The following is a 42,747-nucleotide window of genomic DNA, read 5'->3' on the forward strand; positions in this document are numbered from 1 at the left end:
CTCTTGCATTGGGCGTCTCTTTGCCACACTTTTAGGGAAAACCAACATATTCTGATACAAAGGAAGGAAGAGGTTTCAATCATGTTTGATTTAATTTCGATATCGGAAGCGATAAAAAGAAGCTACGATTCAGAAGGTCTGCTCGTTGATGTGCGTTCAGAGGAAGTATTTAAAAAAGGGCATCTCCCAATGGCAGTCAATCTCCCATTTGAAGAAATTATGAATGAAAAGTTCGATATAGAGGCAATAGAGAAAGATTTTAATATAGAAAAAGAACAGCCAGTTTTTTTATATTGTGATACAGGTTCCACAAGTATGCTGGCGGCGAAGAAGCTTGATTCTGTGGGAATTCACGCATACAGTGTGGTTGGCGGCATTATGTTTTATAAAGGATACTTAGAAAAGGAGAAGAACGATTTGTGGACGATGGTGCGTACTTCTTGACATAGCAACATTTCCTAAGTACAATTATAATTATTGAGAAATATGTAGATTATGAAAAAATAGGATGAAGTACATGTGTATCGTGGTATTTTAAGTAGTAATTTATATAGAAAAATGAGGTTAGGCAGATGAAGTAATATTATAAATATTGCTTTAGATATAGAAACGTGTCTTTGTATAAAAACAGAAGAAAGATGCAATGAATGGAGGTAAGATGAGCAACAAATATGAGTTTATTGCGCCGTGTCACTTTGGACTTGAGGCAGTGTGTAAAAGAGAGATAGCAGATTTGGGATATGAGATTGTGAAGGTAGAAGATGGAAAGGTAACTTTTGCCGGAGACATGGATGCTTTGGTAAGAGCAAACATTTTCTTAAGAACAACGCAGAGAATCCTTTTAAAAGTGGCAGAGTTTAAGGCACTAACTTTTGAGGAACTGTTCCAGAATGTGAAAAAGGTTCCGTGGGAAGAGTATTTCCCATCCGATGCGAGATTCTGGGTGACAAAGGCAACTTCTGTAAAGAGTAAGCTTTTCAGCCCTTCTGATATTCAGTCCATTGTAAAAAAGGCGATGGTAGAGCGGATGAAAGAGCACTACCATATTAACTGGTTTGAGGAGGATGGTGCCGATTATCCGGTTCGAGTTATTATTTATAAGGATATTGTGACAATTGGTCTTGATACTTCTGGTGAGAGCCTTCATAAGAGAGGATACCGCCGCATGGTCAGCAAAGCACCGATTGAGGAGACATTGGCGGCTGCACTTATCAAGCTCACTCCGTGGAATAAGAGCCGTATCCTTGTTGATCCGTTTTGTGGAAGTGGAACATTTCCTATTGAAGCGGCAATGATGGGAGCGAATATCGCACCGGGAATGCACCGCGAATTCCAAGCGCAGAATTGGGACAATATCGTGTCTCCAAAGCTTTTTTCCAGAGGATTTGAGGAGGCAGAATCTTTAGTAGATACGAGCGTGGAGATGGATATTCAAGGATATGATATTGATCCGCAGATTGTAAAAGCAGCAAGAGAAAATGCGAAAAGAGCAGGCGTGGACGGACTCATTCATTTCCAGCAGCGTCCGGTTCATCATTTAAGCCATCCAAAGAAGTACGGCTTTGTAATCACGAACCCTCCTTACGGCGAGCGTTTAGAGGAAAAAGAAGATTTACCAGCACTTTACCGTGATATGGGAAAAGCTTTCGCAGGACTTGACGGCTGGTCTGAGTATGTCATCACTGCTTATGAAGATGCAGAGCGTTACATCGGAAAGAAAGCGGCGAAGAACCGAAAGATTTATAACGGAATGATGAAGACATATTTCTACATGTTTCCAGGACCAAAACCACCGAGAAGAAAGAAATTGGTACAGCCGGAAGAATAATCTGTATGAGTATTTTTTCAAGTGTACTTTAATGCGAGAATACTTAGCAGAAAATATTTAATATGAAGATATCGAAAATGTTAGAAGTGATATAAAAAGCACAAGTTTTTTGGGAGGCAGCATTTTGAAAAAGAAACTGATATTTGCCACAGGAAATAAAGGAAAAATGAAGGAAATCCGGGAAATTCTCGGAGATTTAGATTACGAGATTCTTTCCATGAAAGAAGCCGGAGTAGATGTTGACATCGTGGAAGATGGAACAACATTTGAAGAAAATGCAATCATCAAGGCAAAAACTGTAATGGAAGCAACAGGCAGTCTCGTATTAGCAGATGATTCCGGTTTAGAAGTAGATTATCTGAATAAAGAGCCAGGAGTATATTCAGCCCGCTATATGGGAGAGAATACATCTTATCGCATTAAAAATCAGATTATTTTAGACAGACTGCATGGCGTCCCTGATATCGTAAGAAGTGCTCGTTTCGTCTGCGTGATCGCAGCGGCATTTCCAGATGGACGAGTAGAGACACGCCGGGCAACGATTGAGGGAAGAATCGCACAGGAACCAGCCGGAGAAAATGGTTTCGGTTACGACCCTATTTTCTATCTTCCAGAGAAAGGAAAGACAACGGCTCAGCTTTCAGCAGAAGAAAAGAACGAAATCAGTCATCGTGGAAAGGCATTGCGCCAGATAAAGGAGATTTTATAAATAGATGAGTGAAAAGAAAATGAGAATTTTGGTAATCAGTGATTCGCATGGACGTAATGACGATGTGGCAGGAGTAATCGAGCAGGTTGGACCAATCGATATGCTCATCCATTGTGGAGATGTAGAGCGAGGAGACGATTATATCCGTTCATTGGTAGATTGTCCGGTACATATGGTTTCCGGAAACAACGACTATAATCTTGATCTTCCTGCACAAGACATTTTTAATATTGGCGATTATAAAGTGCTGGTTGTCCACGGACATACTTTTTGTGTGTACCGTGGTGTAGAGAGATTAAAACAGTATGCACTTCAGAATCATATAGATATCGTTATGTTTGGGCATACCCATAAACCATATATCGAAATCGATGAAGATGTAACAATATTAAATCCGGGAAGCGTTTCTTACCCAAGACAACCTGATCATATGCCAACATTTCTCATTATGGAAATCGATGATGAAGGCGAGGCACATTACGGACACGGATATTATAAATCCAAATTTACCGAACTGAAAATTTAAAAAATAATATAAATGTACTCGTGCAAGAAAGCCGGGGCGTTCTTGAATATAATGGAAAAGGATGTACATTGCAGCATCCTTTCCATTTTTTGTGTATATAGAAAGGAATTATTTTATGAAAAAAGGAGATATTTTTGAGGGGAAAGTCATCCGAATCGAATTCCCTAATAAAGGAATTATAGATATTGAGGGGCAGAAAGTAATCGTAAAAAATGCGTTAGAAGGTCAGATAGTACGCTTCTCCATTAATAAAAAGAAACGAGATAAAATCGAAGGAAGACTTCTTGAAGTCATCGAGCCATCCCCGATAGAGCAGCCAGCAGCCTGCAAACATTTTGGAATTTGCGGTGGCTGTCGTTACCAGAATCTTTCTTACGAACAGCAGCTTGACTTAAAGAAACGTCAGGTAGAAGAACTGATCGAAAAGAACGGTCTTTCTTTTGATATCGAAAATATCTATGGAAGCCCGATTACAGAAGGCTACCGAAACAAGATGGAATTCACATTTGGTGACGAAGAAAAAGATGGCCCGCTTGCACTCGGAATGCATAAGAAAAACAGCTTCTATGATATCGTAACATTAGACGATTGCCGCATCGTAGACCCTGATTTCAACGTACTTCTTCAGGCAATCTTAAAATACTTCAAAGAAAAAGGCGAAACCTACTTCCACAAAATCCGCCACGAAGGATTTCTTCGTCATCTTGTAATGCGCCGTTCCGTAAAAACAGGCGATATTTTAATCAATCTTGTCACTACGACACAGAGCAGACTGGATGAATCTGAATTTGTCAATATGATTCTCTCCCAGAAAATTGATGGAAAAGTAGTCGGCATTCTGCACACATTAAACGACAACCTTGCAGATGTTGTACAGAGTGACGAGACAAAAACACTCTACGGACAGGACTATTTCTATGAATACCTTTACAATATGCGTTTCAAAATCTCCCCGTTTTCCTTCTTCCAGACAAACACATTAGGAGCAGAAGTCCTCTACGATAAAGTAAGGGAATACGTCGGCGAAACAAAAGACAAACTCATCTATGACCTCTACACCGGAACCGGAACCATTGCCCAGATGCTCGCCTCGGTAGCCAGCAAAGTAGTCGGAGTCGAAATCGTCGAAGAAGCCGTTGAAGCCGCTAAGAAAAACGCAGTGGACAATCACTTAGATAATTGTGAATTTATCGCTGGTGATGTCCTCAAGGTTGTGGATAACTTAACTAAGAAACCAGATATCCTTGTACTTGACCCTCCTCGTGATGGTATTCATCCGAAGGCTTTGACGAAGATTATTAACTTTAATGTTGATGAAATGGTGTATGTAAGCTGTAAGCCTACTAGCCTTATGCGTGATTTGCTTGTGTTTAGGGAAGCAGGGTATGAGGTGAAGAGAGCTTGTTTGGTGGATATGTTTCCTGGAACGGTGCATGTGGAGACGGTTGTTCTTTTGTCCCAACAAAAACCAGATGACACGATAGAGATCGACTTAGACCTGGACGAGCTGGATGCCACCAGTGCCGAGTTGAAAGCAACCTATCAGGAAATCAAAGATTATGTGCTGAAAGAATTTGGCTTGAAGGTTTCAAGTTTATATATTTCTCAGGTAAAACGCAAATGTGGAATTGAAGTGGGAGAAAACTATAATCTTTCAAAATCAGAAAATGCAAGAGTTCCGCAATGCCCGAAAGAGAAAGAAGATGCTATCAAGGCTGCCCTGAAATATTATGCGATGATCTAAGGACATCGCTGATTTCAAGGAGGAATAACACATGAAAAGCACATTTGAAAAAATGGGTGGAACCTACACACTTGGCGCAGACGGAATTTACTATCCGAATCTTGTCAGTACAGATGAAGAACCGCATTATGGGAAATATGGAATGATGCGGAAAACATATCTGAAAGAGCATCGTCCGGCAATGTATTCACTGTATATGCTGGAAGACAGACTGACAGAACATCTGAATACTGTGGACGATGAAGCACAGGAGAGAATGGATATTCTGGTGAGTCAGATGATGGAGAAGCAGGGCATTACGGAAGAATTGAAAGCTCGTGACCAGATGGAATGGGTTAGAGCGGTAAATAATGTCCGGAATTCTGCAGAAGAGATTGTGCGTCATGAAATAATTTATAAATAATAGCTGAGGGACTGTTGGACAGTCCCTTTGTTATTTCTTGGCAGCTAAAATTGGTGACAGGTGTTAATGACATAATTCGCGTTAAATACATATATTTTATTTGATTTTTATTGAAATGAGCTATGGTAAAGCTGAAAATCGTAAAAAAATACGAAAATATAAAATAACTATTGACAGATTGGATGGGGGAAGGTATAATCCAAGATGTAGAAAGGTATGGTGTAATTATGTTTGTTTCATTTTCAGTAGGAAATACAGGTCCATTCAAGGAGATAACTGGAATCACAACCCTTGCGGAGAATTTGAAAAAAGAGTTCTTAGAGGAAAATACATTTGAAGTCTCTGGACAGAACTATAATAAAATTTCATACATTTATGGAGCAAATGGTTCTGGAAAAACAAATTATTTGGCAGCACTTACGAAAATGCAGAAGATGATAATAATGTCTACTGTGTTGGGAGCTAATAATAATAAGCTATTAGAAGTTCCTGCAATTAAGAAAGAACTAGCAGCACCAATCGAAACTTTTAAGTTTGATATTGATTGTAAAAGTAAAGAGACGTATTTTGAGATTCAGGTGATTATCGAGGAAATTTTATACACTTATTCATTTGCAATTCAGGATGGAAAAATTCAAAAAGAGCTTTTGACCAAAAAGAAGAAACGGACAGAAGTACTTATTAAGAGGACTTCTCCAAAATATGAAGACATAGTACTTCGCTCCGGATTGTCTAGTTTCAAGAATATGGTATCTGTTGTTAGAGAAGACGCATTATGCTTGGCAATGGCGGCTATGTTAAACAATCCTTTAGCAAGTATGATTCTGAATGAAATAATGAATTATCGTGTGATAAATATGGCTTCGGTTGGAAATGCACCGGATTTTGATGAAGAAAATACTAATGAGGAAGCAATAGAAAGATATCTCAAGTATTTAAAAATAGCTGATCCCACATTGACAAATTTAAAGGTTGATTTGGAATCAAAAATGGATAAACATGTATTGAGTGAAGACGATTTAGAGAACAAAGAGCTGGTCATCAAAAACATACATGTAAGTGTTCAATCACTTCATGCTACTTACAAAGATCATAAACAAGTTGGGGAGATAGAACTTCCATTTTTGAAGTATGAATCAAATGGAACTATTCGAATGCTGAGAGTTTTACCTGCTATTTTTGAGGCATTAGATGCTGGAAGTACGTTATTTATTGATGAAATAGAGAATGGTTTACATCCTAATTTAGTAAAGCTTTTAGCTGGTTTGTTTAATTCTAATGAATCTAATCCGCATCATGCACAGTTAATATGTACAACACATGACACACTGCTACTCGATGGAGTACGGAGAGATCAGGTATGGTTTACAGATAAGAACCAGTATGGAGAAACAAGCATGTGCAGATTAAGCGATTATCCAAATGTGAGAAGCAATGATAATATTGCTGCGAAATACTTACAAGGAGTATTTGGAGCGATTCCCAATACTCAGAATTTGTAATAAAAAAAGAACCAAAGCGCCAACTTTGGTTCAGGTGGTAGATATCTACCAAATGTAGTAACCATGGGCGAAATGACCATGGCGCAATATAAAATAATCCAAACCAATAATACCATGGTTACTACAAACTTTCAATAAAAATTTAATACAGGAGAGATAAAATATATGACGGAATTGTAGTAATATGGTAGCTATTGCGCCATTAAATTTATAAGTACTTTGGTCATTTCTCCTTTTCATATAGATATATTTTTTATATAAAATGGAGGAAATAATTTGATTATTAAAAAGAAAAGAATTAATAGTTTATCATGTTTGAACCATGTTGAAGAGGGAAAGAATCTGATGATGGTACTACGTGATGCAGCGAGATTTAAAGGGATATTAGTGAAACTGGGATTTTCGGAGGATTTAATTGAAGGCGAGAGAGTTTTACCATCCATGTTAAATCCGACGCTGAAGAGAAATGCAGAGCCTTTTTATATTAAGGATAAAACAAAACCGAAAGAACAGTATACACAAACTTTATGGTGGACGCGACATGAGTGGGCAGGCCGTGGAGAGACAAGAGAGGTGACGGATTTTGTTACCATTCCTCGTGAGAGATATGCAAGAATAAAATTCGAGCCATACAGTGTGGAATTGTTCTTGAAATATGATGAACAAGGCCAGTTGATGGTAATGACGGATTTCATTTCATATTGTCATGATAATGAAAAGTTGCTGATAAATACGATTAATATTTTTCTTACTAATTTTGAAGAGTGTGAAATATTAACTGAGAATTTTGAAAATGTGATGCCTACCCGAATTATAAAGCTGAATTGGGAAGTGTTACCAAGTGGAGATTATCCGTGGAAAAGGATGCAAGATGATTTACAAAAAGTATCTGCTAAAAGTAGTAAGACTGCGAAAAAATTGCTAATTGATAAATGTGAGTTTATAAATTCTTTTCAGCCTGATTTTAGAGCATATGGGAAATCTGGATTTCATGGGTATGTGATTTTTGGATTCATGCATAGGAACATATATGTTTTGGAAAGCGTTTATCCGAACAATGCCACATATGTTTTTGGAAAAAATTGGGAAGAACTTTCAAAACTTACTAAAGCCGAAATTTTAAAAGAGAATTTGCAAGATGTACGAATAATTCATAATAATAATTGGCAACAAGAAATACGTGATTTGTTGGAGGTAGCATAAATGGGAAAAAATCAACATGTAACGCCACATAAAGAAGGTGGCTGGCAAGTTAAGGGTGAGAACAATACAAGAGCAACAGTTAGAACTGATACACAGGCTAAAGCTATACAGAGAGCACGAGAAATAGCTAGGAACCAAGAATCTGAACTGTTTATTCATGGAAAAAATGGGAGAATTAGAGAAAGAGATTCATATGGAAATGATCCGTTTCCGCCGAGAGGATAAACTATAATAAGTAAACAAAGAGCTGAACAGATAGGACGAAAACTCCTATTTGTTCAGCTCTTGTGTTTATAAGAGGTCAAAGAAGAAACAAATTATAATTCCATATCATGTGACCTTTTCTTAGATCGAATAGGCTGATTTCGTCGCATCTCCTGTTTCCTCTGATATTCAAGTTCCCATGCACGATGAGAGAAAACATCAGGATCCTCCACATTGAGATAATCCACCTCATCGGCTGCAATATCACGGCGGTGATAGTCATAATACTTACCGAAAGTACCTTTGAGCTGTTCGATCAGCTTATCCCGAAAATCAGGACGTATCTGGATTCTGGTGTCCAGCAATTCTGTATACTGTTCAGGTTCAGGACGAAATTTTTCTTCTCGGAAAGCGGCAGCATCTTTTTCAAGCTGTTTTTTGAGCGAGATGCCCTGAGAATCTAGGATATCAAGATTGTTCTTCATCTGGTCGTATTTCTTGGATAGATTCGTCATATCTTTATCTGTAGAGCATTCTGCCTGGAAGATTAGCTGCTCTTTCCTTGATTTCAGTTCTTCGATTTCTTCGGTAATAGTGGTAAGCTGCTGATTTAATTTTATATGCTGGATGGGATTCAAAATACTGGTTTTATCCTTTTGCACATTCAGTTCTTTCCGTTCTGTAACTTTAGCTTTGAGTTTCTTTTTAACGGTGTTGTATTTATTCAGTATTGGATTAAAATGATTCATCCAGTCATGGATCACTTTTTTTTGCATCTCATTGTGGAGCAAATGATATTGTGTAAAAATCATGTGATTTCGGATTGCTTCCAATGTTTCTGCAATTATTGGAATAGACTTTTCTACAGCTTCAGCCAGTTTTGCTACTTTTGCTTTTAATTCTCGGAGCATTTTGTTATCCGCACGAATCTGACGGTTGATTTCACAGCGGTCTGCTATCATGCCTTTCTTTTCCATATTCTGGGCAATGTAGCCTTCATGGATAGTTGGCTGTTCGGTGATTCCCTGATCTGCAAAGCTGCGGTGATCAATGGTAGCATTTATCTGATTACGTGCAAGCATTTTATTTACAGCATCTGCCCAGTTTGCCCGCCAGATGCAAAGTTGTTCATCACTGTTCCATTGTTCGGAAATAGGATTCTGTCTGCCATATCGGCTGCTCTTGGGGTGTTTATCAATCCGTTCATATCCTTTTTCCTGTGCGGCAGAGGAAGTCAGATATTCTTTCTTTTTCCCAACTTTATAGCCATATTGCTTTTCCCATCCCTGTTTCTGAGCAGTTTTAAATTCAGAAGCAGTAAATCCTTTTTCTTCTCCATCTTTGATACAGAGATATTCTTTTTCTGTTTTATACTGCCATGTTCCATTTTCATTTAGTGGTCGGACAGTAAGAAGAATGTGTGCATGGGGATTGTGACCATCTGTATCGTGAATGGCAAAATCAGCACACATCCCCATATCTACAAAATTCTTTTTAATAAAATCCTGAAGAAGAGAAATATTGCTGTCTTTATCCAACTCAACAGGGAGTGCGACAACAAATTCTCTTGCCAGTCGGCTGTCTTTGGTCTTTTCGGTTTCTTCCACAGCGTTCCAGAGTTGTTCCCGGTCAATCCATTTGGATGGAGCAATTGGAGGAAGCATCACTTCCTGATAGATCAGCCCATGCTTTCTGGTATAGTCATGCTGGATACCATCATAATCATTGTACATCCGGCTGCAGCTCATATAAGCAGAAGCTGCGACAGCGGAACGTCCGGAACCACGGCTGACAACTTTGGCTTGCATATGATAAATTGCCATATCTGGCACCTCCTTTCGATGTTGCCTGCAACAGCGGAAAAGCCCTCGGCAGAGCGCACGAGCCCCGTAGGGGATACCACCGCCCGATTTATCGGGTGGTGAGTAAGTGCGCCCTTCGGGAGTAGAACTTGTGCGTTTACATTCCTCGTAGCCGGATTATCAGCTCCCGTTTCAGGGAATCCAAATCCATTTCTTTAATATGGGGAACAATACTTTCCAAAATGGCTCCTTCCTGGACTAATCGGTGTGTTCTGGCATCACGTTCTTTTTTGCGATTTCTTGCTTCGGCTTCTTCTTGGCGGTGTCTTGCCTGTAAAAGTGCTTTTTCTTCTGGTGTCATGATTTTTTTATCTGCCATATCTGGCACCTCCTTTTTATGCCCGTATCCGGGCAGTATTGGTTTTAAAATCTTATGGTTTGGTACTATAGTTTCGGATAACTGACAGTGGCATGTTTCTGGTGATAAATAAGGAAAGAAAGTAGTACCACTGTCAGTGAAGAATAATTATCGTGTTATGCTTCTTTGCTTCAGTTCTTGTTCGGAGCATGATTGTTTAACAGAATTCTTTTTGCCTGTTTTAAATTAGCTGTTGCATTGTCCTGACGAATATTCCGGTTATTGATACGGACAGGAATACATCTCTCCAGAATACGGTCATAAATTCGTTTGTGTGCGATATCAGCGGCGTTATTCAGCTCTGATAAAGTGAGATTGGTCGTTATGATCAGGGGCTTTTTACTGCGGTAACGACTGTCGATCACATTGAATACCTGTTCCAGTGCAAAGTCAGAGTTCCGCTCAATTCCGAGATCATCAATAATCAGAAGACTGTAGCGGTTTAAGCTGTTGATGAACTGGTTTCTGTCTTCAAAATGCATTCCGGTAAGGGTATTTAGAATTCGGGAAAAGTTGGTCATCAGTACAGGAACGCCTTTTTCCAGAAGGGCATTGGCAATGCAGCCTGCAAAAAAAGATTTTCCAGTACCGACATCACCCCAGATGAGAAGTCCGGAAGCATTTGCTCTCATCTCTTCCCAGTTGCTTACATAATTGTGTGCCAGTTTTATTTCCGGATTGATGCCGTTATCCCTGGCAAAAGTGTAGTCATAGAGTGCTTTGTCCTGTAAGCCGCTGGTTTTAAGATGCTCTATTTCCATTTGTTTTTCATGAAGTTTTCTCTGGGCTTCTTCCTGCTCAAAGATTTCCTGCTGGCATTTACAGCGGATGGAAGGAATAAGAACCTTTCCCTGTAATTCATGCCTGCATTGCCTTGGCGTATTGCATTTGGAACAGTAGATCAGGTGGTCTGTTTCGTTAAAATATTCATCAGACTGAAGCTCTCTGTTTGGGGTTATAGCTGTTGGTTTTTCTATAAATTTTGTCATAATGTTTCGTATTCCTCACTTTCGTAATTTCGTTGTCGGGAAGCAGGATGATCCTGTCTTGCCCAACTGATGATGGTAGCTGCGTGGTTCTGATATTGCTTTCCGGTAGAAGCCATATAACCGGATAAGCGTTCAATATAATCCTTCCAGTCAGGGATTGTCTGCCGGATATCTTCAAGCTCTTTTTCTGACAGAAAAACATTTTGAAATTTTCCATAGGGTGAGAGTGGCTCCTTACTCCCTCTTATTGCTAAATTGTTCTTTTTTATCTCTTTCTTATTACCAGACAGTTTTCTGTCTGTATCAGGGAAAGAATCCTGTCTGTCAATAGGACAGTTTTTTGTCTGTCTTAGGGAAAGAAATCTGTCTGTATAGTGGATGGTTTCTTTTGGGAGTTTTACATAAATCCGATTGGGCTGTCCGGGACCCTGCCGTTTTCGGAAGATAAGCTCCTGTTTTTCCAGTACTGCCAGAGCAGTTTTAACCGTCATCTGGCTTTTGTGGAGAACTTCTGCCAGTGCTTCAATCGTAAAGTAAATGAACACATGACCGTCTGTATCTGACCACCCCTCATTTTTCTGGGAAAGCCTTGCCCGGTCGAGCAGGATAATATAAAGCATTTTGGCAGTTTCGTTTATTTCCATGTCCAGAAGGAAACGGGGAAACATCATATAAGATGGCAGGTTGGTGTCTGCTGTCAGAAAGTCAGTCATGTGCTCACCTCCAATCAAAAGGGTTTATTCCCCAAGAAAATCCCAGTCTACATCACTATCTGGCTGTGAATTTTCAGGTGCTGGAAAGGATGCCCTGATTTGGGGCTCCCTTTGCGCCATGCCTGCAGTCAGTCCGGAAAGAAAAAGTGGCAATGCCTGTTTCAGACTGTTTTCCACTGCATCTACAATCTGTTTCACAAAAAGTTCTTCCCGTTCTCTTGTTTCCAGATAAGGATCAGCCTGTGTGCGGTAGTAGCGGTCAAAATAATCTACCAGTGCAAGAGAGATTACCTGACTGTAAGATTTAAAATCCTGCCTGTCCATCGTCTGTAAATATTCCCAGGCTCTCCGTTGCTGTTCTTTGTCCAGATTAAAGCGCAGGTTTGTGTTGCGGATATTGTTCTGCATGGTTTATCCCCTCCTTTTCAGGCTCATATAAGCCAGAGATTCGTAACCTTTGGCGGTGGCGCAGATGTCATCAATGATGGTGACTCGTAATTTGTCATACGTTCCGAAGTTACGGATCAGACATCCACCGCCGCCAACTACATACAGGCGCATTAGGTCAGGATTGTATTCATATTTGCGGAGTGTGGAAAAAAGTTCTGCCACATACTGTCTGGCAATAGAACTGATACAATCCATATATGGTGCTGAAATGTCAGCTGTTCCAAACCGCAGAATCTGTTCTACTGTAGATTCTTCAATCTTCACTCCAAATTTGTCCAGAACAGCGTTCTTTGCAGCAATCATGCATTGGTTTACACCAAGTTTTTCTGTCCAGCATCGGCTTTCTTGTGCTTTCTTATTGTTGATATACAGAATGTTCATGGTTCCGTTTCCGATATCTGCAAGGAGATTAGTTCCCTTGAAATTTCCAAGGTGGTTTACAATAGCCGGATATCCCTGTGGGTAAAGGTTACATCCCACAAAGCGGAGATGATATTCTTTGCCGTTGAAACGGTAATGGACTTCTGGATTCTGGAGCAGATAGGAACGAAAAGCTTCTCTTTGATTTCTGATCCATGTCAGAGGAAGTCCGGCAGCCAGATGAACATCTGCTTCACGGATGGAAAAGACATTCAGTTCCCTTGCAATAGCCATTAGCGTCAGAAGATAATATTCTTCGTCCATAGCTTTATCCGGGATAAATTCTTTGTGTCCTTCGCCGATCCGGTAGTAAATGCCGTTGTATTCCAGAATATTCCCGGTGAAGATTGGTTCAGTTTCATAGGCTTTGATGCCGGTTGGGGTGACGGTGTTTGCTGTTTTCATATTGCCGTAGCCATGATCTACAGCAATGATTTTGGTGTTTCTGAGTTCTCGCATAAAAAATACCTCCGTTTTCGTATTGATTGATTCAGCAGGTCGTACCGGTGTGGTACTGCTCTGCTGTGGGATAAGCATACGAAAATCGGAGGAAAAAGGCATTGAGGGGAAATTGAGCAGGAATTGAGAAAAAAGATATATTGTGCTTACGTTCTTCATGTACTCTTGTTGTGATTTCATTGTTTTTTATCGTATAATATGGATACTGGAGGTGGTTTGGATGAAATACAAGATTTTAGTTGTCGATGATGATAAAGAATTGGTGAAAATGCTTTGTAGTTATTTTAATATGAAACAATATGAAACCATTACGGCTACAGATGGAATGGAAGCATTAAATAAAATAAAAATGAAACCGGATATTATTTTGTTGGATATCAATATGCCACGCATGGATGGGATTGAAGTATGTCGTCTGATACGCAGTAAAGTGTTATGTCCAATTTTATTTCTGACAGCAAGAGTTGACGAAGATGATAAAATTAATGGGTTGCTTTCAGGTGGGGATGATTATATTACGAAACCATTTAGTCTTCGGGAGTTGGAAGCAAGGATTGTCACAAACATAAAGAGAGAAGAAAGGCATCAACAAAAAACGGAATACCGTTTCATGGATGAAATGCTGATTGATTATTCTGAAAAAATAGTAGCTATAGCTGGACACAGGATGGAGTTCACAAAAATTGAATATCAGATTATTGAATTCTTATCCATGCATCCAGGGCAGGTGTTTGATAAAGAACGTATATATGCACAAGTCTGTGGATATGATGCGGAAGGGGACAGTAGAACGATAACGGAATTAGTACGGCGTATAAGGAAAAAAATAGCGGATTATTCAGAAAAAGAATACATAGAAACTGTCTGGGGGATTGGATACCGATGGAAAAAATAAGAAACTTGTCACTGAAAAAAACAATTCTGCTTTATTTTGTGATCAGCTTAACGGCAGCATTTCTGTTATCTGGATTTACAGTTCATTTTGCAGGAAATATGCAGAATAAAATATGGGAAAAATATATTGATTATGCAGATTATACGGACGTGTTTCAGCAATATGGAAAGAAATACGAGATTGAGATATCAAGACCTAATCAATCGCAGATGAATCGTTTGGACTATCATCTTTCGGAAATGTGTGACTTTATGGAAACATATTCGGTACTGATTTTTTCGATTGTTGGGAGTGTTGTTGCGGTATTCTTTTTTTATAAAAATAAGTTAAAGACACCTCTACAGGAACTAAAAGATGCCTCACAAATGATTGCAGATAATGAACTGGATTTTCATGTGTCCTATGAAAATAAAGATGAGATGGGAACTTTGTGTAAAGAATTTGAAATGATGCGAAGTGATTTAGCAGATAACAACAGAAAGATGTGGCGAATGATTGATGACGAGAAGGCTTTGCGGAATGCAATTGCACATGATATACGTTCTCCACTTTCCATATTGCGTGGGTATCAGGAAATGCTCTTAGAGTTTGTTTCTGCCGAGAGTATAAAAACAGAGGATGTTATTGATATCTTACAAACAGGCATGTATCAGATTGACCGTATAGAGCATTTCACGGAAAACATGAGAAAAATGTCCCATTTAGAACAGAGGGAACTGCAATGCTCAGAGATAGAGTTATCGGAACTGGCAAAAAAGATTGAGGCAGAAGCTGCCATGCTGTCCAAGAAGGAAAGTAAATTATGTAAGGTAGAAAGAGTGCAGGAACAAAACATTGTGAAAGTGGATGAGGAACTTGTCATGGAAGTGACAGACAACTTACTGGAAAATGCGGTTCGATATGCACAAAAAAGTATTGCTTTGCAGATAAAGAAAAAGGATGGTTTTCTTATAATTTCTGTTGAAGATGATGGAATAGGATTTGTGGATACTGAGGAAAAAGTAACAGAGCCATTTTATCATAAGAATCCACAAGATGATTTAAAGCATTTTGGCCTTGGTATGTATATTTCTCGTATTTTCTGTGAAAAGCATGGAGGAAATTTGAAAATATATAATGCCAGACAAGGCGGTGCTCATGTAGAAGCTCTTTTCAAAGCTGAATAAAAATACTTTATAAGGCTGAAATCGCAAATAAAGTGGTTTTAGTCTTTTTTGTTGTGAATTTATTGAGAATTGATTTGTATGATGTTGTTAAAGAAATAAAGAAAGGAAGAGATACAATGAAAACAATCATAAAAAGAAGTATACTTGATTATTTCAAGAACCCTGTTTTGTGGATTGGCTTGATTATTATAGTTGCCAGTATGTATCAATGTCTGTCATCGTATTTGCAAATTCATTATATCAAACAGAATGAACAGATCACACAAAATGACGTAGCATTGGAAGATGCTGATGTCATGGATGGGTACATTCCCACATCTGATGATAAAGAAAGAAGAAGGGAGTGGGAAGATACGATCAAAGAGACGTTAATGGACACCTCCAAAAATGGTTTTGGATTTAGCAGGCAGGAAGCAGATCATGTAATGAAAGAAATTCAGAATATGGATGTAAAGACTGCTTCTGAGTTTTTGGAATCCCAATATGGCTATTATAATGCAATATATGCTTATGAGGACCTTGAAATTCATAAGGGGACAGCAGAAGAAATCAATCATTATATCGAGCGGAAATTATCCGAACATTCTTTTTCCTGGTACTTTGCCAAAAAATTTACGGATTTTGCAGGATTGCATATGGCCTTTTTTGCAACAGTCTTGCTATCATTTTTATTTATTCAGGATACACGAAAAAGTACCTATGAATTATTACATACAAAGCCTGTTACGGCAGTCCAATATATATGTGGGAAAGTAATAAGTGGATTCATTAGTATGCTGGGAGTATTAGTGATTTTGAATGTTATATTCTTTATGCTGTGTTTGAAAACGTCTTTAGAATCGGGCTTTCCAGTAACACCAATTGATTTTTGCGTGAATTCTCTGATCTATATTATTCCGAATCTTTTGATGATATGTTGTGTCTATACAATTACAGCAGTAATATTTAAAAATCCGCTTCCGGCAGCACCAATCTTGTTTTTACACATTATATATTCAAATATGCTGACCATGAAGAATGATATTTATTATATGAGACCGTTCTCTATTATGGTGCGATTCCCTGGCAGATTTTTTGAAACACATGTAGCCAAAATGTCAAACATAAATCAGATTATTCTTGTAATTTCATCAGTTATATTAGTATGTATTTCTGTTACAATCTGGAAAAGGAGGAGGGTTCATTGAAAACGGAACTAAAAAACTGCCTGTCGTTATATAAGATTTTTTATTCATGTGCATTTATACTGATATTGTGTGCTATTCATCCGATTATATACTATGAAGAAATCGGTTCAGCGATTCAGTCGCCAATAGCATTTTTAACAATTATTTTTTGTAGTGACACATATTTGATGGAAGTAAAAAGTAAGCGTGCCGATGTATTTCATTTGTATGATCAAAAAAAGCAGTTAAAAGTAATATCGCAGAGAGTGGGCGTTCAAATATTATATTTATTAATACTTTCCTGTGTTGGATATGTTTTGTTTTTCTGGCAAAAACCGGGCAGTGTAAACGAAGGCATTTCGGGTATTCAGATATTTCTTTTATATTTCATTGCAATGTTTGGAACTATCTGGCTTTGGAGTATATGCTCTGTGATTTTGTGTACATTGCTTCGAAATATGTGGGCAGGTATTGGATGTTTATTTGGAATTGTCATTGGACTTATATCAAAAGCGGGAAGTTCATTTTTCGGAAATCTGGGATTGTTTTCTTTCAGCTTTTGTGAACCTACTCAATTAATGTCCGAGAGTTGGATTTATGGAACGCTTGTGTCTTTTATAGCGGGGCTGTTTTTATTTGCAGTATTACCAATGACTTTAAAGAAAAGAGGATAGATTATGAGTATTAGAATAAATGATTTAACAGTTAGATTTAAAAATGGTGTAGTTGCAGTAAATAAGGCATCTCTTGAAATACCTAAGGGAATTTACGGACTTTTGGGTGAGAATGGTGCCGGAAAAACCACTTTGATGAGGGTTCTTACAACTGTTTTAAAACAAACGGAAGGAATGGTTTCCCTTGATGGAATTCTGTATAACGAGGGAAATTATGAGAAAATACAGAAAAAGATTGGTTATCTTCCACAGGAAATCGACTTATATCCGAATCTTACGGTGAAAGAATGTCTTGTATATATGGGGGGACTGTCAGGAGTAGCCAGAAATGACCTCGAACAAAGAATTACCTATTATCTGGAAAAGACTTCTCTTACAGAGCATCAGAATAAAAAAATGCGGCAATTATCTGGTGGTATGAAGAGACGTGTCGGACTCATACAGGCACTTCTTAATAATCCGGATTTTTTGATTATTGATGAACCTACCACCGGGTTAGATCCGGAAGAAAGAATCAGGATCCGCAATCTTTTGGTTGATTTTTCAAAGGATAGAACTGTGCTGTTTTCCACTCATGTAGTAGAAGATTTAGCAGCAACCTGTACACAGCTTGCCATTATGAAAAAGGGAAGTTTTTTATATTCTGGAAGCGTGAGTGGGTTGCTGGAAAATGCAAAGGGCTGTGTTTGGAATTGTACGGTACAAAATGCAGAAGAAGCCCGTTTGTTAGAAGCCAATTATTCTATATCATCTAAGCAGTATGTAGAAAATGGAATTCATATGAAAGTATTAAGCAAAGGAAAGCCAAATGAGAATTGTGTCCTGGATAATGATATCACTTTGGAAGATGCATATATTTATTTGACGAATAGTTGAATATAACGGCGGGCAAGTTGCCCGCCGTAAATTATGCTTATTTTGTTAAAAGACCGGATAGATTTTTTCCAATGCAAAATCCAATCTGTGGATATAACTCCTGAATTTCCTGATATTTTGCTTCAATCATTTCTGGTTCATCAGCCCAGATCTTTTCATATATTTTGAAAGCTCTTTTAAAATGTGTTTTGGCTTGCGGAAGATTGGCAGTCATCAGATAAATGGTTCCAAGGGTTTCCTGTACTTTGGCATAATCCAGACAGTCATCGGAATGGTATTCCTTGATGATGCCGGATAATTTTTGCAATTCAGAGATGCCTCTTTCGGGTTCCTGCTGTTCTGTCAGGAACATTGCATAATTGGCAATCTGAGGTATGCTGTCATTTATATGAAGCAGGTTAAATTGGTCAAGCAGTGAGATACTTTTTTCCATGTGTTCTCTTGCAAGATCGGGATGACCGTTCATGCGGTAAAGTCCACCGAGATTGGCATGAAGGTTGGAAACAAGGCGAGCATTGTCAGCAGTGATATTTTCTATCTGGGCAAGTGCATCCTTTTCCAGTTTTATTGCTTTTTCTGGCTTGATTTCAAGAGTAGCCTGAAAATCCAGTAACAATGCCCGGTCAGAATCGGTGCCAATGTCTTTAGGCTTCAAAAAATTTTTTAATTCCTGAATGATTTCTTTCATACCTTTCTGGTAATTATAATTATCCATATATGGAAAAACATTTTCCAGAAAAAGTAGATATTTTGGTATATCATCTTTTTCAATCAATTCTATGATGTTTCCTGCTGTCTGAAACAGCTTCTTGTAATAATCGACTTCAATTCCATGCATTAAACATATTTTCTGTAAAGAATCCAGTAATATGTGACAGCTACTTACAGATGGTTTTGTCTCTGAAAGGGCAATTTCCTTAATCATAGGATGCAGGGAGATTGTGTGACGTGTAGTTGTCTGCACAAAACCAGTTTCAATCAAGTCGTTAATTTCATTTAAGGTAGGCAGTTCCAGCCATTTGGCGAATATGCGGGCAGAAATACCAGTGTAAGGAAGAAAACACAAATTGCACATGATATCCTGCTGTTTTCGGGATAAAGCATATAGTGAAAATAGAGTATGGATATGACTATAATAAGTGGCTTTACTGCTTTGACCATCCTTGATTATCTTAATTTTATCTTCATTATCGAGAGATGCTCTTTCTTCCTGAAGTTTTGCTAATAACTGACCTGGAGTTGAAATTCCATTTTCCAAAAGTTTTGCAGCCAGTTCTACAGCAAAAGTATGATAGTGTACGGTCTCTATGATTTTTTCGACGGTCGAACGATACTTGTCTGCTTCTGAATAAAATGCAGATGTCAGTTGGAAAAGAATGTTTATATCCTTTATTTCTTTTAATTGAAAAGTACAGTATTCATTCAGATTACTTCTGGTCGTAAATAAAATCTGACAGCGGTATTTTAATACTACTGACAGAAAACTGTCCTGTGTAGCTGTGACATTAAAATTATCTATGATAAGCAGAGTATCGGATTTCAGGGAACGCAGAAAACGGTTATGTCTTTGAAACCGTTCCTGTTCGCTGATTTCTGGTGGATCATCAATAAAATCCATGTCAGTAATGTCCTGATGAAGATCACCTGTATATTCTACATATAGAATGTTAGTGTAATGCTTTTTGTAATGTTTTGCGTAGGCTTTGGCAAGTTCGCTTTTACCAATACCGGCAATTCCGCAAAGAAAAACATGACGGTTTTCCTCAAGCATGGTATATAATTCTTCTAGTTCTTTATCTCTTCCGATAAAATGACGGCATGGTTTCGGAACCTCACTGTCCATAATATAATCCAGCACAATGGGTGACAGGGCACCTCCGGCAATTAATTTTTGATTTTTAGTATCACGTTTGATAAATTGTCGCTCCATGCCAAAAGAAATCAGCTTTGCAAGAAAAAGCAGACGTGAGCTGGCTGGTTTGTACAGAGAAGCCAGATTTTTCTTTTTGGCATCGGAGATGGTGTCATCTTGTATAAATAATGTGTATATATCCTGCATAGCCATATTGCAGTCAGACATCAATGGAAGCAGATTCTGGTGAATGGTTTCTGCCAGTTTTTTCTGATTACTGGGTTTGGAATAGTAGGCAGATATTTTGGGACTGATCTTTGCTTGACCGGTCAGCCAACGACAAACCAGACCATTATCCATAGAAAAATCCTGATTTGCCGGATCATCCATAAAATCTTCAAATAATTCGTATAAAAAATCAGGCTGACTCATTTGATTACTTTCGCTGATATGATTTTTTAAGCAAGTGCTAATAGAAGAAAAATCGCATCGATTCAATAGAAATTCCCCTTTCGTAGTTAAGATTAAGTATATCTATCATAACACGAACATATATTCGATTCAAGAAAATGCGGATATTTTTAAATTGATTGTGTCAATTTACAATCAATTTCTATTCAATGTGGTTTTCCGGCAGGTTCTGTAAAATAAGCTCAGATCAAAACAATAACGGGAGGAGCTTATGCAACAGAATATTGAATTTGAGCGGTGCATTGATTTTCTGGTACGGATGATTGATAAGTACGGCGCTGAAGTCCTCCGGGAGTTGGAGGAAGAAAAACAGAATAAGGAAGAAAAAGAAGCGGCAGTTTCCTGAAATACAAAATGTAAATCAGACTGTCGCTTTTTTCATGCATTTTTAAATCAAATAAATTTTAAAAGCTGATGCAGAGTGTGTGGCTCATTATTCTGAGAAGCGGTAATACGCGTATCAAATGGCTTGAAATGATTCTGCGTATAAAAGCTCAGAAGAAATTCATTATCTTCGCATTCAAGAAACTCCATAACGCCACCTACGGAATATTTGAGACTGGATATGGTTTCCAGTGCAAATCCCAGTAGAATATTTCCAGGAATTCGTTTTTCCTTTGGAAGAGAATAGTTCTTTCCCAACTGGGCGATCAAGTAAGCTGCGGTAGTATAGGATTGTGTTTCTTCATCCAAAATACTGACACGGGACAGTTTTTTTGCCATTGTCTTGCTGATATTTGAAGCACGGACAGAGATTGGTTTTATTGTAAGTGAAAAATAACCAACCAGTGAAGCATCTTCAGCATCAAATACCAGATAAGTGATAGATTGATCTTTTTTGGTAAACTCAATCGCATTATGTAATAAAAAGTATTCCACATCGGGATTTTTGGGACAAGAAAAATCGGAGAGTAAGTCGTAAAGACTTTCCTCTCCGATATATGTCGGTTCGTCTTTATCCAAATATGCCCGAATATTAACGGTAAAATATTTATCAGACATGTTTTTTCTTCCTTTTTGACATTAAAGCTAAGATTTCCTGTGGGTTCGTTAACTGACGTCCGGGAAGTGTCTGCTTTGGTGTGCGGTCACGGTCGGCTTCGTCAATTGCTGCGACAAAACGCTTTACGCTATTTGGATTGGATACGACAAAATTATGAGTAATACTTGAAGTAGCCATACTAACACCTCCTCTTTTTTGGCTTTTTTGTGTATTTATAGTATATGCAATGTGTGATAAAAACACAATATCAAAAACAGAAATTATTTCTAAATAATTTTCAAGCCGGACATTTATTAGACGCTTCCGGTAAGCGAACAATATTTTCGAGCCAATCATTTATAAGTCGCCAATGGTGGGCGGGCAATATTTTGATAACAGAAATGCTCTGTATCTAACTTAATTATACGATTGGCGAAGAAATGCGTCAATACGGAAAATAAGTATTGAAAATAGTTGGAACAAGTACTAAAATAAGGTTGGGACAATAAAACAGAGTTATACTGCGAGGAAGATTATGAAGAATAAAAAGATTAAATGCGATATATATACCAGAGTATCCACAACCATGCAGGTAGATGGCTACAGTCTGGATGCTCAGAAAGAAAAACTCAAGAGATATGCGGAATTTCAGAATATGGAAATCGTAAATGAGTATTCAGATGAAGGTAAGTCTGGAAAGAGCGTAGAGGGCAGACCGGAATTTCAGAGAATGTTGGATAATATTGAGAATGGAACAGATGAGGTACAGTTTGTACTGGTGTTCAAGCTTTCCAGATTCGGTCGTAATGCAGCAGATGTATTAAACTCTCTGCAGAGGATGCAGGATTTTGGAGTGAATCTGATCTGTGTAGAAGATGGAATTGACAGCTCAAAAGATAGTGGAAAGCTGATGATTTCTGTTCTGTCTGCGGTGGCAGAGATCGAACGAGAGAATATCCTTGTTCAGACAATGGAAGGACGTAAGCAGAAAGCCAGGGAAGGAAAATGGAATGGTGGATTTGCTCCGTATGGTTATGAATTAGTAAATGGAGAATTGCAGATTGCAGAGGACGAAGCAGAGATTATTCGTCTGATCTATGACAAATTTATTCATACCAATATGGGAATCTCTGCGATTGCCGCATGGCTGAACCAGCATGGATATAAAAAGAAAAAACGACAGAATAATACACTGGACGCATTTGCCGCATCATTTATAAAAGGCGTTCTGGATAATCCGGTATACTGTGGAAAGCTGGCTTATGGACGAAGGAAAAACGAGAAAGTTTCTGGTACAAGAAATGAATACCGCATTGTAAAGCAGGAAAATTATATGCTGCACGATGGTATCCATGAAGGGATTGTTTCAGAAACAGACTGGGAGCTGGCACATCAAAAACGGGAAAAAACAGGTGTGAAATATGAAAAGACACATAGTCTCGATCATGAGCATATTTTATCTGGAATATTGAGATGCCCGTTATGTGGAAGTGGTATGTATGGAAACGTGAACCGAAAGAAAAAGAAAGACGGAACTTTATATAAGGATTATTTCTATTATGCCTGCAAACATCGTCGCCTGGTAGATGGTCATAAATGTGGATATCGTAAACAATGGAGTGAGGAGAAGATTAACAATGCAGTGGAAGAAGTTATTCGGAAGCTGGTGAAGAATCCTAAATTTGAAGAAGCAATTCTGAATAAAATCGGTTCAAGAATTGATACAGAAGAAATAGAAAAAGAGATTGAAGGATTGGAAAAGCAGCACAGGCAGCTGACCGGAGCAAAAGCAAGACTTGGACAGCAGATGGACAATCTGGATATCATGGATAAATTTTATGAGAAGAAATATCAGGATATGGAGACAAGGTTATACCGTTTGTATGATGAGATTGAAGGCGTGGAGAACAGTATAGAAGAAGTCAAGAACCGCCTGCTGAATATCCGGCAACAGAAAATATCAGAAGAAAACGTCTATCAATTCCTTTTATATTTTGATAAACTATATGATAAGTTCACCGACCTGGAGAAGAAAGAATTTCTTAACAGCTTTGTAGAACAGGTGGATATTTATGAGCAGGAGCAGCCGGATGGCAGATTCCTGAAGCACATAAAGTTCCGTTTTCCGGTGTATTTTGGAGACAGGGAAACACAGGAACTTTGTTGGGACAACGAAAGTACCGTTGAGACTGTGGTGTTGCTACAAAGGAAGAATATGTAGAAATCCTTGAATTTACGCACTTTGTAGAGTTTTTCAGTTTCAGAAAAATAGGTGAAAATCACAAAGAAAAGAGCCTTGTGAAGAAAGTAACCGTTGTTGTTGCGTTAGACCTTGGGACGGGGAACACAAAGAATACAGAATCACGCGCCAAGTCTCACGGACGTTCGACTTGAATACTGGGAATACAGAAGTTACGCTTACAAATCGAGAATTTGAAATACTTTATCTGTTAGCAAGCAGTCCGGGAAGGGTGTTTAGTAAGGAGCAAATTTATGATCTTGTTTGGGAAGAACCCTATTTCGGTGATTATAACATCGTCATGAGCCATATCCGGAATATTCGGGAGAAGATAGGGGATAATCCAAGTAAGCCAATCTACATACAGACGGTATGGGGTGTAGGTTATCGTTTCAACAAAAATATAAGCAGTGGTCTGTGAGTAGATTACAGATCACTGCTTATTTTTCATTTTTAACACCCAAGAGATATTCACAAGATACATGAAAAAATTCGGCAGAGCCACTACCTCATAATCCGGTACAAAGCGTGTTCCTTGTTCAATACGAAGTACTGTAAGATCACTGAATTCATATCCGGCAAGTTGCAGTTGCTGGCAGAGATTTCAGGAGAACAGAGGAAGCTTTTCGCTGTTTGTAAGATAATTTCTGCCGGAGATTTTGATTTAATGATTTGATTTATAAAACTGGCAATGATACAATTAGCGTAATTTGAAAGAAAGCAGAGAAAATATGAGTGAAAAGTTACTGATTGTTGAAGATGACAAAAAATTAAATGATGGAATACGTCTCGCATTGAAGAATGATTCCTATTTCTTTTATCAGTGCCAGACTTTGCAGAAGGCTAGAGAAATCTTGAAAAAGGAAGATATCACATTGGTTTTATTAGATGTGAACTTGCCGGATGGGAATGGGATTGATTTTGTAAGAGAAATAAGGAAAAACAGTCAGGTGCCGATTATTCTGCTTACAGTAAATAACATGGAAGTAGATATTGTAACAGGATTGGAAGCTGGGGCAAATGATTATATTACGAAACCGTTTAGCTTGATGGTTTTGCGTGCAAGAGTGTCTGTGCAGCTTAGAAATAAAGAGGCAGCAGCTAAAAATTCTATGGAGCTTGATGGATTTGAGTTCTATTTCGATAAAATGGAATTTTTCAAAGATGGAGAACCTATTGAACTTAGTAAGACAGAACAAAAACTCTTGAAAGTGCTGTGCGAAAACAGAGGAAAAGTAGTGAAGCGGGAATACCTGATTGACGAGGTATGGCAAGGAGAGACAGAGTTTGTGGATGCTCATGCGCTGACTGTTGCAGTCAAACGTCTCAGAGACAAATTAGAAGATGATACGCAGAAGCCTGAATATATCAAGACAGTCTATGGAATTGGTTATACCTGGGCGGTGAATGGATGATAGAAATAATTATATTGATTGTAGGAATATTTGTTTTAAGTGGAATCTTATGGCATAGTATTTTTTATCAGAAAGAAAAAAAGCTTTTGAACCGGCTGCAGCAAATGCTGGATTGTGCCATAGATGGAGAACTGGAACGGACAGAAATATCAGAAGAAAAGTATTCTGCTCTTGAAAACAGCATGAAACAACATTTAGACAGTAGCTTTCTGGCACGAAAGAACCAACAGGAACAAAAAGAAGTGATACAGAAACTTATTTCTGACATTGCGCATCAGACTTTGACTCCTATTTCAAATTTGAAAATTTATGGTGAAATACTCTCTGAAACGAATCATGAAAATCAGGAGGAGATAGCTACCATTTTGGAGCAAACAGACAAATTAGATTTTTTGATACAATCATTGGTCAAATTATCACGGATGGAGAGTGGAATTATCGCAGTACATTCGGAGGATACTACTATTAAGCAGATGCTTGAATCTATACAGCAGCAGTTTAACGTAAAAGTAAGGGAGAAGAATATTACTCTGAGCCTATGTGACACGGATTTGCATGCTATGTGTGATTCAAAATGGACCGTGGAGGCACTCGGAAATATTGTAGACAATGCGATTAAATACACAGCATGTGGGGGAAATGTTCAGATAAAAGTCGAGCAGTATTCTTTTTTTGTAAAGATTGATATCATTGATGATGGCATTGGAATAGAAAAAGAAGAAATACCAAAGATATTTGGAAGGTTTTATCGGAGTCTGTCAGTGGCAGACCAGCCAGGAGTAGGAATTGGCTTATTCCTTGCAAGAGAGATTATTCAGGCACAAAAGGGGTATATAAAAGTGACATCAAAGAGAGGAAAGGGTTCTACATTTTCTGTGTTTCTTCCGATAGCAAAGAAGGAATAGTATCAAAACTGTGACATTTCAGAAACTAGATGGAGACATTGTTATGATAAAGTCTGTATTGTAAAGATCAATACAGGCTTTTTTGATGGGAGGATGACATGAATATATTAAAAGCGGTAAATTTACGAAAAATATATGGGCAGGGAGAAACAGAAGTCAGGGCTCTTGATGGTATAAACCTGGAAGTAGAAAAAGGGGAGTTTGTAGCGATTGTTGGAACCTCTGGAAGTGGAAAGTCTACATTGCTTCATATCATTGGTGGTTTGGATAATCCAACATCCGGTCAGGTCATTGTTGACGGACAGAATTTAAGCCATATGACAGATGAAGAGCTTACTATTTTTAGGCGTAGAAATATTGGATTTGTATTTCAACAGTATAATCTGGTTCCGATGCTGAATGTATGGGAAAATATTGTTCTTCCTGTAAAACTGGATGGAAAAAAGATTGAAAAAGGTTATGTAAATGAAATCATAGATACACTGGGCATTCGGACAAAACTGGAAAATCTTCCAAGTGCACTGTCAGGGGGTCAGCAGCAAAGGGTGGCAATCGCAAGAGCATTAGCGGCAAAACCTGCTATTTTGCTGGCAGATGAACCGACAGGCAATCTGGACTCAAAAACGAGTCAGGATGTATTGGGACTTTTAAAAGTCACCAGTAAGCGTTTTCATCAAACGATTGTAATGATTACTCACAATGAGGAGATTGCCCAGATGACTGACAGGATTTTACAGATTGAAGACGGAAAAATTGTTTCAGACAGTGGTTTGGTATAGTGAGGGCGATTATATGGTAAAAGTAGAGAATAAAGAAACGTTACGATTATTGACGAAACGTTTTATGAAAATGAACCGAGCAAGAAATATTATTGCTGTTATTGCAATCATGTTGACATCACTGTTATTTACAAGCCTCTTTGTGGGGAGTGTATCCATGATACTTTCCAAAAGAGCAACGGAAATTAAGCAATTTATGGATTCATCCCATGCTATTGCGCAGAATTTGTCAGAAGAAGATGCGGTGAGATTGCAAAAAACAATAGAACAAAGTGATGAGGTGGAACGATATGGAACAGGCATTTTTCTGGGAGCAGGAAGAGATAAACATTTTGGCTTTTCAGTAGAAGTTAGATATGCAGATAAAAATATGGCAGAAAGCTTTAATTGTCTGCCAACTACAGGAAGACTGCCAGAGAAGGAAAATGAAGTGGCAGTCAGCAGCTTGGTACTGGAAGCACTGGGAGTTACACCAAAGATTGGGGAAGAAGTCACGCTGACGTGGGAAGTAAATCCAATGCTGAAACAATACAAAACAGATACATTCCAGATATGTGGATTTTGGCAGGGTGATAAGGCTGTTTTAGGTCAGATGGTCTGGGTATCTGAAGCCTATGCGAAGGAGAATTGTTATCCTGTTACACAGAAAGAATTAAAAAATGGTATCTATAATGGGGGAAAGGAGTATTCTGTCTGGTACAAGAATCTTTGGAATCTGGAAAAGAAAACAGAAAATATATCTAAGACAGCAGGATTTACGAAAGCAAGGACAGGATTGGAGATCAATCCGGCATATAATCTTTTTGAAGAGGATTCATTTTCATTCACTTCCCTTATTGTAATGGTACTGTTTGTGATATTGGCTGGTTACTTAATTATTTATAATATTTTTAATATATCCGTGAAAACGGATATTAGAGCCTACGGATTATTGAAGAACGTGGGAACAACAGGAAAACAATTGAAAAAAATTGTACGTATGCAGGCATGGAAATTGTCAGAAGTGGGGATTCCAATCGGATTGATCTTCGGTTATCTTGCAGGTTTTTGTATGTCGCCGTCTCTGACAGCAGATGCCCAAATCAGTGCACAGGCAGGACAGACTACACAGACAGTAGTATCAGCTAATCCTTTGATTTTTTTTGCAGCAGCACTTCTGACACTTTTAACGGTGTATTTATCCTGTCTACGGGCTTGTAAAATGGTGGAAAGAGTTTCGCCTGTGGAAGCCCTACATTTGGCAGAAGGAGAGCAGTCACAGAAGAAAATAAAAAAGAATACGTCTGTAACCTGGTGGGGAATGGCAGTTCAAAATGTGTTCCGTAACTGGAAAAAGGGATTGATTGTTATGCTTTCTATCGCTCTTTCTATGGTAGTGGTCAACTGTATTGTGATGTTGGTGCAGGGATATGATTTTGAGTCTTACCAGAATATAGTTTTAGCATCTGATTTTCAACTGGATCAGATGACCGACACTTTATCGAATACAAATTTCAACGGTATTACACCTGAAATCAAAGAGATTCTGAATAAGTGTCCGGAAAGTGAGAAAACAGGATATGTGTATTATTCGGAAGAAAGACATAAGATGGAACCGGCACTTTTGAAAACGTGGGAGACATTGGCAGAAAAAAACAAAGAAAACTGGACAGATTATGAAAAGCAAATCTGGGAGGAAACAAAAGCGGATAATACTGTAAAGGTTCATTTCCTCGGAATTAGTGAAGCGGTGTTTGATATGTTAGAATGGAAAGGGGAAAAATGTTCCTGGGATACGTTTAAAAGTGGGGATTATGTGATTGTGGACTATAGTGATAAATATACAGAACAACCAGTTTCTTATTATCAGTCTGGCGAGACTTTTAAAATGGAGTACGGAAACGGAAAGCAGAAAGATTATGGGGTAATCGGAGAAGCTATGATGCCATATTCCCTGGATTATCCGTATGCAGATTCTGTTTATATTACAGTAATGGTCCCAGAAGAAGAGTATTTCACCCAGACAGAAAATCAATCAGCAATGTATGCTACTATTGATGCCAAGAAGGGAGAGGATAAGCAAGTAAAAGAATACATTGATAAAAATGTTTTGAAAGAAAATGATATGATAAATGTTTCTTCTGTATTGGATATGAAGGCGAGCTTTAGGCGGTTTGTCAGTAAATATTATATGATCGGTAGTTTTCTTGTCATTATTTTAGCTTTTATTGGCATTATGAATTTCTTTAATACAACAGCAACCTCTGTAATTAGTAGAAAAAAAGAACTGGCACTTTTGGAAGTTGTGGGAATGACGAAAAAGCAGATATCGAAAATGTTGGTGGCTGAGGGATTCCTATATTTGGGAGGCGCATTTGTGATTGCAGTATTGCTAATTATGTTTGGAGCAAAGCAAATTTTAGTAAATACGCTCGGTACAGCATTTTTCTTCCGGCTGCATCTTACGATAGTGCCATGTGTGCTTATGATTCCAATTTTGGTTGGGATCGCGTATGTGATACCAAAGTATCAGTTTGAAAAGATGAGTCGGGAAAGCATTGTTGAAAGGATTCGGAAAGAATAATAACAATTGTAAATTAGGCGTATGGATTTGATGAATCTATGCGCCTATTTTTTAGAAAATTACAATTCTATATCATATGACTTATTCTTAGTCCGAGCAGGCTGATTTCGCCGTATTTCCTGTTCTCTTTGATATTTAAGTTCCCATGCACGATGGGAGAAGACATCAGGATCTTCCACATTGAGATAATCCACCTCATTGGCTGCAATATCACGACGGTGATAGTCATAATATTTACCGAACATACCTTTGAGTTGCTTTTTAACTGTGTTGTATTTATTCAGTATTGGATTAAAATGATTCATCCAATCATGAATTACTTCTTTTTGCATCTCATTATGAAGTAAATGGTATTGTGTAAAAATCATATGATTTCGGATAGTTTCCATTGTTTCTGCAATTACAGGAATAGAATTTTTGACAGCCTGAGCCAGTTTCGATACCTGAGTTTTTAATTCCCGGAGCATTTGGTTATCTGCACGAATCTGGCGGTTGATTTCACAGTGGTCAGCTATCATTCCTTTCTTTTCCATATTCTGGGCAATATAGCCTTCGTGGATGGTCGGCTGTTCGGCGATTCTCTGATCTGCAAAGCTGCGGTGATCAATGGTTAGACAAAAATGCATATAAATATAGGTTTGTAAAACATTACCCGGAAGATAAAATGGATATAACAGGAATTAGTAATGAACCATGGCATTACCGTTATGTTGGAACGACTGTCGCTAAAATAATGAAAGAAGAAAATTTATGTTTGGAAGAATATTTAGAAAAATATAAATAAAAACAAAAGAAAATCCTAACTTTTTTTATAGTAGGATTGTTATATTATTTAGAAAACAGAGGGAGGCAAATTTGCGAATGGAATACAAAACTGATTCTTTGTTAGTACATCTAGCAAGAGCAGGAGATGAAGATGCGTGTGAAAAACTGGTCAAAAAATATTACTCAAGTATATATCAATATTGTTTGCTACATATCAATGATCCATATGAGGCAGAGGATTTGACACAAGAAGTGTTTACACGTTTCTTTTCCAATTTATATAGATATAAAGAATATGGAAAAGTTAAGAATTATCTTTATACAATTGCCGGAAATACCGTTAAAAATTATTACAAAAAGAAAAAAGATATTCCATCAGAGGAACTGCTAAAATCAGAGGACTGTAGTAAAAATCATGTAGAAGAGCTAGGAGTTCGATTAACTATTGAACAGGCAGTGAGAAAGTTACCGGAAGAAATTAGAGAAACGGCAGTTTTATATTTTTTTCAGGAATTGAAGCAAAGAGAAATTGCAGAATTACTTCATATCAAACTTTCTCTTGTAAAATATCGAATCGGAAGAGCAAAAGAACTTTTAATGAAAGAGTTGGAGGTGAAAAAAGATGAAGAATTATAAGCAACAAATAAAGGAATATAAAGAGGAGATTGAAGAAAAGTATGTAAGGGCTGAAACAGAGAACAAAACAGTAAAAGCATGTCAGAATATTTTGTCAGAGTCGGTTTTATCGAAACAATCGCATAGAACATCTTATTTTGAATTTTTGTATGAGCAGACAAAATTCATAAAAAAAAGATGGTGGATTTTACAAGGTTGTGTTCTTATGTGTCTATGGATATGGTTGAGTAATTATACGTCAGACATAAAAGATATGATGAGGATTATGGGAATATCTGCCACAATATTTGTGGTTCTGATTATCCCGGAAATTTGGAAAAACAGAAGAAATGGTGCAATTGAGATTGAGCAGGCGTCTTATTACACACTGCGTCAGATTTGTACAGCAAGAATGTTAATGTTTGGAGTAGTGGATCTGGTGATCGTTATGGTGTTTTTGGCAATTACATATCAAACAACAATACTCTCGTTAAGTGATTTGGTGGTTAATTTTCTGCTTCCAGTAAATGTTTCATGTTGTATATGTTTTCGTGTATTGTACAGCAGATGGGAAAAATCAGAATATATAGCAGTGCTTTCCTGTCTGGTATGGGTTGGTTTATGGATGATGATTGTTGCAAATGATGTTATTTATCAGAAAATTGTAACTCCGGTATGGGTGGCTATGCTGATATTGACTTTTGTATATTTTGTTTTTTGTGTTCAGAAGTCATTGGTATTTGATGAAAAAATTTTGGAGGATTACACGTATGAAATTAGAATTTAAAAATGTAACAAAACAATACGGAGAAGTAAATGCTGTTAATAAAGTGAATTGTGTTATGGAAAAAGGAATTTATGGACTGCTTGGAGTAAATGGGGCAGGAAAGACCACATTAATGCGTATGCTTTGTACGATTGTTCAACCATCAGAAGGACAAATATTATGGAATGGTAAAGATATATGGAAACTAGGAGGTGAATACCGAGAAGTTCTGGGATATTTACCACAGGATTTTGGATATTATCCAGATTTGACCGTATATGATTATATGATGTACATTTCTTCTATAAAAGGGTTAAAAATTGCGTTTGCCAGAAAAAAAGTGAAGCAATTATTAAATCAAGTAGGAATGGAAAAATTCAGTAAAAGAAAAATGAAGAATTTGTCTGGAGGAATGGTTAGACGTGTAGGAATAGCACAGGCGATGTTAAACGATCCGCAAATTCTTGTCCTGGACGAACCTACCGCTGGATTAGACCCGAATGAAAGAATACGTTTTCGTAATTTAATTAGTGAATTGTCGGAAGAACGTTTGGTGCTCTTGTCTACACATATTGTATCGGATATTGAGTACATTGCGAATAACATTATGTTAATGAAAGATGGAGAACTTTTTTATGCAGGTACTGCGGAAGATTTAGTATCTTCTATGAAAGAAAAGGTATGGCAATGTAATGTTTCGAGAAGTATGATAGACAAATATATGAATGAATATTTGGTTGGAAATATAAAAACAACAAAAACCGGAGCAGAGCTTAGAATTATTTCAATAGAAAAGCCAACAGAAGATGCTGTGGCTGTAGAAAAAAACCTGGAAGATGCATTTCTATTTTATTTTGGAGAAAAATCGGAGGAAAAACAAGATGCTTAAATTAGAATTAAAACGAATTTTTTCAAAGAAAATTAATGTATTTGCAATCGGATTGGCATTGATACTTGCTGTCATTTTTAGCGGATTTGCAGTTACAAGTAATCGCTATGTGGATGAGAATGGAAATGCTAGTACTGGAATTATGGCAACAAGAAAACTTACAGATAACAGACGAGCATGGAAAGGTACATTGACAGAAGATGAACTTGGAAAAGTTATAGAACAAAATAAAAATGCGATGACACAATCCTCAGAAGAAAATGCGATTTATGGAACGACATTACAACCGATAGATGATATTAGGGGTTTTATAATATCGGTATTAACACCGGATGCAGAATATGATGAAAGTGTTCTAAATCAAATTACAGAAGAAAATATACAAGAGTTCTATGACACTTATCATAAAAATATGGAAAAGATGGCAGAAGAATATGGAAAGACTTCTGTTCAGAAAAAATACTTGGAAAAGAAATATAATGAAATAAAATTACCAGTAGAATACGAATCTTATAGTTCATGGGATACTATGATTATGCATGTAGAAACGTATTCTATTATTCTGGCAATCATAGTTGGTTTTATTTGTGCTGGAATATTCGCAGATGATTTTCAGACAAAAGCAGATGCAGTATTTTTCTCTACAAAGTATGGACGTACAAAAGCTGTTAAAACAAAAATACTGGCAGGAATAGCTACGACAGTTATGATTTATTGTATGGGAATTATATTACTTAGTGTGATTTGTTTTGGAATTATGGGAACCAGTGGTATGAATACACCTTATCAAATGTATCAGGCGTATAGTATTTACATTATGTCATATGGACAATACTATTTGTTGACAGTTGTATGTGGATTTATAGCCAGTATGCTGGCGGCTGTAGTGTCTATGTTAGTAGCGGCTAAAATGCATACAATTAGTGTCGCTGTTTGCATTCCGTTCTTTTTATATTGCTTATTGCCATTTATAGGACGGGCACTTTCTGGGTATACAACGCTTTTCAATTTGATACCAACAATTTTGACAAATGTACAGGCAAGTGTAAAAGTCCCACTTATTTATCAGATTGGGAATTGTGTATTTCGACAAATTCCGCTTGTAATGGTAATGTATACAGTGATGGCAATAGCCTTACTGCCTTTTATTTATAAGAGTTTTCGCAGATACGGAAATAAGTAAAAATTGAGTATATCTATCATAGTACGAACATACATTTGGTTCAAGAAAATGAGGATATTTTTAAAGTGATTGTGTCAATTTACAATCAATTTCTATTCAATGTGGTTTTCCGGCAGGTTCTGTAAAATAAGCTCAGATCAAAACAATAACGGGAGGAGCTTATGCAACAGAATATTGAATTTGAGCGGTGTATTGATTTTCTGGTACGAATGATTGATAAGTACGGCGAAGAAGTCCTCCGGGAGTTGGAGGAAGAAAAAGAAGCGGCAGTTTCCTGAAATACAAAATGTAAATCAGACTGTCGCTTTTTTCATGCATTTTTAAATCAAATAAATTTTAAAAGCTGATAAAAAAGAATGATAATTTGGAGAAAAGTAGCATAGAATAATTTTGAGCTGATATGACAGAGAATGTTTTGGCGTATTGACAGGACATTTGAAATGACGTATACTAAGCTCAGTGATCGTTCTGTAGAAACTTGCGAAGCCTACAGGCGGGGGAGAGCCTGCGGGTCTCTCCCTCTTTTGTTTTAAGGAGAAATGAGATGCAGACACCGAAAAAGTTCTCTTCTTTTAGTGACCAGGTTTCCTGGATCAGTGATGAAAAGGGAATAAGAATAAAAGACAGAGAATATGCGGAAGAGATGTTACGCCAAATAGGATATTTTCCTCTTATGGGAGGATATAAACATCTTTTTAGAATATCGAATACAAAGAAATATAAAGCAGGAACAAGTTTTGAAGAAATAGTCAGTCTGTATAAGTTTGATGCAGAGCTTAGAGAGTTGTTCTTTAAATATTTACTGCAGATTGAGCGACAGATGCGTTCTTTGATGTCATACTATTTTACTGAAATGTATGGAGCAGAGCAGAAGCAGTACCTGGATGCTAATAATTATAATAATACAAAAAGAAATCATGCAACAATCGTAAAATTGATAGCGACCTTGAAACGGGCAACAACGACCACAGATTATACATATATCAACTATTACCGCAAGACATATGGTGAAATTCCATTATGGGTTTTGGCAAATGTACTTACGTTTGGAAACTTATCAAAAATGTTCCGAGTGTTTCCGCAGTCCTTAAAATCAAAAGTATCAAAAAACTTTGAACCTTTGAATCAGCATCAGATGGAACAGTTTCTATCTGTTCTCACTAAGTATAGGAATGTATGTGCCCATGGGGAACGACTGTTTACATACAGAACGGTAGATGCTATTGCGGATACACCGCTTCATAAAAAACTTTCATTACCACAGAGCGGTAATCAGTATGAAAAAGGAAAACAGGATCTGTTTGCTGTGATGATTGCTTTTAGATATCTATTACCTGGAAAAGATTTTCTGGAATTTAAAAGAAAGCTTATAAAAGAGATTGACCGAGTAAACAGAGAAGTAGAGCATATAAGTGAAGTTGAATTATTGAATAAAATGGGCTTCCCGGAAAAATGGAAAAGTATTACCAAATACCATTTAAAAGAAATATCCTCTAAGAGATAGTGAAACACCTATTGTCTTAGAGGATTTTTTGTATTAATTATAGGATTGACAAAGAAATGAGTCAATAAGAAAATAAATCTCGTTTTCTACATATATATTCACCACTTAGATTTCTCTCAATACCCATCTGTGAATGAAGTCGGGTGTTACAAAGTGGACGAAGAGAGAAAGATGCATGACGAGGAAATGGATTATAAAAAACTGATTATTATTTGATAGAAAAGATTGTTAATCAGGATCAGCTTAAACGTATATACAGATTTGTTAAGTATGGAAAACTGAAATAATTACTTTCTTCCAAAAGTGGGAAAAAGAAATTTTACGGCGGGCAATTATGTCCGCCGTAAAATTATGTCTGTTTTGTTAAAAGGTTTGATAGCTGTTGCCCAAGAAAGAAACCAACTTGTGGATATAACTCCTGAATTTCCTGATATTTTGCTTTAATCATTTCTGGTTCCTGCTGTTCTGTCAGGAACATTGCATAATTGGAAATCTAAGGTATGCTGTCATTTATATGAAGCAGGTTAAATTGGTCAAGCAGTGAGATGCTTTTTGTCTTTAACAGACATTTCAATTCCTGAATGATTCCCTTCATACCTTTGTGATAGTTATAGTTATCCATGTCTGCTCAAGTATATGCCTTGCGTAAAAAGGCGACATGATTTTCATGCCGGATGCTTTGAATTTGGTAGTGAGAATGTACTGCTCATCATCGCTGAGATAAAATTGTACCGGATTGGTGCGGTTTCTGTTTGCCATTGAGTCACGTCCTTCCTAAAAATGGGTAAAAAAAACTGCTGTAAAATGTTCGGTTTTTACAACAGTCTGTTTCGTGTTTGATTCAATTTTGGGTGTAACTACCCAAGGCAAATTGTAGCAAAGATGGTAGGAAAGTGTGGGGGATTTCGCCTGTGTCATGACACAGGCAGTGCTTGCTATTCTTGATTAGTTAAAGGTTTTTAATTTCCCTGATTTTAAAATAATACCGATCAATAATATCCTGCAATGTAATGGATTTCATTTTTTCATTTACCATATTTTGAATTTCATGATAGAAGTCCCCAATAGCGAATTGAATGTTGATACCGATTCCACAATCCGGATTGGTATCTGTGTCTAGGTGAAGCAGCGGCTTATCGCCCTCTACGGCTCGGTAGATGTCATACATATTGATTTTATCTGCCGATTTTGCAAGAGCGGCATTCGCATGACCTTGTGTGTTGACAACAATGCCTGCATTTTTCAGGGTTGCCATAAGCTGTCTGACATAAGCCGGGTTTGTCTTGATACTTTCTGCAATTTTTGTGCTGGAGAGTTGTTCGTCATCTCCAAGAGCAATAAATATAAGAATATGAATGGTGTCACTAAGCTTTGTGGAATATTTCATTTGTCACCTCGAATTTTCTTCTTGCAATTTTTAAATTTACATGATAATATGATTTTAATGCTTGATGTAAATTTAATTTTAACAAGTAAAAAAATAAAAGTCAAGCGAAATAAAAAGTGTGGAATCTGATATAAAAAGGGAGAGAAAGTGGTGTATGCAAATTCCTTTTTGGGAAATGACATACAAAAATGAAAAGGTGTTTTATGCCTGTCTGAATCAGAAGAAATCCTCAGCTCCAGAACATATAAAAGACAAAGGCATTTATATAGCAGGAGATTTGGCAAAAACCCTGCGGGATTTAAAAGAAAACATAGCAGGAAAGGAAATGTGATGAAGATGAATGTATATCAAGAGATAAGTCAAATCATCAAAGAAGCAGATGGTATTTTGATTGGAGCCAGTAATGGTTTGTCTATCGCAGAGGGATATAATATTTTTGCAGATGACGCATGGTTTCAGGAAAATATGGGAGATTTCAGAGAAAAATACGGATTGCGTTGTGTTTTACACGGATTTTCAGTGCCAATGAAGGTAGAAGAAAAGTGGGCGTTTGTAAGCAGGCTTGTTAAGGCAAAAGCTATGCAGGATGAGCCGAGTGAGATTATGAAAAACATCTATGCAATAGTAAAGGATAAAGAATATTTCGTAGTAACTTCCAATGCAGAGGATCATTTTGTGCCGGCAGGTTTTGAGGCAGACCGTGTTTTTGAAATGGAAGGGAAATTAACCCAGATGCGGTGCAAGAACAGATGTCATGACGAGGTCTATCCTAATCAAAAAGCAGTTCTCGCCATGACAGAAGAGGAAGTAAACGGAAGAGTACCCAAAGAGTTACTGCCGAAATGTCCAAAATGCGGTGGAGATATGGAAGTAAATTGGGGTGAGATGTCCTCGTTTACAGAAACGAAAAATTGGAAGGAAAAGGCTGCCCGCTATCAAGAATTTATTCAGAATTTACATGGAAAGAAGCTGGTAATTCTGGAATTTGGCATTGGTTGGAGAAATCAGATGATTAAAGCTCCTTTGATGCAGCTTGCAGCAGTAGAACCACAGGCAAGTTATATCACATTTAACAAGGGCGAAATTTACATCCCAGAGGAAATCAAAGAAAAATCCATCGGTGTGGATGGTAATCTTACGGTAGCGTTAAAGGAAATCAGAAAGGGAAGGATAGACTAAGTAAAGTGGTTAAAGATATTACAGTTGTGAGATAGGAGAATGAAAAAAATGAGCTGTTATGAAAATTTGGTAATGAAAACACAAATGAACTATTCCAGACACTATAGTACCTATGCATCCGGTGGTACTGCTGTAGTGTTGAGCAAACAAAAACCGCTTTCTTATGAGGAACAGATTCAGGAATTTGTTCGCAGAGTGCAGGAGGCAGAGTGTATCGTAGTAGGCGGAGCATCCGGTTTATCAGCGGCTGGAGGTGGTGACTTTTATTATAGTGATACCCCTTCTTTTCGTGAGCATTTTGGAAAATTTGCAGATAAGTATGGATTCAAAGGTGCTTTTAGCGGCATGATGCATCGGTTTTCTACAAGAAATGAACACTGGGGATATGTGGCAACCTTTTTAAATACTACACAAAATGCCCCTATCAGAGAGCCATATCTGGATTTGGATAGAATCTTGCAAGGAAAGGACTTTCATATCTTAACGACTAATCAGGATACACAGTTTGTAAAGATTTATCCGGAAGAAAAGGTCAGTGAGATTCAGGGAGATCATCGTTTCTTTCAGTGTTCCCAGTGCTGTCAGGATGAAACATGGGATGCCGTACAACCTGTGGCAGATATGATTGCGGCTATGGGAGCGGGGACAATGGTGCCGGATGAACTGATTCCTCGCTGTCCTTATTGTGGTGCGGAAATGTTTCCTTGGGTAAGAGGATATGGGAATTTTCTGCAAGGGAAAAAATACGAAGAAGAATATGAGAAAATCTCAAAATACATTCAAAAGAACAAAGATAGAAAAATTCTCTTGATAGAACTTGGAGTAGGACGCATGACACCGATGTTTATACAGGAACCGTTTTGGGAACTGACAAACAGCTTGAAAGATGCATATTATATCTCCGTAAATTCAGAATATCAGTTTTTGCCGGAATTCATTGAAGATAAGGGGATTGCTATTTTGGAAGATATAGGAACAGTGTTAAAAGATTTGCGGAAAGCAAAAGAGGAAAGTGCATTTGTATAGGATACTTGTTCTTGATATTCCACTTAATGGAGAAACATTAGAATATTGATTGATACAAAACTGCACTCAGGGATATTGTGGGTGCAGTTTTGCATTAAAATTATTGATTACGATACAGTTTCTGATATCCAGTAATGTGTGGCAATTACTTCCAAATGGTTTTGTCTCTGAAAGGGTGATTTCCTGAATCATCTCTGTTCTCACTAAGTATAGAAATGTATGTGCACATGGAGAACGACTGTTTACATACAGAACGGTAGATGTTATTGCAGATACACCGCTTCATAAAAAACTTTCATTACTACAGAGCGGTAATCAGTACGAAAAAGGAAAACAAGATTTCAGTGAAAAAGTAGTAGCAAAGCCTCGCAAAAGCGGGGCTTTGCTACTATTCGTAGTTATGGAATGAAACATTCTTTAATCTGTGTCTGATAACCGATCTCTTTTACTCAAACACTTCTTCGATTTTACCAGTTTTTTCGTTGTAAACATAAACACTGTTGTGTTCCGTTACAAAAGGAGTAAGTGAGCCAAGTTTAATGTTTCGGATGTAAACTACATTTGTTGGTAAAACTCGCACTAAGCTTTCATTTTCATTAATATCAGCGATCCAACGGAACAATTTGTTCTCTTCTTGTCCCGTATAAATGAGATCCATACCGTTTTCCGTATTCTCCAGTTTGAAATATACCTTATGTTTTAAAGACATTTTCGGATAGACACCTTTTACAACGTAAATACCATAATGTTCATGTAAAAGCTTCTTATAGGTATCGGGCGTAAGATCAATATCCTTATATTTCACTTTTTGTCCAACATCAATTCTTTCTCGAATAATGGTTAAGGTATGGATAGCCCAATTGAGAGTTCCAATGCTATTATACTTGATGCATTCTTCAATATTTGTGAAGAATGTTTCATCAAAATTTACTTCTTGTGTTGCCATTTTTGTCAGTTCGTTTAATGATAAATTCATAGGAGTATATATCATTTGTTAATATCAATTATATTATATCCTTGTTCCATTTTACAAATAAGCTATTTGAGGGAAAATACAGACAAATCAGAGTTATTATCTAATAATAAGATAGAATGAAGTCAATCAATAATCAGGAGAATCAGAGGTGATTTTGTAATGATTGATGTTGCAAGAAGGAAGACGAAGTATTATCTTTTTTGTTGACAAAAAACAACTACAATATTATTATATAAAGTAATTATATCAAGTAATTATATAAAATAATAGAAAGGAGAAACTCATGACAAAAGACAAGATAAAGGAGGTTATGGATGCCTGTTATCAGGCAAAGAGGATAAGAGATATGCTTCCGGCATTGCCTGGGGGAGTGACACCATCCCATATCCACTATCTGGATACTATTAGTAAGTTAGAAAAAACGGAAGGTAAGGTAAAAGTCAGTGATATTAGTGAGAACCTTGGACTTCCGAGACCAAGCGTAACGAAAACCGTAAAAGATATGGAAAAGCTTGGATTTGTCGAGAAAGAAACAACAGAAACGGACGGAAGGTTTGTTTATATTAAGACGACCAGGACAGGAAGAGACCTGGTTGATAAATATGTTGATGAATATTTTGGTAATCTTTCGGAAGATCTTGGAGGGATTACGGATGAAGATGCAGACAAGATGATTGAAGTAGTAGAAAAGTTCTATATAGTTATGAGTAACAGGAAGTAATATATGAATGCAAAAGAAAGATCAGATTTTACACAGGGAAGTATATTAAAGAAGATGATTCCATTCATGATGCCAATACTTGGAGCGCTTATACTCCAGGCAGCGTATGGTGCAGTGGATCTTCTGGTTGTGGGCAGATTTGGAACAACGGCCGGGCTATCAGCAGTTTCAACCGGCAGTCAGATTCTTAATCTTGTAACGTTTGTGATAACGCAGCTGGCAATGGGAATTACTGTTCTTATTGCAAGGTATATCGGTGAAAAACATACGAGTCAAATAGGGGAACTGCTTGGTGGAGCAACGACAGTGTTTACTACGATAGCTGTCGTACTCTTTGTGGTGATGGTGTTTTTTGCAAAGCCACTGGCTGTTCTTATGCAGGCACCCCAAGAAGCGCTTATACTTACGTCAGTGTATGTAAGGATTTGCGGGGGAGGTATTTTCTTTATCGTTGCTTATAACGTTCTTTCTGCCATATTCAGAGGGCTGGGAGACAGCAGGTCTCCCCTTATATTTGTTATGGTTGCCTGCGTGGTAAATGTCGTAGGTGATCTTGTACTTGTTGCAGGATTCCATCTTGATGCCGCAGGAGCCGCAATTGCTACAGTGCTTGCTCAGGCGGTTAGTGTGGTGCTAGCTCTTTTAATGCTTAAAAGAAGACAACTGCCATTTAAAATAACAAAAAAAGATTTCAGAGTTAATAGTCAATGTAAAAGATTCCTGACAGTTGGAATTCCTCTTGCGCTTCAGGAATTTCTTACCCAGATGTCATTTCTTGCACTGTGTGCATTTATAAATAAGCTGGGGCTGGAAGCTTCTTCAGGATATGGGGTTGCCTGTAAGATAGTAAACTTCGCCATGCTGATACCAAGTGCACTTATGCAGTCGATGGCTTCCTTTGTATCGCAGAATGTTGGTGCCGGTAAGGAGGATAGAGCAAAGAAGGCTATGTTTACCGGAATGGGAATCGGATTAATCGTTGGAATTATCGTTTTCGCAAGTGTATGGTTCTTTGGTGATGTGCTTACATCGATATTCACAACGGATGAAGCGGTTGTACAAAAAGGGTTTGAATATCTTAAGGGGTTTGCTCCGGAAACGATTCTTACAGCAATTCTTTTTTCTATGATAGGTTACTTTAATGGACATGAAAAGACGTTGTGGGTTATGATTCAGGGACTTATCCAGACACTTCTTGTAAGACTGCCACTTGCATATTTTATGAGTATACAGCCGGATGCCAGCCTTACTAATATAGGGCTTGCAGCGCCTGTTGCCACATGCTTTGGAATTATATTAAATGTAATCTTTTTCCTTTACATGACAAGAAAAATGAAAAAGGCATGAGTGAACCAATGATTTATCCTTTTCTAGCAAGAAGACTCCGACCTCTAAGGTGGGAGATGAATTGCGTCTGTTACCTACTTGATATTGCATTCTAATCATAGCATAATATATTCAGTCGCATGATAAAAAAAGGCTGAAATACAATGAATTTAGATAATAATGCACATTCAGTATTCTTACTGCAATATCATCTTGTTCTTGTGGTTAAGTATCGTAGACAGGTTTTTGATGATGGTATTTCCAGCAGGGCGAAAGAGATATTTGAGTATATTGCTCCAAACTACAATATTACTCTTGAGGAATGGAATCACGATAAAGACCATATACATATCCTTTTCAGGGCACACCCACATACGGAAATAAGTAAGTTCATAAATGCATATAAGAGTGCAAGCAGCAGACTTCTTAAGAAAGAGTTTCCGCAGATACGGCAAAAGTTGTGGAAAGAACATTTCTGGAGCCAGAGTTTTTGTTTGATTACAACAGGCGGTGCTCCAATTGAAGTAATCAAAAAATATATAGAAAGTCAGGGACAAAGGGAGCGAAAAAGGAAGTGACAGAGTGGCAAACAGAGCATATAAATTCAGAATATATCCCAATGATGAACAGAAGATTTTGTTTGCTAAGACTTTTGGCTGTGTCGGAATGGTGTATAATCATTGGCTTGATAGAAAGATCCGGCAGTATAAGGAGGACAAGACAAACGTAACATATACCATTTGCGCAAAAGAAATGGCAGCAATGAAGAAAACGGAAGAATACGGATTTTTAAAGGAAGCAGATAGTATCGCATTACAACAATCGCTCAGACACCTTGATACGGCATTTAAGAACTTTTTTAAACAGCCAAAAACAGGTTTCCCAAGGTTCAAATCAAAAAAGCGGAATAAAAACAGCTATTCTACGGTCTGCATCAAGGGGAACATAACTCTGTCTAATGGATATTTGAGATTACCTAAGATTGGGCAAGTCCGGTTAAAACAGCACAGGATTATTTCGGATGAATACAGACTGAAATCTGTAACAGTAAGTCAGG

General features: G+C 37.5%; 45 protein-coding genes and 2 pseudogenes. 35 read left to right on the forward strand and 12 right to left on the reverse strand.

Annotated elements, in window-relative coordinates; all coding sequences use genetic code 11:
- The first annotated feature begins 81 nt into the window (after positions 1-81).
- From EUBHAL_RS09310 to EUBHAL_RS09350, 9 genes are all read left to right on the forward strand, one after another.
- Positions 82-444: a rhodanese-like domain-containing protein gene (locus tag EUBHAL_RS09310; protein ID WP_049940652.1), complete on the forward strand. Its 363-nt coding sequence runs from the start codon at positions 82-84 to the stop codon at positions 442-444.
- 214 nt (positions 445-658) lie between these two features.
- On the forward strand, positions 659-1,828 hold the full coding sequence (locus EUBHAL_RS09315; RefSeq protein ID WP_044922889.1) for a THUMP domain-containing class I SAM-dependent RNA methyltransferase: 1,170 nt from the start codon (positions 659-661) through the stop codon (positions 1,826-1,828).
- Positions 1,829-1,952: 124 nt separating this feature from the next.
- The gene (locus EUBHAL_RS09320; RefSeq protein WP_044922866.1) at positions 1,953-2,537 is read left to right on the forward strand and encodes an XTP/dITP diphosphatase; all 585 of its coding nucleotides are present in this window, start codon (positions 1,953-1,955) and stop codon (positions 2,535-2,537) included.
- Between the two features lie 4 nt (positions 2,538-2,541).
- Positions 2,542-3,063 (forward strand): metallophosphoesterase family protein, encoded by a 522-nt coding sequence (locus EUBHAL_RS09325; protein ID WP_005348467.1) that lies wholly within the window; start codon positions 2,542-2,544, stop codon positions 3,061-3,063.
- A gap of 115 nt (positions 3,064-3,178) precedes the next feature.
- On the forward strand, positions 3,179-4,807 hold the full coding sequence (gene rlmD / locus EUBHAL_RS09330; RefSeq protein ID WP_044922895.1) for a 23S rRNA (uracil(1939)-C(5))-methyltransferase RlmD: 1,629 nt from the start codon (positions 3,179-3,181) through the stop codon (positions 4,805-4,807).
- 31 nt (positions 4,808-4,838) lie between these two features.
- A complete protein-coding gene (locus EUBHAL_RS09335) occupies positions 4,839-5,210 on the forward strand; it encodes a TnpV protein (protein ID WP_005348469.1) in 372 nt (123 codons plus the stop codon).
- Between the two features lie 182 nt (positions 5,211-5,392).
- Entirely contained in the window at positions 5,393-6,712 is a 1,320-nt protein-coding gene (locus EUBHAL_RS09340) for an AAA family ATPase (protein ID WP_005348470.1), read from the forward strand.
- Between the two features lie 276 nt (positions 6,713-6,988).
- Complete coding sequence (locus EUBHAL_RS09345; RefSeq protein ID WP_044922872.1) at positions 6,989-7,915, forward strand: hypothetical protein; 927 nt, start codon at positions 6,989-6,991, stop codon at positions 7,913-7,915.
- Entirely contained in the window at positions 7,916-8,140 is a 225-nt protein-coding gene (locus EUBHAL_RS09350; RefSeq protein WP_005348480.1) for a DUF2188 domain-containing protein, read from the forward strand.
- A gap of 92 nt (positions 8,141-8,232) precedes the next feature.
- Here the strand turns inward: EUBHAL_RS09350 and mobQ are convergent, their stop codons facing one another.
- The 6 genes from mobQ to EUBHAL_RS09380 form a co-directional block, all read right to left on the reverse strand.
- Positions 8,233-9,942 (reverse strand): MobQ family relaxase, encoded by a 1,710-nt coding sequence (mobQ, locus tag EUBHAL_RS09355; RefSeq protein WP_005348484.1) that lies wholly within the window; start codon positions 9,940-9,942, stop codon positions 8,233-8,235.
- 136 nt (positions 9,943-10,078) lie between these two features.
- Positions 10,079-10,300: a DUF3847 domain-containing protein gene (locus EUBHAL_RS09360; protein WP_005348485.1), complete on the reverse strand. Its 222-nt coding sequence runs from the start codon at positions 10,298-10,300 to the stop codon at positions 10,079-10,081.
- A gap of 170 nt (positions 10,301-10,470) precedes the next feature.
- Complete coding sequence (locus EUBHAL_RS09365; protein WP_005348486.1) at positions 10,471-11,328, reverse strand: ATP-binding protein; 858 nt, start codon at positions 11,326-11,328, stop codon at positions 10,471-10,473.
- The gene (locus EUBHAL_RS09370; protein ID WP_005348487.1) at positions 11,325-12,041 is read right to left on the reverse strand and encodes a replication initiator protein A; all 717 of its coding nucleotides are present in this window, start codon (positions 12,039-12,041) and stop codon (positions 11,325-11,327) included. The genes EUBHAL_RS09365 and EUBHAL_RS09370 overlap by 4 nt, the downstream gene beginning before the upstream one ends.
- 24 nt (positions 12,042-12,065) lie before the next feature.
- Positions 12,066-12,449: a hypothetical protein gene (locus EUBHAL_RS09375; RefSeq protein ID WP_005348488.1), complete on the reverse strand. Its 384-nt coding sequence runs from the start codon at positions 12,447-12,449 to the stop codon at positions 12,066-12,068.
- 3 nt (positions 12,450-12,452) lie between these two features.
- The gene (locus tag EUBHAL_RS09380; protein ID WP_044922875.1) at positions 12,453-13,370 is read right to left on the reverse strand and encodes a ParM/StbA family protein; all 918 of its coding nucleotides are present in this window, start codon (positions 13,368-13,370) and stop codon (positions 12,453-12,455) included.
- Between the two features lie 220 nt (positions 13,371-13,590).
- Here EUBHAL_RS09380 and EUBHAL_RS09385 point away from each other — a divergent pair, with 220 nt between their 5' ends.
- From EUBHAL_RS09385 to EUBHAL_RS09405, 5 genes are all read left to right on the forward strand, one after another.
- Complete coding sequence (locus EUBHAL_RS09385; RefSeq protein WP_014080778.1) at positions 13,591-14,265, forward strand: response regulator transcription factor; 675 nt, start codon at positions 13,591-13,593, stop codon at positions 14,263-14,265.
- Entirely contained in the window at positions 14,253-15,431 is a 1,179-nt protein-coding gene (locus EUBHAL_RS09390; protein WP_005348491.1) for a HAMP domain-containing sensor histidine kinase, read from the forward strand. Before EUBHAL_RS09385 ends, EUBHAL_RS09390 begins: the two co-directional genes overlap by 13 nt.
- A 116-nt stretch (positions 15,432-15,547) precedes the next feature.
- Positions 15,548-16,618 carry an ABC transporter permease subunit gene (locus tag EUBHAL_RS09395; RefSeq protein WP_044922878.1) on the forward strand — a complete coding sequence of 357 codons (1,071 nt, stop codon included), beginning with the start codon at positions 15,548-15,550 and terminating at the stop codon, positions 16,616-16,618.
- Positions 16,615-17,271 (forward strand): hypothetical protein, encoded by a 657-nt coding sequence (locus EUBHAL_RS09400; protein WP_008705633.1) that lies wholly within the window; start codon positions 16,615-16,617, stop codon positions 17,269-17,271. Before EUBHAL_RS09395 ends, EUBHAL_RS09400 begins: the two co-directional genes overlap by 4 nt.
- A 3-nt stretch (positions 17,272-17,274) precedes the next feature.
- Positions 17,275-18,147 carry an ATP-binding cassette domain-containing protein gene (locus EUBHAL_RS09405; protein WP_005348496.1) on the forward strand — a complete coding sequence of 291 codons (873 nt, stop codon included), beginning with the start codon at positions 17,275-17,277 and terminating at the stop codon, positions 18,145-18,147.
- 37 nt (positions 18,148-18,184) lie between these two features.
- On the opposite strand, the gene EUBHAL_RS09410 is transcribed toward EUBHAL_RS09405, so the two are convergent.
- Positions 18,185-20,431: a tetratricopeptide repeat protein gene (locus tag EUBHAL_RS09410; RefSeq protein WP_005348498.1), complete on the reverse strand. Its 2,247-nt coding sequence runs from the start codon at positions 20,429-20,431 to the stop codon at positions 18,185-18,187.
- 250 nt (positions 20,432-20,681) lie between these two features.
- Here EUBHAL_RS09410 and EUBHAL_RS16365 point away from each other — a divergent pair, with 250 nt between their 5' ends.
- The gene (locus EUBHAL_RS16365) at positions 20,682-20,816 is read left to right on the forward strand and encodes a hypothetical protein (protein ID WP_005348500.1); all 135 of its coding nucleotides are present in this window, start codon (positions 20,682-20,684) and stop codon (positions 20,814-20,816) included.
- 47 nt (positions 20,817-20,863) lie between these two features.
- On the opposite strand, the gene EUBHAL_RS09415 is transcribed toward EUBHAL_RS16365, so the two are convergent.
- Both EUBHAL_RS09415 and EUBHAL_RS16220 read right to left on the reverse strand, forming a co-directional pair.
- Positions 20,864-21,472: a hypothetical protein gene (locus tag EUBHAL_RS09415; protein WP_005348504.1), complete on the reverse strand. Its 609-nt coding sequence runs from the start codon at positions 21,470-21,472 to the stop codon at positions 20,864-20,866.
- Positions 21,465-21,650 carry a hypothetical protein gene (locus EUBHAL_RS16220; RefSeq protein ID WP_014080774.1) on the reverse strand — a complete coding sequence of 62 codons (186 nt, stop codon included), beginning with the start codon at positions 21,648-21,650 and terminating at the stop codon, positions 21,465-21,467. Before EUBHAL_RS16220 ends, EUBHAL_RS09415 begins: the two co-directional genes overlap by 8 nt.
- A gap of 337 nt (positions 21,651-21,987) precedes the next feature.
- Between EUBHAL_RS16220 and EUBHAL_RS09425 the strand changes: the two genes are divergently transcribed.
- The 6 genes from EUBHAL_RS09425 (at position 21,988) to EUBHAL_RS09450 (ending at position 29,353) form a co-directional block, all read left to right on the forward strand.
- Positions 21,988-23,673 (forward strand): recombinase family protein, encoded by a 1,686-nt coding sequence (locus tag EUBHAL_RS09425; RefSeq protein WP_005348508.1) that lies wholly within the window; start codon positions 21,988-21,990, stop codon positions 23,671-23,673.
- A gap of 169 nt (positions 23,674-23,842) precedes the next feature.
- Positions 23,843-24,112 carry a winged helix-turn-helix domain-containing protein gene (locus EUBHAL_RS09430; RefSeq protein WP_005348514.1) on the forward strand — a complete coding sequence of 90 codons (270 nt, stop codon included), beginning with the start codon at positions 23,843-23,845 and terminating at the stop codon, positions 24,110-24,112.
- 310 nt (positions 24,113-24,422) lie between these two features.
- The gene (locus EUBHAL_RS09435; RefSeq protein WP_005348518.1) at positions 24,423-25,106 is read left to right on the forward strand and encodes a response regulator transcription factor; all 684 of its coding nucleotides are present in this window, start codon (positions 24,423-24,425) and stop codon (positions 25,104-25,106) included.
- The gene (locus EUBHAL_RS09440; protein WP_005348521.1) at positions 25,103-26,011 is read left to right on the forward strand and encodes a sensor histidine kinase; all 909 of its coding nucleotides are present in this window, start codon (positions 25,103-25,105) and stop codon (positions 26,009-26,011) included. Before EUBHAL_RS09435 ends, EUBHAL_RS09440 begins: the two co-directional genes overlap by 4 nt.
- A 98-nt stretch (positions 26,012-26,109) precedes the next feature.
- Complete coding sequence (locus tag EUBHAL_RS09445; protein ID WP_005348524.1) at positions 26,110-26,790, forward strand: ABC transporter ATP-binding protein; 681 nt, start codon at positions 26,110-26,112, stop codon at positions 26,788-26,790.
- The gene (locus EUBHAL_RS09450; protein WP_242648776.1) at positions 26,750-29,353 is read left to right on the forward strand and encodes an ABC transporter permease; all 2,604 of its coding nucleotides are present in this window, start codon (positions 26,750-26,752) and stop codon (positions 29,351-29,353) included. The genes EUBHAL_RS09445 and EUBHAL_RS09450 overlap by 41 nt, the downstream gene beginning before the upstream one ends.
- 59 nt (positions 29,354-29,412) lie before the next feature.
- Here the strand turns inward: EUBHAL_RS09450 and EUBHAL_RS09455 are convergent.
- Positions 29,413-29,964, reverse strand: a pseudogene (locus EUBHAL_RS09455) (MobQ family relaxase); the annotation flags it as partial.
- Between EUBHAL_RS09455 and EUBHAL_RS17270 the strand changes: the two are divergent.
- The 7 genes and pseudogenes from EUBHAL_RS17270 to EUBHAL_RS16025 form a co-directional block, all read left to right on the forward strand.
- Positions 29,961-30,137 (forward strand): annotated as a pseudogene (locus EUBHAL_RS17270) (M15 family metallopeptidase); the annotation flags it as partial. The pseudogenes EUBHAL_RS09455 and EUBHAL_RS17270 sit on opposite strands and share 4 nt — an antisense overlap.
- 77 nt (positions 30,138-30,214) lie before the next feature.
- Positions 30,215-30,754, forward strand: coding sequence for an RNA polymerase sigma factor (locus tag EUBHAL_RS09460; RefSeq protein ID WP_005348545.1), 540 nt, complete (start codon positions 30,215-30,217; stop codon positions 30,752-30,754).
- Positions 30,741-31,520, forward strand: a complete 780-nt coding sequence (locus EUBHAL_RS09465) for a hypothetical protein (RefSeq protein WP_005348547.1) — start codon at positions 30,741-30,743, stop codon at positions 31,518-31,520. The genes EUBHAL_RS09460 and EUBHAL_RS09465 overlap by 14 nt, the downstream gene beginning before the upstream one ends.
- Positions 31,504-32,388 (forward strand): ABC transporter ATP-binding protein, encoded by an 885-nt coding sequence (locus tag EUBHAL_RS09470; RefSeq protein ID WP_005348563.1) that lies wholly within the window; start codon positions 31,504-31,506, stop codon positions 32,386-32,388. The genes EUBHAL_RS09465 and EUBHAL_RS09470 overlap by 17 nt, the downstream gene beginning before the upstream one ends.
- Positions 32,381-33,571, forward strand: a complete 1,191-nt coding sequence (locus tag EUBHAL_RS09475) for an ABC-2 family transporter permease (RefSeq protein WP_005348565.1) — start codon at positions 32,381-32,383, stop codon at positions 33,569-33,571. Before EUBHAL_RS09470 ends, EUBHAL_RS09475 begins: the two co-directional genes overlap by 8 nt.
- A gap of 544 nt (positions 33,572-34,115) precedes the next feature.
- A complete protein-coding gene (locus tag EUBHAL_RS09480) occupies positions 34,116-35,075 on the forward strand; it encodes an Abi family protein (protein WP_005348567.1) in 960 nt (319 codons plus the stop codon).
- A 303-nt stretch (positions 35,076-35,378) separates the two neighbouring features.
- The gene (locus EUBHAL_RS16025; protein WP_207635833.1) at positions 35,379-35,519 is read left to right on the forward strand and encodes a hypothetical protein; all 141 of its coding nucleotides are present in this window, start codon (positions 35,379-35,381) and stop codon (positions 35,517-35,519) included.
- A 505-nt stretch (positions 35,520-36,024) separates the two neighbouring features.
- Here EUBHAL_RS16025 and EUBHAL_RS09490 read toward each other — a convergent pair.
- Positions 36,025-36,462, reverse strand: a complete 438-nt coding sequence (locus EUBHAL_RS09490) for an Rrf2 family transcriptional regulator (protein ID WP_005348575.1) — start codon at positions 36,460-36,462, stop codon at positions 36,025-36,027.
- Positions 36,463-36,637: 175 nt separating this feature from the next.
- Between EUBHAL_RS09490 and EUBHAL_RS15930 the strand changes: the two genes are divergently transcribed.
- Genes EUBHAL_RS15930 through EUBHAL_RS09500 form a run of 3 tightly spaced genes read left to right on the forward strand, consistent with a single transcriptional unit; the run spans position 36,638 to position 38,667 of the window.
- On the forward strand, positions 36,638-36,793 hold the full coding sequence (locus EUBHAL_RS15930; RefSeq protein WP_167534401.1) for a hypothetical protein: 156 nt from the start codon (positions 36,638-36,640) through the stop codon (positions 36,791-36,793).
- Positions 36,793-37,641, forward strand: a complete 849-nt coding sequence (locus EUBHAL_RS09495) for an SIR2 family NAD-dependent protein deacylase (RefSeq protein WP_005348579.1) — start codon at positions 36,793-36,795, stop codon at positions 37,639-37,641. Before EUBHAL_RS15930 ends, EUBHAL_RS09495 begins: the two co-directional genes overlap by 1 nt.
- Positions 37,642-37,689: 48 nt before the next feature.
- Positions 37,690-38,667 (forward strand): SIR2 family NAD-dependent protein deacylase, encoded by a 978-nt coding sequence (locus tag EUBHAL_RS09500; RefSeq protein ID WP_242648777.1) that lies wholly within the window; start codon positions 37,690-37,692, stop codon positions 38,665-38,667.
- A 445-nt stretch (positions 38,668-39,112) separates the two neighbouring features.
- Here the strand turns inward: EUBHAL_RS09500 and EUBHAL_RS09505 are convergent, their stop codons facing one another.
- Complete coding sequence (locus EUBHAL_RS09505; RefSeq protein WP_135960929.1) at positions 39,113-39,643, reverse strand: hypothetical protein; 531 nt, start codon at positions 39,641-39,643, stop codon at positions 39,113-39,115.
- Between the two features lie 283 nt (positions 39,644-39,926).
- Here EUBHAL_RS09505 and EUBHAL_RS09510 point away from each other — a divergent pair, with 283 nt between their 5' ends.
- The 4 genes from EUBHAL_RS09510 to EUBHAL_RS09525 form a co-directional block, all read left to right on the forward strand.
- A complete protein-coding gene (locus EUBHAL_RS09510) occupies positions 39,927-40,364 on the forward strand; it encodes a MarR family winged helix-turn-helix transcriptional regulator (RefSeq protein WP_005348585.1) in 438 nt (145 codons plus the stop codon).
- Between the two features lie 3 nt (positions 40,365-40,367).
- A complete protein-coding gene (locus tag EUBHAL_RS09515; RefSeq protein WP_005348594.1) occupies positions 40,368-41,711 on the forward strand; it encodes an MATE family efflux transporter in 1,344 nt (447 codons plus the stop codon).
- 143 nt (positions 41,712-41,854) lie between these two features.
- On the forward strand, positions 41,855-42,268 hold the full coding sequence (tnpA, locus tag EUBHAL_RS09520) for an IS200/IS605 family transposase (RefSeq protein ID WP_005348597.1): 414 nt from the start codon (positions 41,855-41,857) through the stop codon (positions 42,266-42,268).
- Between the two features lie 4 nt (positions 42,269-42,272).
- Positions 42,273-42,747: RNA-guided endonuclease TnpB family protein (locus EUBHAL_RS09525; protein ID WP_005348603.1), on the forward strand; the 475-nt coding region annotated here is incomplete at its 3' end.

It is taken from the genome of Anaerobutyricum hallii DSM 3353, assembly GCF_000173975.1.
GTDB classification, from domain to species: domain Bacteria; phylum Bacillota; class Clostridia; order Lachnospirales; family Lachnospiraceae; genus Anaerobutyricum; species Anaerobutyricum hallii.

What these genes read in the sequence shown, in the direction of transcription:
- EUBHAL_RS09310 (WP_049940652.1), top strand. Translation starts at nt 82, where the DNA reads ATGTTTGATTTAATTTCGATATCGGAAGCGATAAAAAGAAGCTACGAT.
- tnpA (WP_005348597.1), top strand. Translation starts at nt 41,855, where the DNA reads ATGAATTTAGATAATAATGCACATTCAGTATTCTTACTGCAATATCAT.
- EUBHAL_RS09405 (WP_005348496.1), top strand. Translation starts at nt 17,275, where the DNA reads ATGAGTATTAGAATAAATGATTTAACAGTTAGATTTAAAAATGGTGTA.
- EUBHAL_RS09445 (WP_005348524.1), top strand. Translation starts at nt 26,110, where the DNA reads ATGAATATATTAAAAGCGGTAAATTTACGAAAAATATATGGGCAGGGA.
- EUBHAL_RS09360 (WP_005348485.1), bottom strand. Translation starts at nt 10,300, where the DNA reads ATGGCAGATAAAAAAATCATGACACCAGAAGAAAAAGCACTTTTACAG.
- EUBHAL_RS09425 (WP_005348508.1), top strand. Translation starts at nt 21,988, where the DNA reads ATGAAGAATAAAAAGATTAAATGCGATATATATACCAGAGTATCCACA.
- EUBHAL_RS09440 (WP_005348521.1), top strand. Translation starts at nt 25,103, where the DNA reads ATGATAGAAATAATTATATTGATTGTAGGAATATTTGTTTTAAGTGGA.
- EUBHAL_RS09505 (WP_135960929.1), bottom strand. Translation starts at nt 39,643, where the DNA reads ATGAATTTATCATTAAACGAACTGACAAAAATGGCAACACAAGAAGTA.
- rlmD (WP_044922895.1), top strand. Translation starts at nt 3,179, where the DNA reads ATGAAAAAAGGAGATATTTTTGAGGGGAAAGTCATCCGAATCGAATTC.
- EUBHAL_RS09395 (WP_044922878.1), top strand. Translation starts at nt 15,548, where the DNA reads ATGAAAACAATCATAAAAAGAAGTATACTTGATTATTTCAAGAACCCT.
- EUBHAL_RS09465 (WP_005348547.1), top strand. Translation starts at nt 30,741, where the DNA reads ATGAAGAATTATAAGCAACAAATAAAGGAATATAAAGAGGAGATTGAA.
- EUBHAL_RS09335 (WP_005348469.1), top strand. Translation starts at nt 4,839, where the DNA reads ATGAAAAGCACATTTGAAAAAATGGGTGGAACCTACACACTTGGCGCA.
- EUBHAL_RS09325 (WP_005348467.1), top strand. Translation starts at nt 2,542, where the DNA reads ATGAGTGAAAAGAAAATGAGAATTTTGGTAATCAGTGATTCGCATGGA.
- EUBHAL_RS09515 (WP_005348594.1), top strand. Translation starts at nt 40,368, where the DNA reads ATGAATGCAAAAGAAAGATCAGATTTTACACAGGGAAGTATATTAAAG.
- EUBHAL_RS09380 (WP_044922875.1), bottom strand. Translation starts at nt 13,370, where the DNA reads ATGCGAGAACTCAGAAACACCAAAATCATTGCTGTAGATCATGGCTAC.
- EUBHAL_RS09410 (WP_005348498.1), bottom strand. Translation starts at nt 20,431, where the DNA reads ATGAGTCAGCCTGATTTTTTATACGAATTATTTGAAGATTTTATGGAT.
- EUBHAL_RS09460 (WP_005348545.1), top strand. Translation starts at nt 30,215, where the DNA reads ATGGAATACAAAACTGATTCTTTGTTAGTACATCTAGCAAGAGCAGGA.
- EUBHAL_RS09435 (WP_005348518.1), top strand. Translation starts at nt 24,423, where the DNA reads ATGAGTGAAAAGTTACTGATTGTTGAAGATGACAAAAAATTAAATGAT.
- EUBHAL_RS16365 (WP_005348500.1), top strand. Translation starts at nt 20,682, where the DNA reads ATGCAACAGAATATTGAATTTGAGCGGTGCATTGATTTTCTGGTACGG.
- mobQ (WP_005348484.1), bottom strand. Translation starts at nt 9,942, where the DNA reads ATGGCAATTTATCATATGCAAGCCAAAGTTGTCAGCCGTGGTTCCGGA.
- EUBHAL_RS09490 (WP_005348575.1), bottom strand. Translation starts at nt 36,462, where the DNA reads ATGAAATATTCCACAAAGCTTAGTGACACCATTCATATTCTTATATTT.
- EUBHAL_RS09385 (WP_014080778.1), top strand. Translation starts at nt 13,591, where the DNA reads ATGAAATACAAGATTTTAGTTGTCGATGATGATAAAGAATTGGTGAAA.
- EUBHAL_RS09495 (WP_005348579.1), top strand. Translation starts at nt 36,793, where the DNA reads ATGAAGATGAATGTATATCAAGAGATAAGTCAAATCATCAAAGAAGCA.
- EUBHAL_RS09510 (WP_005348585.1), top strand. Translation starts at nt 39,927, where the DNA reads ATGACAAAAGACAAGATAAAGGAGGTTATGGATGCCTGTTATCAGGCA.
- EUBHAL_RS09500 (WP_242648777.1), top strand. Translation starts at nt 37,690, where the DNA reads ATGAGCTGTTATGAAAATTTGGTAATGAAAACACAAATGAACTATTCC.
- EUBHAL_RS09480 (WP_005348567.1), top strand. Translation starts at nt 34,116, where the DNA reads ATGCAGACACCGAAAAAGTTCTCTTCTTTTAGTGACCAGGTTTCCTGG.
- EUBHAL_RS16220 (WP_014080774.1), bottom strand. Translation starts at nt 21,650, where the DNA reads ATGGCTACTTCAAGTATTACTCATAATTTTGTCGTATCCAATCCAAAT.
- EUBHAL_RS09475 (WP_005348565.1), top strand. Translation starts at nt 32,381, where the DNA reads ATGCTTAAATTAGAATTAAAACGAATTTTTTCAAAGAAAATTAATGTA.
- EUBHAL_RS09315 (WP_044922889.1), top strand. Translation starts at nt 659, where the DNA reads ATGAGCAACAAATATGAGTTTATTGCGCCGTGTCACTTTGGACTTGAG.
- EUBHAL_RS09340 (WP_005348470.1), top strand. Translation starts at nt 5,393, where the DNA reads ATGGGGGAAGGTATAATCCAAGATGTAGAAAGGTATGGTGTAATTATG.
- EUBHAL_RS09415 (WP_005348504.1), bottom strand. Translation starts at nt 21,472, where the DNA reads ATGTCTGATAAATATTTTACCGTTAATATTCGGGCATATTTGGATAAA.
- EUBHAL_RS09390 (WP_005348491.1), top strand. Translation starts at nt 14,253, where the DNA reads ATGGAAAAAATAAGAAACTTGTCACTGAAAAAAACAATTCTGCTTTAT.
- EUBHAL_RS09370 (WP_005348487.1), bottom strand. Translation starts at nt 12,041, where the DNA reads ATGACTGACTTTCTGACAGCAGACACCAACCTGCCATCTTATATGATG.
- EUBHAL_RS09375 (WP_005348488.1), bottom strand. Translation starts at nt 12,449, where the DNA reads ATGCAGAACAATATCCGCAACACAAACCTGCGCTTTAATCTGGACAAA.
- EUBHAL_RS09365 (WP_005348486.1), bottom strand. Translation starts at nt 11,328, where the DNA reads ATGACAAAATTTATAGAAAAACCAACAGCTATAACCCCAAACAGAGAG.
- EUBHAL_RS15930 (WP_167534401.1), top strand. Translation starts at nt 36,638, where the DNA reads ATGACATACAAAAATGAAAAGGTGTTTTATGCCTGTCTGAATCAGAAG.
- EUBHAL_RS09350 (WP_005348480.1), top strand. Translation starts at nt 7,916, where the DNA reads ATGGGAAAAAATCAACATGTAACGCCACATAAAGAAGGTGGCTGGCAA.
- EUBHAL_RS09470 (WP_005348563.1), top strand. Translation starts at nt 31,504, where the DNA reads ATGAAATTAGAATTTAAAAATGTAACAAAACAATACGGAGAAGTAAAT.